This is a genomic window from Nocardioides renjunii (genome assembly GCF_034661175.1).
GTDB lineage: Bacteria > Actinomycetota > Actinomycetes > Propionibacteriales > Nocardioidaceae > Nocardioides > Nocardioides renjunii.
Window position 1 is genome coordinate 899,334 of the sequence record NZ_CP141058.1, and the last position, 56,596, is coordinate 955,929.

The 56,596-nt window shown below is 73.9% G+C and carries 53 protein-coding genes (2 of these 53 only partly in view); 29 read left to right on the forward strand and 24 right to left on the reverse strand.

The window, feature by feature from the left end:
• Positions 1-256, reverse strand: partial view of a Type 1 glutamine amidotransferase-like domain-containing protein gene (locus SHK17_RS04250; protein ID WP_322921167.1) — the beginning only. The gene continues 407 nt to the left of window position 1, outside the view; the window shows 256 of its 663 coding nt (coding positions 1-256); it begins with the start codon at positions 254-256; its stop codon lies beyond the left edge, outside the window.
• 124 nt (positions 257-380) lie between these two features.
• Here SHK17_RS04250 and SHK17_RS04255 point away from each other — a divergent pair, with 124 nt between their 5' ends.
• Positions 381-773, forward strand: a complete 393-nt coding sequence (locus tag SHK17_RS04255) for a VOC family protein (protein ID WP_172269977.1) — start codon at positions 381-383, stop codon at positions 771-773.
• Positions 774-779: 6 nt separating this feature from the next.
• Here SHK17_RS04255 and SHK17_RS04260 read toward each other — a convergent pair whose 3' ends face one another.
• A complete protein-coding gene (locus SHK17_RS04260; RefSeq protein ID WP_322921168.1) occupies positions 780-1,346 on the reverse strand; it encodes an ArsR/SmtB family transcription factor in 567 nt (188 codons plus the stop codon).
• Between the two features lie 37 nt (positions 1,347-1,383).
• On the opposite strand from SHK17_RS04260, the gene SHK17_RS04265 reads away from it, so the two are divergent.
• Both SHK17_RS04265 and SHK17_RS04270 read left to right on the forward strand, forming a co-directional pair.
• Complete coding sequence (locus SHK17_RS04265; protein WP_322921169.1) at positions 1,384-1,980, forward strand: dienelactone hydrolase family protein; 597 nt, start codon at positions 1,384-1,386, stop codon at positions 1,978-1,980.
• 33 nt (positions 1,981-2,013) lie between these two features.
• Positions 2,014-2,799 carry an LLM class flavin-dependent oxidoreductase gene (locus tag SHK17_RS04270; RefSeq protein WP_322921170.1) on the forward strand — a complete coding sequence of 262 codons (786 nt, stop codon included), beginning with the start codon at positions 2,014-2,016 and terminating at the stop codon, positions 2,797-2,799.
• Here the strand turns inward: SHK17_RS04270 and SHK17_RS04275 are convergent.
• From SHK17_RS04275 to SHK17_RS04315, 9 genes are all read right to left on the reverse strand, one after another.
• On the reverse strand, positions 2,780-4,096 hold the full coding sequence (locus SHK17_RS04275; protein WP_322921171.1) for a hypothetical protein: 1,317 nt from the start codon (positions 4,094-4,096) through the stop codon (positions 2,780-2,782). The two genes, SHK17_RS04270 and SHK17_RS04275, sit on opposite strands and share 20 nt — an antisense overlap.
• A 79-nt stretch (positions 4,097-4,175) precedes the next feature.
• A complete protein-coding gene (locus tag SHK17_RS04280; protein ID WP_322921172.1) occupies positions 4,176-5,327 on the reverse strand; it encodes an acyl-CoA dehydrogenase family protein in 1,152 nt (383 codons plus the stop codon).
• Positions 5,327-6,466 (reverse strand): acyl-CoA dehydrogenase family protein, encoded by a 1,140-nt coding sequence (locus SHK17_RS04285; protein WP_322921173.1) that lies wholly within the window; start codon positions 6,464-6,466, stop codon positions 5,327-5,329. Before SHK17_RS04285 ends, SHK17_RS04280 begins: the two co-directional genes overlap by 1 nt.
• An 11-nt stretch (positions 6,467-6,477) precedes the next feature.
• Entirely contained in the window at positions 6,478-7,629 is a 1,152-nt protein-coding gene (locus SHK17_RS04290) for an acyl-CoA dehydrogenase family protein (protein WP_172269991.1), read from the reverse strand.
• Between the two features lie 134 nt (positions 7,630-7,763).
• Positions 7,764-8,981: a S1C family serine protease gene (locus tag SHK17_RS04295; protein WP_172269993.1), complete on the reverse strand. Its 1,218-nt coding sequence runs from the start codon at positions 8,979-8,981 to the stop codon at positions 7,764-7,766.
• Positions 8,982-9,046: 65 nt separating this feature from the next.
• Positions 9,047-9,562, reverse strand: coding sequence for a GNAT family N-acetyltransferase (locus tag SHK17_RS04300; protein WP_322921174.1), 516 nt, complete (start codon positions 9,560-9,562; stop codon positions 9,047-9,049).
• A 20-nt stretch (positions 9,563-9,582) separates the two neighbouring features.
• On the reverse strand, positions 9,583-10,098 hold the full coding sequence (locus tag SHK17_RS04305; RefSeq protein ID WP_322921175.1) for a SigE family RNA polymerase sigma factor: 516 nt from the start codon (positions 10,096-10,098) through the stop codon (positions 9,583-9,585).
• A gap of 1 nt (position 10,099) precedes the next feature.
• The gene (locus SHK17_RS04310; RefSeq protein WP_322921176.1) at positions 10,100-10,810 is read right to left on the reverse strand and encodes a hypothetical protein; all 711 of its coding nucleotides are present in this window, start codon (positions 10,808-10,810) and stop codon (positions 10,100-10,102) included.
• 153 nt (positions 10,811-10,963) lie between these two features.
• A complete protein-coding gene (locus SHK17_RS04315) occupies positions 10,964-13,297 on the reverse strand; it encodes an ATP-binding protein (protein WP_322921178.1) in 2,334 nt (777 codons plus the stop codon).
• A gap of 120 nt (positions 13,298-13,417) precedes the next feature.
• Between SHK17_RS04315 and pulA the strand changes: the two genes are divergently transcribed.
• Positions 13,418-16,048 carry a pullulanase-type alpha-1,6-glucosidase gene (gene pulA, locus SHK17_RS04320; RefSeq protein WP_322921179.1) on the forward strand — a complete coding sequence of 877 codons (2,631 nt, stop codon included), beginning with the start codon at positions 13,418-13,420 and terminating at the stop codon, positions 16,046-16,048.
• Positions 16,049-16,373: 325 nt separating this feature from the next.
• On the opposite strand, the gene SHK17_RS04325 is transcribed toward pulA, so the two are convergent.
• Together SHK17_RS04325 and SHK17_RS04330 are read right to left on the reverse strand one after the other, a co-directional pair.
• Positions 16,374-17,678: a citrate synthase gene (locus SHK17_RS04325; protein WP_172270003.1), complete on the reverse strand. Its 1,305-nt coding sequence runs from the start codon at positions 17,676-17,678 to the stop codon at positions 16,374-16,376.
• Between the two features lie 117 nt (positions 17,679-17,795).
• The gene (locus SHK17_RS04330) at positions 17,796-19,121 is read right to left on the reverse strand and encodes an NAD(P)/FAD-dependent oxidoreductase (RefSeq protein ID WP_322921180.1); all 1,326 of its coding nucleotides are present in this window, start codon (positions 19,119-19,121) and stop codon (positions 17,796-17,798) included.
• A gap of 271 nt (positions 19,122-19,392) precedes the next feature.
• On the opposite strand from SHK17_RS04330, the gene rplM reads away from it, so the two are divergent.
• Genes rplM through glmM form a run of 3 tightly spaced genes read left to right on the forward strand, consistent with a single transcriptional unit; the run spans position 19,393 to position 21,703 of the window.
• A complete protein-coding gene (gene rplM / locus SHK17_RS04335) occupies positions 19,393-19,836 on the forward strand; it encodes a 50S ribosomal protein L13 (protein ID WP_172270007.1) in 444 nt (147 codons plus the stop codon).
• Entirely contained in the window at positions 19,833-20,354 is a 522-nt protein-coding gene (gene rpsI, locus SHK17_RS04340) for a 30S ribosomal protein S9 (protein WP_322424852.1), read from the forward strand. Before rplM ends, rpsI begins: the two co-directional genes overlap by 4 nt.
• Positions 20,355-20,356: 2 nt before the next feature.
• The gene (glmM, locus tag SHK17_RS04345; protein ID WP_172270011.1) at positions 20,357-21,703 is read left to right on the forward strand and encodes a phosphoglucosamine mutase; all 1,347 of its coding nucleotides are present in this window, start codon (positions 20,357-20,359) and stop codon (positions 21,701-21,703) included.
• Here the strand turns inward: glmM and SHK17_RS04350 are convergent.
• The gene (locus SHK17_RS04350; protein WP_322921181.1) at positions 21,700-22,059 is read right to left on the reverse strand and encodes a GatB/YqeY domain-containing protein; all 360 of its coding nucleotides are present in this window, start codon (positions 22,057-22,059) and stop codon (positions 21,700-21,702) included. The genes glmM and SHK17_RS04350 overlap by 4 nt on opposite strands.
• 82 nt (positions 22,060-22,141) lie before the next feature.
• Between SHK17_RS04350 and SHK17_RS04355 the strand changes: the two genes are divergently transcribed.
• The gene (locus SHK17_RS04355) at positions 22,142-23,134 is read left to right on the forward strand and encodes a GNAT family N-acetyltransferase (RefSeq protein WP_322424849.1); all 993 of its coding nucleotides are present in this window, start codon (positions 22,142-22,144) and stop codon (positions 23,132-23,134) included.
• Here SHK17_RS04355 and SHK17_RS04360 read toward each other — a convergent pair whose 3' ends face one another.
• On the reverse strand, positions 23,135-23,518 hold the full coding sequence (locus SHK17_RS04360) for a winged helix-turn-helix transcriptional regulator (protein WP_322424848.1): 384 nt from the start codon (positions 23,516-23,518) through the stop codon (positions 23,135-23,137). It abuts the gene before it with no gap.
• A gap of 92 nt (positions 23,519-23,610) precedes the next feature.
• Between SHK17_RS04360 and SHK17_RS04365 the strand changes: the two genes are divergently transcribed.
• Both SHK17_RS04365 and SHK17_RS04370 read left to right on the forward strand, forming a co-directional pair.
• The gene (locus SHK17_RS04365) at positions 23,611-24,195 is read left to right on the forward strand and encodes an NAD(P)-dependent oxidoreductase (RefSeq protein WP_172270019.1); all 585 of its coding nucleotides are present in this window, start codon (positions 23,611-23,613) and stop codon (positions 24,193-24,195) included.
• 275 nt (positions 24,196-24,470) lie between these two features.
• A complete protein-coding gene (locus SHK17_RS04370; RefSeq protein ID WP_322921182.1) occupies positions 24,471-25,424 on the forward strand; it encodes a hypothetical protein in 954 nt (317 codons plus the stop codon).
• A gap of 104 nt (positions 25,425-25,528) precedes the next feature.
• Here the strand turns inward: SHK17_RS04370 and coaA are convergent, their stop codons facing one another.
• Complete coding sequence (coaA, locus tag SHK17_RS04375) at positions 25,529-26,497, reverse strand: type I pantothenate kinase (RefSeq protein WP_172270023.1); 969 nt, start codon at positions 26,495-26,497, stop codon at positions 25,529-25,531.
• Positions 26,498-26,562: 65 nt separating this feature from the next.
• On the opposite strand from coaA, the gene glmS reads away from it, so the two are divergent.
• Genes glmS through tsaD form a run of 9 tightly spaced genes read left to right on the forward strand, consistent with a single transcriptional unit; the run spans position 26,563 to position 35,463 of the window.
• Entirely contained in the window at positions 26,563-28,407 is a 1,845-nt protein-coding gene (gene glmS, locus SHK17_RS04380) for a glutamine--fructose-6-phosphate transaminase (isomerizing) (protein WP_172270025.1), read from the forward strand.
• Between the two features lie 4 nt (positions 28,408-28,411).
• Positions 28,412-28,765, forward strand: a complete 354-nt coding sequence (locus tag SHK17_RS04385) for a holo-ACP synthase (RefSeq protein WP_172270027.1) — start codon at positions 28,412-28,414, stop codon at positions 28,763-28,765.
• Position 28,766: 1 nt separating this feature from the next.
• On the forward strand, positions 28,767-30,167 hold the full coding sequence (locus tag SHK17_RS04390) for an NAD(P)H-hydrate dehydratase (RefSeq protein ID WP_322921183.1): 1,401 nt from the start codon (positions 28,767-28,769) through the stop codon (positions 30,165-30,167).
• A gap of 8 nt (positions 30,168-30,175) precedes the next feature.
• The gene (gene alr / locus SHK17_RS04395) at positions 30,176-31,360 is read left to right on the forward strand and encodes an alanine racemase (RefSeq protein ID WP_322921184.1); all 1,185 of its coding nucleotides are present in this window, start codon (positions 30,176-30,178) and stop codon (positions 31,358-31,360) included.
• Positions 31,357-32,424 carry an alpha/beta fold hydrolase gene (locus SHK17_RS04400; RefSeq protein WP_172270033.1) on the forward strand — a complete coding sequence of 356 codons (1,068 nt, stop codon included), beginning with the start codon at positions 31,357-31,359 and terminating at the stop codon, positions 32,422-32,424. Before alr ends, SHK17_RS04400 begins: the two co-directional genes overlap by 4 nt.
• Positions 32,421-33,323 carry a tRNA (adenosine(37)-N6)-threonylcarbamoyltransferase complex ATPase subunit type 1 TsaE gene (gene tsaE / locus SHK17_RS04405; protein ID WP_322921185.1) on the forward strand — a complete coding sequence of 301 codons (903 nt, stop codon included), beginning with the start codon at positions 32,421-32,423 and terminating at the stop codon, positions 33,321-33,323. The genes SHK17_RS04400 and tsaE overlap by 4 nt, the downstream gene beginning before the upstream one ends.
• 10 nt (positions 33,324-33,333) lie before the next feature.
• Entirely contained in the window at positions 33,334-33,972 is a 639-nt protein-coding gene (gene tsaB, locus SHK17_RS04410) for a tRNA (adenosine(37)-N6)-threonylcarbamoyltransferase complex dimerization subunit type 1 TsaB (protein ID WP_172270037.1), read from the forward strand.
• Positions 33,969-34,424: a GNAT family N-acetyltransferase gene (locus tag SHK17_RS04415; protein ID WP_322921186.1), complete on the forward strand. Its 456-nt coding sequence runs from the start codon at positions 33,969-33,971 to the stop codon at positions 34,422-34,424. Before tsaB ends, SHK17_RS04415 begins: the two co-directional genes overlap by 4 nt.
• On the forward strand, positions 34,417-35,463 hold the full coding sequence (tsaD, locus tag SHK17_RS04420) for a tRNA (adenosine(37)-N6)-threonylcarbamoyltransferase complex transferase subunit TsaD (protein ID WP_322424837.1): 1,047 nt from the start codon (positions 34,417-34,419) through the stop codon (positions 35,461-35,463). The genes SHK17_RS04415 and tsaD overlap by 8 nt, the downstream gene beginning before the upstream one ends.
• 85 nt (positions 35,464-35,548) lie before the next feature.
• Here tsaD and SHK17_RS04425 read toward each other — a convergent pair whose 3' ends face one another.
• Together SHK17_RS04425 and SHK17_RS04430 are read right to left on the reverse strand one after the other, a co-directional pair.
• Positions 35,549-37,078, reverse strand: coding sequence for a hypothetical protein (locus SHK17_RS04425; protein WP_322921187.1), 1,530 nt, complete (start codon positions 37,076-37,078; stop codon positions 35,549-35,551).
• A 3-nt stretch (positions 37,079-37,081) separates the two neighbouring features.
• Positions 37,082-37,480 carry a hypothetical protein gene (locus SHK17_RS04430; protein WP_322921188.1) on the reverse strand — a complete coding sequence of 133 codons (399 nt, stop codon included), beginning with the start codon at positions 37,478-37,480 and terminating at the stop codon, positions 37,082-37,084.
• A 102-nt stretch (positions 37,481-37,582) separates the two neighbouring features.
• Between SHK17_RS04430 and SHK17_RS04435 the strand changes: the two genes are divergently transcribed.
• Positions 37,583-38,197 (forward strand): hypothetical protein, encoded by a 615-nt coding sequence (locus SHK17_RS04435; RefSeq protein WP_322425757.1) that lies wholly within the window; start codon positions 37,583-37,585, stop codon positions 38,195-38,197.
• Here the strand turns inward: SHK17_RS04435 and SHK17_RS04440 are convergent.
• Together SHK17_RS04440 and SHK17_RS04445 are read right to left on the reverse strand one after the other, a co-directional pair.
• Entirely contained in the window at positions 38,194-39,432 is a 1,239-nt protein-coding gene (locus tag SHK17_RS04440; RefSeq protein ID WP_322921189.1) for a hypothetical protein, read from the reverse strand. The two genes, SHK17_RS04435 and SHK17_RS04440, sit on opposite strands and share 4 nt — an antisense overlap.
• Positions 39,429-39,986, reverse strand: coding sequence for a SigE family RNA polymerase sigma factor (locus SHK17_RS04445; RefSeq protein WP_322921190.1), 558 nt, complete (start codon positions 39,984-39,986; stop codon positions 39,429-39,431). The genes SHK17_RS04440 and SHK17_RS04445 overlap by 4 nt, the downstream gene beginning before the upstream one ends.
• A gap of 146 nt (positions 39,987-40,132) precedes the next feature.
• On the opposite strand from SHK17_RS04445, the gene SHK17_RS04450 reads away from it, so the two are divergent.
• A complete protein-coding gene (locus SHK17_RS04450) occupies positions 40,133-41,251 on the forward strand; it encodes an S-(hydroxymethyl)mycothiol dehydrogenase (protein ID WP_322921191.1) in 1,119 nt (372 codons plus the stop codon).
• Entirely contained in the window at positions 41,251-41,883 is a 633-nt protein-coding gene (locus SHK17_RS04455; RefSeq protein ID WP_322921192.1) for an MBL fold metallo-hydrolase, read from the forward strand. The genes SHK17_RS04450 and SHK17_RS04455 overlap by 1 nt, the downstream gene beginning before the upstream one ends.
• A gap of 27 nt (positions 41,884-41,910) precedes the next feature.
• Here SHK17_RS04455 and SHK17_RS04460 read toward each other — a convergent pair whose 3' ends face one another.
• Complete coding sequence (locus tag SHK17_RS04460) at positions 41,911-42,534, reverse strand: helix-turn-helix transcriptional regulator (RefSeq protein WP_322921193.1); 624 nt, start codon at positions 42,532-42,534, stop codon at positions 41,911-41,913.
• A gap of 399 nt (positions 42,535-42,933) precedes the next feature.
• On the opposite strand from SHK17_RS04460, the gene SHK17_RS04465 reads away from it, so the two are divergent.
• Positions 42,934-43,392, forward strand: a complete 459-nt coding sequence (locus SHK17_RS04465; protein WP_322921194.1) for a GNAT family N-acetyltransferase — start codon at positions 42,934-42,936, stop codon at positions 43,390-43,392.
• A gap of 150 nt (positions 43,393-43,542) precedes the next feature.
• The gene (locus SHK17_RS04470) at positions 43,543-45,285 is read left to right on the forward strand and encodes a glycoside hydrolase family 3 protein (protein WP_322921195.1); all 1,743 of its coding nucleotides are present in this window, start codon (positions 43,543-43,545) and stop codon (positions 45,283-45,285) included.
• 24 nt (positions 45,286-45,309) lie between these two features.
• Here SHK17_RS04470 and SHK17_RS04475 read toward each other — a convergent pair whose 3' ends face one another.
• Complete coding sequence (locus SHK17_RS04475) at positions 45,310-46,485, reverse strand: class I SAM-dependent methyltransferase (protein ID WP_322921196.1); 1,176 nt, start codon at positions 46,483-46,485, stop codon at positions 45,310-45,312.
• A 204-nt stretch (positions 46,486-46,689) separates the two neighbouring features.
• Between SHK17_RS04475 and groES the strand changes: the two genes are divergently transcribed.
• The 3 genes from groES to SHK17_RS04490 all read left to right on the forward strand — a co-directional run bounded on the left by groES (position 46,690) and on the right by SHK17_RS04490 (position 49,696).
• The gene (gene groES, locus SHK17_RS04480) at positions 46,690-46,983 is read left to right on the forward strand and encodes a co-chaperone GroES (RefSeq protein WP_172270063.1); all 294 of its coding nucleotides are present in this window, start codon (positions 46,690-46,692) and stop codon (positions 46,981-46,983) included.
• Between the two features lie 74 nt (positions 46,984-47,057).
• A complete protein-coding gene (gene groL, locus SHK17_RS04485) occupies positions 47,058-48,677 on the forward strand; it encodes a chaperonin GroEL (protein ID WP_172270065.1) in 1,620 nt (539 codons plus the stop codon).
• Positions 48,678-48,817: 140 nt separating this feature from the next.
• Positions 48,818-49,696: a GNAT family N-acetyltransferase gene (locus SHK17_RS04490; RefSeq protein WP_322921197.1), complete on the forward strand. Its 879-nt coding sequence runs from the start codon at positions 48,818-48,820 to the stop codon at positions 49,694-49,696.
• Positions 49,697-49,723: 27 nt separating this feature from the next.
• Here the strand turns inward: SHK17_RS04490 and SHK17_RS04495 are convergent, their stop codons facing one another.
• Entirely contained in the window at positions 49,724-51,295 is a 1,572-nt protein-coding gene (locus tag SHK17_RS04495; RefSeq protein WP_322921198.1) for a hypothetical protein, read from the reverse strand.
• 47 nt (positions 51,296-51,342) lie between these two features.
• Here SHK17_RS04495 and guaB point away from each other — a divergent pair, with 47 nt between their 5' ends.
• Both guaB and SHK17_RS04505 read left to right on the forward strand, forming a co-directional pair.
• A complete protein-coding gene (guaB, locus tag SHK17_RS04500) occupies positions 51,343-52,845 on the forward strand; it encodes an IMP dehydrogenase (RefSeq protein ID WP_172270071.1) in 1,503 nt (500 codons plus the stop codon).
• 163 nt (positions 52,846-53,008) lie between these two features.
• Positions 53,009-55,003 carry a pre-peptidase C-terminal domain-containing protein gene (locus SHK17_RS04505; protein ID WP_322921199.1) on the forward strand — a complete coding sequence of 665 codons (1,995 nt, stop codon included), beginning with the start codon at positions 53,009-53,011 and terminating at the stop codon, positions 55,001-55,003.
• An 87-nt stretch (positions 55,004-55,090) separates the two neighbouring features.
• Here the strand turns inward: SHK17_RS04505 and SHK17_RS04510 are convergent, their stop codons facing one another.
• A protein-coding gene (locus SHK17_RS04510; RefSeq protein ID WP_322921200.1) for a CHAP domain-containing protein crosses the window boundary here: on the reverse strand, positions 55,091-56,596 show its 3' portion. 162 nt of this gene lie beyond the right edge of the window; only the last 1,506 of its 1,668 coding nucleotides appear in the window; its start codon lies off the right edge, out of view; the stop codon is at positions 55,091-55,093.

Genomic DNA, 56,596 nt, shown 5'->3' on the forward strand with positions numbered 1-56,596 from the left:
GATCAGCGCCGACCGTGGGCAGCGCCGACAGCTCGAGCAGCCCCAGCGACTTCCACCCGAGCGCCGCCAGGCCACCGTGCGGCGGCTCGCCCGTCACGGAGTTCCGGACCGAGACCGGCCCGCACATCGGATGTCCCCACTGCGCCGTCGGGACGCAGAGCGCGGTGGCCTCGGTCGTCGGCCCGCCCAGCAGCCCGGCCAGCGCCGCGTGGATGCTGGGGTTGGTCACCCCGCCGGACGTGAGCAACAGCTTCATGGAGCCTCCCCGGTCAGTCGGTGTCCCGCCGGGCGGGACGGAGCGCTGCCTCGTGCGAGGAGGCTACGCCGGACGCACGCTCGGTCGACAGCATCCGGGCGGCATCAGGGCGTACGGTGCCGGGATGGCCTCGCGTCCCGCGCCCTTCCACATCGCCCCGGTCATCGCCGTGACCGACCTCGACCGCGCCCGGTCCTTCTACGAGGACCAGCTGGGGCTGGAGGGCAGCCCCGCGCCGGGAGGGGGCTGGGTGCTCGCGGGCGACCACGGCACGGTGCTGAACCTGCTGCCCGACGTCGCGGACGCCGGATCGGCGAGCTGGCCGGTGGCCACCATCCGCGTCGACGACGTCCACGCGACCGTCCGCACCCTGCGTGAGCGCGGCGTGTCGTTCCTCGGTCCCGACGACCTGCCGTTCGACCTCGACGACGACCTCGTCTCGGTCGGCCAGGACGGCCTGGCGGTGGCGTGGATGCGAGACCCCGACGGGTCGGTCCTGACGGTGTTCTCGAGCTAGGGGCGCTCAGTCCTCGAACGGCAGCGCCGGGTGGTCCGTGGGATAGATGCCGACCGCGAACCCGTAGACGGTGTCGCCGGACCTCGGTGCCCGGTCGAACTCGGCGACCAGCTCGGCCATCCTCTCCCAGAAGGCGGAGGCCTGGTCCTCGGAGATGCGGGCGTGACGGATGAAGCCCCACAGCCTGCCCTGCTCGAACGCCGTCGCGGACTCGCGTGCGGCCACCTCGAAGTCGTTGAAGTCCGTCGGCGCCTGCTCGCCCGCGGCCGAGGGCTCGGCCGACACGTAGAACATCCGCGCGGTGCGTCCGTAGAAGCGCTCCTCGATCGCCCGCACCCGGCGGGTCCGCACCACCCGGAGCAGTCCCTCGCGGGTGAGCACCTCGACGTGGTGGGCGACGGTGCTCTTCGGCCGCTCGAGCGCCGAGGCCAGCTCGGTGACGGTCGCCGCCCGCTCGTGGAGCAGCTGCAGGATCGTGGTGCGGAGCGGGTGCCCGATGGCCCTCACCTGAGCCGGCGTGGTCAGCGCCATCCGGTCGGCGAGCTCGTGGCCGGGCGGCGGGTTGTCGACCATGGCAGATCAGACTAGCATCGTCGAACGTTCCGGAATCATGGATCATTCACCGAGGAGACAGCGCATGGTCGAGGTACTGCTGCACCACCACATCCAGGGCCTGACCGACGGGGTCAGGGCGTTCGCCGACGAGCTGCGGGCCGCCGGTCACACCGTGCACACCCCGGACCTGTTCGACGGCCGGACGTTCGACAGCATCGAGGACGGCTTCGCGTACGCCCGCTCCGCCGGTCTCGACGCCATCCGCGAGCGCGGTGCAGCCGCTGCGGACGACCTCGGTCCCGACCTGGTCCACGCCGGGTTCTCCTTCGGGGTGACCATCGCCCAGCGGCTCGCGCAGACCCGTCCCGGTGCGCGTGGCGCCCTGCTCGTCTACTCGTGCCTCCCGGTCTCCGAGTTCGGCGATGCGTGGCCGGAGGGCGTGCCGGTGCAGGTCCACGGCAAGGAGGACGACGAGTTCTTCGACGAGGACCTGCCGGCGGCGCGCGAGCTCGTCGCCTCCACCCCCGCCGCGGAGCTGTTCGTCTACCCCGGCGACCAGCACCTGTTCGCCGACTCCTCGCTCGACGCGTACGACTCCGAGGCGTCGGCGCTGCTGGTGCAGCGCGTGCTCGCGTTCCTCGCGTCCGTCTGACCGGGCCGGCGAGGGTGCAGGCATGATCGGTCCATGACCACGCGCCGCGGACTCTTCGTCGCCCCGTTCGACGTGCTCGCCGACCCGCGGGTGGTCGGCGACCTGGCTGCCGCCGCGGAGGAGGCCGGCTGGGACGGCTTCTTCGTCTGGGACCACCTGCAGTACGGCGAGCGGGTCGCCGCCGTCGCGGATCCGTGGACCTGCTGCGCCGCCATCGCCCTGCGGACCGAGCGGCTGGTCCTCGGGCCGATGGTGACCCCGCTCGCCAGGCGTCGGCCGCAGGTCCTCGCCCGGCAGGCGGCCAGCCTGGCGGTGCTCTCGGGTGGCCGGTTCGTGCTGGGCCTCGGGCTCGGCGACGACTGGGTCGGGGAGTTCAGCGCCTTCGGCGACGAGCCGGATCCCAAGCGGCGGGGGCGGATGCTCGACGAGGGGCTCGAGGTCCTGACGGGGCTGCTCGCGGGCGAGCGGGTCGACCACGACGGCGAGCACTACGTCGCCCGGGACGTGCGGTTCCGTCCGGCACCGTCCGTGCCGATCTGGCTCGCCGGGCGGTTCGGCAACCGCGCGCCGGTGCGGCGGGCCGCGCGGCACGACGGCTTCTTCGTCATCGGCCTCGACGGTCCGGACGACCTCGACGCGGTCACCTCCGGTCTCGCCGAGCACGACCCGCCGCCCGGCTTCGAGGTGGTGGTCGACCTGCGGCCGGAGCAGGACGTCGCGCCCTGGCTCGACCGGGGCGCGTCGTGGGTGCTCACCCGGATCGGGCCCTACGACCTCGACCTCGACGAGGCACGCCGGGTCATCGACGCTGGTCCGTGAGCTGCCGGACGTCCGTCGCCGGACGCGGCGACGGGGACGGGTGCCGGGTCGACCCTCGTCGGGACCGCCGGCGCAGGGCGGACCGGGCCACGAGCCAGGCGACCAGGCCGACCAGGAGCACCAGGCAGCCGCGCAACGCGAGGGGCCACGGACCGCGGTCGACCTCCGTCGGGCGCACCACGCGCAGGTCGTCCACGGTGGCCGACGCCAGCTGGAACCGGCCGACGCCGAAGCTCCCGAGGTCGGTGAGGCGCATCAGCGGAGCGGGTGCGGACCCGTCGAGCGGGACGCCCGACAGCGTCAGCGTGTCCGAGCCGCAGCAGGGGTCGTCGTTCTCCGTGTCGAGGAGCACCACCACCTCCTCGGGCCCGCTCCAACCGAGGACGCGTCCCGGGCCGGCGAGGGACAGCGGCAGCGGTGCGGGGACCTCGGCGCCCGCGTCCGCGACGTCCACGAACGTCAGCCCCGTGGGCCGGCCGGGGGACTCGCCCGGTGCCCCGGGGTCGGGTCGCGTGGTCGTGGTGGCGAGCAGCCGTCCGTCGGGCGACCAGGCGGCAGGCCCGGCCAGCACGCCGTCCGCCTCGACGTCGCGTCGCGCCTCGGTGCCGAGGTCGACGACGGAGATGCGAGCCGCGGTCCCGGTCCGCTCGACCGCCAGCTCCGAGCCGTCGGGGGAGAAGGCGGCTGCGACGGCCGTCCGCTCCTCCAGCACCGTGGTGCTGTCGTCCGTGAGGTCGAGCAGCCCGACGTCGCCGGTGATCCATCCGCCGGAGTAGGGGCTCGTCGGCTCCGGGGACAGCAGGTGCGCCACCGTGCGGCCGTCGCTCGACCACGCGACCGGTACGACGCTGCGGCCGGCCGGCAGCGCGTGCTCGGTGGTCTCGCCGGTGACCAGGTCGACGACGACCACGTCGGGACGGTCGGTGTCGTGGTCACCCACGGCGACCTTGGTGCCGTCGGGGGACAGGAGCATCGGTGCCGGGTCGCCCTGCGTCTCGGCGCCCGCACGGCGTTCGGCGACGTCGACGCGACGGTAGGTGTCGCCGCCCGCTCCCAGCACCACGGCCTGCGGGGAGTCGAGGAGCTCGACGCCGAAGCCGTGCTGGTAGAGCGCCACGGCCGCTCCGGGCGCGGAGTCCGACACCCGACCCGTGAGGTGCGAGTAGCCCGCGAGCTCCGCGGGGACCGCGACCGCGCCGGGGTCGGTGGTGGCCGGTCCGGACCGGCCGGTCAGGGCGAGGACGAGGGCGGCGGAGCCGAGGCCGATGACCGCGGCCGCCCCACCCACGATGCGCATGCGCCGACTCTAGGGCGGGTCGGGCGCGCCGTCACCCAGCCTTCACCCAGCCGTCGGTCAGCCGTCCCTCAGCCGGCCGTCACGTGAAGGCGCTGATCCCGGTCTCGGCCCGCCCGATGAGGAGCTTCTGGATCTGCGACGTGCCCTCGTAGAGGGTCATCACCCGGGCGTCACGGAGGTACTTCGCGACCGGGAAGTCGTCGACGTACCCGGCGCCGCCGTGCACCTGGATGGCGTTGTTCGCCGCGCGGACGGCGGCCTCCGAGGCGAAGAGCTTGGCCTTGGACGCGGCCGTGCCGTGGGGCTCGCCCCGGTCGATGAGGTCGGCGCAGCGCCAGGCGAGCAGCCGCGCGGCGTCGGCGTCGACCGACATGTCGGCGATGAGGTCCTGCACGAGCTGGAATGACGCGATCGGCTTGCCGAACTGCGTGCGCTCCGTCGCGTACGCGACCGAGGCCTCGAGGCAGCCCTGCACGATGCCCACGCAGCCGGACGCCACGGCGAGCCGCCCCTTGTCGAGGGTGCCCATCGCGATCCTGAAGCCCTGCCCGACCTCGCCCAGGACGGACGAGGCGGGGACGCGTACGTCGTCGAGGAACAGCTCGGCGGTCGCCTGGCCGCGCAGGCCGAGCTTGCCGGTGATCTCGCGGGTGGTGAAGCCCGGGGTGTCGGTCGGCACGAGGAAGGCGGTCACGCCGCGCGGACCGTCGTCGCTGGTGCGCGCGAAGACGAGCGCCAGGTCGGCCCAGGTGCCGTTGGTGATGAACAGCTTCTGCCCGTGGATGACCCAGTCGGACCCGTCGCGGGTCGCGCGCGAGGTGAGGTTGCCGGCGTCCGAGCCGGTGCCGGGCTCGGTGAGGCCGAAGCAGCCGAGCCGGGTCGCGGCGGCGAGCTGCGGCAGCCACTCCCGCTTCTGCTCCTCGGTGCCGTGGGCGAGGATCGACTTGCCGACCAGCCCGCTGCTCACCGACACGATGCCGCGCAGGGCGGAGTCGGCGCGGCCCAGCTCCTCCATGGCCAGCGCGTAGGTGACGTAGTCGCCGCCCACGCCGCCGTGCTCCTCGGGGATGGTCAGGCCGAAGAAGCCGAGCTCGGCCATCTTCGCGACGATGGCCAGGTCGACGGACTCGTCGCGGTCCCACTGCATGCGGTGCGGGACCGCCTCCCGCTCGAGGAAGTCGCGGGCCAGGTCGCGGAACGCCCGCTGGTCCTCGGTGAGGGAGAGGTCCATCAGACGGCTTCGACCAGCTCGTGGTCGTCGACCCGCCCGGCGAGCCGGGACAGGTGGTGGGTGTGGTTGCCCAGCCACTGCTCGAGGACGGTCAGGTGCGCGGTGCCGACCCCGACGGCGTACTCCGCCGTCATACCGATCCCGCCGTGGAGCTGGATCGCCTCCTGGCCGATGTGGCGGGCCGCGCGCGAGACGTGGAGGCCGACGCGGTCGGCGGCGACCGCCACCGCGTCCGGGTCGCCGCCGGCGATGGTCATCGTCGCCCAGTCGACCATGCTGTGCGCCAGCTCGAGCGAGACGTACATGTCGGCGGCGCGGAAGGTGAGCGCCTGGAACGTGTTGAGGGTGACCCCGAACTGCCTGCGCGACCTCAGGTAGTCGGTCGTCGCGCGCACCTGGCTCTGCATCACGCCGAGCGCCTGGTTGGCCCCCATGATCCGGGTGAGGTCGCTGATCGTGGCGACGCTGGGGGAGAGGTCGCGGCCCGGCTCGCCGAGCGGGGTCGCGGCGCTGCCGTCGAAGGTGATGCTCGCCGCCCGGGTGAGGTCGGCGGCTGCGTAGCCGGTCCGCGTGACCGCTCCGGCGTCGACGATGAACACGCCCGTGCCGCCGTCGTCGGGCAGCGCTGCGGTCACCACGAGGACGTCGGCCCCCTCGCCGCCCATCACTGGGTCGGCCACGCCATCGAGGGTCCAGACGTCGCCGGAGACGGTGGCTCGTACGCCGTCCGCCCGCGAGGTCCAGCGCGCGCCGGGCGAGGCGTCGGCGGCGGCGAGGACGAGCTCGCCGGCGCTCAGCCGGCCCAGCAGGTCGGCCTTCTGCTCGGGGGAGCCGACGGCCGCGACGAGCCCTCCGGCGTGCACCACGCCGGAGAGGTAGGGCTCGGGTGCCAGCACCCGCCCGAGCTCCCGGCACACGACCCCGATCTCGACCGGGCCTGCGCCGACACCGCCGTCGTCCTCGCTGAAGGGCAGCCCGAGGACGCCCATCTCGGCGAGCCGGCCCCAGAGCGCGCGGTCGAACCCGGGGTCCTCGGCCACGGCGCGACGCCGCGCCTCGTGGTCGGCGTACGCCGTCGCGAGCAGGCCGCGGACGGCGTCGCGGAGGGCGAGCTGCTCGTCGTCGTAGGTGAAGTCCATGTCGGTTCCCCTCACAGTCCCAGGATCGTGCGGCTGATGATCTGGCGCTGGATCTCGTTGGACCCGCCGTAGATCGACGCCTTGCGGAGGTTGAGGTAGGTCGGTGCCGTGCGTCGGGCCCAGCCCTCCTGCGGCGAGTCCTCGCCGGCTCGAGCGGCGAGCGAGGCCGGGCCGGCGAGGTCGAGGGCGAGCTCGCTGACGGCCTGCTGCAGCTCGGTGCCGCGCAGCTTGAGGACGGAAGAGGCGGGGTGCGGCTCGCCGCCCGCCGAGTGGGCGACGACCCGCAGGGCGGTGAGCTCGAGGGCGAGCAGCTCGTTCTCGAGGTCGGCGACGCGGGCCCGCACCAGCGGGTCGCGCAGCTGGTCGGCGGCGGTGGCCTTGAGCGTCGCCAGCGCCCGCTTCGTCGCGCCGACCGGCGCGACGCCGACGCGCTCGTTGCCGAGGAGGAACTTCGCGATCGTCCAGCCGCCGTTGAGGTCGCCCACGAGGAGGTCGCCCGGGACGCGGACGTCGGTGAACCACACCTCGTTGACCTCGTGGCCGCCGTCGATGAGCTCGATGGGCCGGACCTCGACGCCGGGGGTGGTCATGTCGATGAGCAGCATGGAGATGCCGGCCTGCTTCTTCACCTCGGGGTCGGTGCGCACGAGGGTGAAGATCCAGTCGCCGAACTGGCCGAGCGTGGTCCAGGTCTTCTGGCCGTTGACGACCCAGTCGTCGCCGTCGCGCACGGCGGTCGTGCGCAGGCTGGCCAGGTCGGAGCCCGCGTCGGGCTCCGAGAAGCCCTGCGACCACCAGATGTCGAGGTTGGCGGTGGGGGGCAGGAAGCGCTGCTTCTGCTCCTCGGTGCCGAAGTGTGCGATGACCGGGCCGATCATCGATGCGTTGAAGGCCAACGGGATCGGCACGCCCGCGCGCTGCATCTCCTCGTGCCACAGGTGGCGCTGGAGGTCCGTCCAGTCCTGCCCGCCCCACTCCACCGGCCAGTGCGGCACCGCGAGCCCCTCCGCGTTGAGCACCTGCTGGGTCTCCACGATCTGGTCCCGCGTGAGGTGGCGCCCCTCCAGGACGGTGTCGCGGATCTCCTGCGGGACCTTCGTGGTGAAGAACTCCCGCATCCGGTCGCGGAACTCCGCGTCGGTGGGGCTCAGCTCGAGCTGCATGTGACTCCTCGGGACGGGGACGACGACGGGGACGACGACGGGGACGACGACGGCGGAGGAACGCCGAAGGCCGGCCGCACCATCATGGCGCGGCCGGCCTGACGAGGCGACGGTGGTGTCGAAGGTTTGGGCGCTCAGCCACCCGTCGCGTCGCTGTCGAGGGTCACGGTGGCGTCCTGCGACTCGCCGTCACGGGTCCAGGTGACCTCCACCTCGTCACCGGGGCGGTAGGACCGGATGGTCGCGACGAGGGAGTCGGCGCCGGTGATGCGCTGGCCGTCGATCGAGGTGATCACGTCGCCGGCCTCGATCCCGGCCTCCTCGGCCGTCGAGCCGGCGCTGACCTCGCGGATGACCGCGCCGGCCTCGTCGCCGGTCTCCGCGTCGCCGACCTGGATGCCGAGGCGGGCGTGGGTCGGGGTCTCGCCGGCGGCCATCTGGTCGACGATCGGCATGACCTCGTCGATGGGGATGGCGAAGCCGAGGCCGATCGAGCCGGACTGGGCCTCGCCGTAGGGCGAGCCCGACGCGGCGGTGCGGATCGAGGAGTTGATGCCCACGACCGCGCCGGTCATGTCGACGAGCGGGCCGCCGGAGTTGCCCGGGTTGATCGCCGCGTCGGTCTGGACGGCGGGGTAGGTCGTGGAGTTGCCCTGGTCGTCGGAGCCGACGTTGACCGGACGGTCGAGCGCGCTGACGATGCCGCTCGTCACGGTGGCGTCGAGGCCGAAGGGCGAGCCGATCGCGACGACGCCCTCGCCGACCCCGAGGTCGGCCGACCTGCCGATGGTCGCGGGGGTCAGGTCGGTGACGCCCGAGGCCTTGATGACGGCGGTGTCGGTGAGCGGGTCGGTGCCGAGGATCTCGGCGTCCGCGCTCGTGCCGTCGTCGAAGGAGACCCGCAGCGAGCCGCCCTCCTCGGCACCCTCGACCACGTGGTTGTTGGTGAGGATCGTGCCGTCGGCGGTGAGGACGATGCCGGAGCCGGACGCGCCGCCCTCGGCGGTGGCGACGTCGATCTTCACCACGCTCGGCAGCACCTTCTGCGCGACCGACTCGACCGAGCCGTCCGCGGCGGGGGCCTGCGACTGGTCCGCGACGGGCGAGGTGGACACCTGGTCGTCCCGGGCCGGGGTGGACGTCTCGTCCTGGGTCGCGTCCCACAGCGCGGCACCGCCGATGCCGGCGCCACCGCCGACGAGGAGCGAGGTCGCGAGGACCGCGGCAGCCAGGCCCGTACGCCGGCGGCGCGGGGGCTGCTCGGGTCGGTAGGCGGACCCGGGCGCGGGCTGCTCCGTCCCGCGGGGCTGGTACGGGTCGTCGGAGGCGTAGGGGGGTGGTGTCGAGCTCATGCGTCCACTGTGCCCCGCGTCCCTGTGGCCATGCTGAGAGACCGCTGGGAAGGCGCCGAGACCTGTCAGCGGGGCAGGTCGGGCAGCGCCATCCACTCCGCCCACGACAGGTCGCGGCCGACGTAGCGGGGGCGCTCGAGGGGCCAGTCCTCGGCGATCCAGCGTGGGACGAGCTCGTCGAGGGCGTGCTCGAGCTCGGTGCCGACGCACTCGTCCACGACCCACCAGGAGATCTCCGCGTCGGCTCCCGGCTTCTCGGGCGGGTCGATGTAGACGCAGCCGAGCAGCGCCGTCTCGTCGGTGTCGAGCAGGGCGTAGTTGAAGGACTCGTGAGTCTCCATCTCCGCGGCGTGGCGGGCCAGGTCGGTCCGGTCGGCCTCGTGCGACATGTCGGCCGGCGGCCACCCCCACGCCGCGCCGTAGATGCTCCACAGCCGCTCGCGCGAGCCCATCACCGCCACCATGTCGAGGTCGGTGTCCTCCGCCCGGATCGGGCGCAGGTGGTGCCCGAAGGGCACCTCCACCCGGGTCGGGTGCACGAAGTCGTCGGGCAGCCAGGGTGCGGGGTCGGGGCTGGTCATGGTCGATCCTCTCAGGGTGGTCAGCCGGCGAGCGCCTGGTCGGCGACGCGGCGGAGCGCGGCTAGGCCGCGGCTGGTGTTGGACTTCACGGTGCCGGTGGAGCAGCCGAGGACGGCGGCGGTCTCGGCGATGCTGAGCTCCTCGTAGAAGCGCAGCGCCACCGCGGAGCGCTGCCGGCCGGGGAGGGCGAGGACGAGACCCCAGACCTCCGGTGTGCGGCGCTCGTCGGGCCGCCAGGTCTCGGGTACCGAGGCGGTCGTGACCTCGCGGCGCCACGGCCGGCGCAGCGCCGAGACGTGCTGGCGGGTGATGGTGCGGCGGACGTAGGCGTCGGCCGCTGCGCGGTCGCGGAGCCCCGCCCAGTGCGGCAGGACCCTGAGCAGCGACTCCTGCAGCAGGTCCTCGGCGCTGTGCGGGTCCCCGGCCACGGCCCGGGCCCAGCGGAGGAGCACCGGCCTGCGCTCGGCGACGTACGCCGCGAAGTCGGCCCACGTGTCCGCGTCCGCGCCGGTCCCCACCTGCTCCTCCGCGGGCACGTCAGGCCTCGCGGGCGGTGCGGAGCAGGCCGAGCGAGACCACGAGCAGCCAGACCGGCCCCGTCATGCCCGCCATGTACTGGGCGGGGCTCACCAGGAAGACGGCGGTGAGCCCGCCGAGCACGATGCTGACCCACCCGATCCAGCGCGGGTACGCGCCCTGCCGGAACGTCGCGGCCGCCACGGCGAGCCCGGTGAGGCCGGCGGCTCCCCACAGCCACGGCACGGTGCCGACCCAGTGCCCGAAGAAGGCGACGGTCTCGGGCACGAACGCGTCGTCCGGAGCGGCGAACGCGAAGGCGAACTCCGTCGTCAGGCCCGCGCCCATCAGCTGTGCGACCGCGACGAGGACCAGGCCGATGGCGGCCACGCCCGGCACCAGGCTGTCGGGGCCGGTGCGGTGGCGGAGCTGGCGGTGGAGCCCCGCGGTGAAGACCACGAGCAGCGCGCAGGACAGCATCGTCGCGGTGTGGAAGACCAGGACCTGCGCCACCTGGTTCGACATGGCCTCGGCGATCGCGTCGGCGTCACCGCTGGTCGCGGGGTCGTAGACGGCGTCGACGAGGCTGCTGGCGACCATCGAGACGATGCCCGCGGCTCCGGCGCCGACCCCGGCGAGCACCCACCCCGGGCCGCGCGGCCGGGTGGGTGAGCCGGTGCCGGGATCGTGGCGCGATCCGGACCGGGCGGACGGGTCGAGGGTGGTGCTCATGGCGGCTCCTGGGTGAGGCGGCACGGTGGTGTGCCGTGGCAGCACCCTGCGCCGCGCGGGACGGTCGGGACCACGGACAGCGGCAGCTGTACGAGAGGTGTACGGGTGCCGGCCGGGTCAGGCAGCGGGCAGGCGGGCGGACAGGCAGGCGGGTCAGCCGGCCCGGTCGGGCAGCCGGGCTCCGGCGGCGGGGTCGCGCAGCATCGCGGCGGCGGCGGCCGGCGCCAGCCCGCGGCCGGTGTCGAGCGCGTCGTCGTAGCGGTCCGGACCCAGGTGGGCGCGCGCGTCGTCCGCGGCGGCGGTGATGGTCGCCGGGTCGGGGCGGTAGTAGCCGTAGCCGTGCGAGCCCTGCGCCTCCCGGATGGCCTGGGCCGCGCCGAGCAGCAGCGGGACGCGCGCGTGCTGGCCCGAGGCCGCGGCCAGGACCGCGCCGGCGTCGAGCAGGTAGGCGAGATTGGCCTGGTCGCCCGTCTCGAGTGACAGCGCCGTGCCCTCCTCGAGGTGCCGGCGGGCGGCCGCGTGGTCGCCGCGGGCGAGCTCGACCTGGAAGAGGTTGTAGAGCGCGATATAGGACGTCAGCCGGTCCTCGCGCCGCCGCGCCGAGGCGAGCCCCTCGCCGATGAGCCGCACGGCCTCGTCGGGGTCCTCCCGCAGCAGCGCCACGGTGCCCAGCCAGATGTGCCCCAGCGCCCAGGTCCACTCGACCGGCGGCCCGCCGGCCTCCGCGTGGACGATCGCCTCGTCGAAGAGGCGCTGCGCCCGCGGGAGGTCGCCCGCCATCAGCGCGACGAGGCCCTCGCCCGCCACGGCGTTGGACAGGATGTCCGGACTGCCGCCCGCGTGCTGGTGCGCGACGCCCCACCACCCGGCAGCGGTCGGCACGTCGTCCATCGCGAAGGCCATCGTGGCGGCGCCGAGGGCCGCCCGAGCACGGACCTGCGCCTCGAGCGAGTCGGCGTGCTCGAGGGCGCCCTCGGCGAAGCGGCGGCCGTGCTCGTGGTGCCCGCGCAGCCACCAGTAGAGCCACAGCTCCCACGCCATCCGGGCCGGCGTCTCGACGTCGCCGGCGGCGAGAGCCCGCTCGGCGGCCGCGTTCATGTTGGCGTGCTCGAGGTCGATGCGGGCGAGGGCTTCCACCTGGCCACCGTCGCGGTAGCTCGCGCTGTGCTCGGTCGCGACGGCCAGGTAGTGGGCGGCGTGGGCGGCGGTGGCCCGCTCCCACTCGCCGGACTCCTGCAGCAGGTCGCGGGCGTACTGCGCGACCGGCTCGAGCAGTCGCAGCCGACCCGGACCGTCGGCCAGGACCAGCGAGTGCTCGACCAGCTCCTCGAGGCTCGTGGCCACCTCCGAGCGGTCGGTCCCGGCGCGCTGGGCGACCGCCTCGAGGTCGCCCAGGGTGGTGCCCCCCACGAAGACGCCCATCAGCCGGAGCAACCGTCGCCCGGGCTCGTCGAGCAGGCCGTGGCTCCAGTCGAGGGTGGCGCGCATGGTGCGCTGCCGCGGCGGCAGGTCGCGCGGTCCGGCCTCGAGGGCCGAGTCGAGGCGGTCGAGGAGGGAGGCGGGGTCGAGGAGCCGGGCGCGGGCCGCAGCGAGCTCCAGGGCCAGTGGCAGGCCGGCGAGCCGCTCGCAGGTCGCGGTCACCGCGTCCGCGTCCCCGGGGTCCGCACCCCACCCGGGCTTGACCCGCTGTGCCCGGTCGAGCAGCAGGCGCGCCGCGGGGGAGGGCGACCCGTCCGGCAGGTCCTCGACCTCCAGCGGCTCCACGGCGTACTCGGTCTCGCCCCGCACGCGCAGCGGTGCGCGGCTGGTCGCCAGCACCGTGAGGTCCGGCACCGCCGCGAGCAGCGCGGCCACGTCGGGGGCAGCGTCGAGGAGGTGCTCGACGTTGTCCAGCACCAGCAGCAGCTGCTGCCCGCGCAGGCGCTCGACGACGTCGTCGAGGACCGGGCGGCTCGGGTCGCGCGCCACGTCGACGGTGTCGGCGACGGCCTGGAGCAGCTGCGCGGGCTCCCGCAGCGGCGCGAGCTCGACGAGGCGTACGCCGTCGACGTACCGCGCGCGCACCGCGGTCCCGACCGCCAGGGACAACCGCGTCTTGCCGACGCCGCCGGGACCGCTCAGGGTGACCAGCCGGCTGGTCCGCACGAGGTCCGTCACCCGGCGGACGTCGTCGTCGCGGCCGATGAGCGGGGTCGCGGGGACCGGCAGGTCACGCGGCCCCGGCCCGGGCGTGGAGGCCGCCGCTCGCGGCGACCTCGACGGGACCGCGGCGAGGAGGCCGGCCCGGCCCTCCTCGCTGAGCCCGAGCGCCGCGGCCAGCGAGCGGAGCGTGTGCGGGTACGGGCGCGTGCGGGTGCCTCGCTCGAGGGCGCTGATGGCGTGCGGGCTGAGGCCCGCGCGCTCGGCGAGCTCCTCCTGCGAGAGCCCCGCGTCCTCGCGGAGCGCACGCAGCAGGGGACCCAGCGTGCTCGCCCCACGTGTCCCCACGACACCTCCACGGTCGACCTCGTCGCCGGAGTGTAGTGAGCACGGAGCCGTCACGTCGCCCCCCGGACCGCGGGGCGGGCCCGCTTCCCACGTCTGGGTCGGGTGGACTTCACTGGCGACGTGTCCTCACGCCCCTCGACCGCCAGCGCCCGCTCCACCGACGCCGCGGCTGACCTCACGCAGGCGCGGGCCCACTGGCTGCGCGCCGACCTGGTCGCGTGGGACGTGCCCGACGCGGGGAACGGGACCCACCGCCTGCACTGGTCGCACCAGGGCGACCTCGCCGTCGACGCAGAGGCCGTCACCGGGGGCTCGAGCGTCCGGCTCACCCACGACCCCGCGGGCCTCCCCGCCGACGTGCTGGCGCAGTTCCCCCACCTCGGGGGTCTCCCGGCGTTCCGGCTCGACCCGTCGGCGGCCGCGCGGGCGGGCGGGATCCTCACCGGCCAGCTCGCCGTGGCGTCGTACGCCCCGGACGGGACGTTGCGCGACGCCACCGGCGTGCAGGTGCCCGGGGTCCTCGACCACCTGTACGCCGACGCCGCGGACCGCGGGCTCGGCGTCACCTGGCGCGGCGGCACGCCGACGCTGGCGGTGTGGGCGCCGACCGCGCAGGACGTGACCGCCGTCGTCGGCGGCAAGCGCGTGCCGATGGAGCGACAGCGCGACGGCACGTGGACGGTCACCGGGTCTCCTTCCTGGAAGGACGCGGCGTACACCTACGAGGTGCGCGTGTGGGCGCCGAGCGCCCGAGCGGTCGTCACGAACCGGGTGACGGACCCCTGGTCGGTGGCCCTCACCACCAACTCCGCGCAGTCACTCGTCGTCGACCTGGGCGACCCGGCGCTCGCGCCGGCGGGCTGGGCGGACACGCCGCCGCCAGTGATCGCGCGGCCGGTGGACCGCACGATCTACGAGCTGCACGTGCGCGACTTCTCGATCGGCGACGAGACCGTGCCGGAGGGCGAGCGGGGGACCTACCTGGCCTTCGACCACGACGACACCGCCGGGATGCGGCACCTGCGCCACCTGGCCGAGGCGGGGCTCAACACGGTGCACCTGCTCCCGGTGTTCGACATCGCGACCATCGAGGAGCGTCGCGCCGCCCAGCTGGTGCCCGACTGCGACCTCGCGTCACTGCCGCCGGACTCCGAGCGCCAGCAGGAGTGCGTGGAGGCGGTCCGGACCGGCGACGGCTTCAACTGGGGCTACGACCCCCTGCACTACACGGCACCGGAGGGGTCGTACGCCACCGACCCGGAGGGCACCCGCCGGACCCTCGAGCTGCGCCGGATGGTGCAGGGCCTGCACCGGGCGGGGCTGCAGGTCGTCCTGGACGTGGTCTACAACCACACCGCCGCCGACGGCCAGGCCGAGAGGTCCGTGCTCGACAAGGTCGTGCCCGGCTACTACCACCGTCTCGACGCCGCGGGTCGCGTCGAGAGCTCCACGTGCTGCTCCAACACGGCCACCGAGCACCGGATGATGGAGAAGCTGATGATCGACTCCGTGCTCACCTGGGCACGGGACTACAGGGTCGACGGCTTCCGCTTCGACCTGATGGGCCACCACTCGCTGGAGAACATGACGAGGCTGCGGGCGGCCCTCGACGGCCTCACCGTGAGCCGTGACGGCGTCGACGGACGCGGGGTCTACCTCTACGGCGAGGGCTGGAACTTCGGCGAGGTCGCCGACGACGCCCGCTTCGTGCAGGCGACCCAGCGCCACCTGGCCGGCACCGGGATCGGCTCGTTCAACGACCGGCTGCGCGACGCCGTGCGCGGCGGCGGACCCTTCGACGAGGACCCGCGCGCCCAGGGCTTCGGCTCGGGGCTCCTCACCGACCCCAACGGCGCCGAGGTCAACGGCACCCCCGAGGAGCAGCGCGCGCAGTTGCTGCACCAGCAGGACCTCGTCAAGCTCGGCATGGCCGGCAACCTCGCCGACTTCCGGTTCACCTCCTCACGGACCGGGCAGGAGGTGCGGGGCGCGGACGTCGACCACGACGGCCGGCCGGCGGGCTACGCCGCCGAGCCGTCCGAGACCGTGGCGTACGTCGACGCGCACGACAACGAGACGCTGTGGGACTCCCTCGCTCTCAAGCTCCCGCGTGCGACGCCGATGGCCGACCGGGTCCGGATGAACACCGTGTCGCTGTCGACGGTCGCCCTCGGCCAGGGCGTGGTGTTCTGGCACGCCGGCACCGACCTGCTGCGCTCGAAGAGCCTGGACCGCAACTCCTACGACTCCGGCGACTGGTTCAACCGCGTCGACTGGCAGCGGCGGGAGAACACCTTCGGCTCGGGGCTGCCGCCGCGCGCCGACAACGAGGACAAGTGGGTGTTCATGCGGCCGCTCCTGGGCGACCCCGCGCTGCGTCCGGATGCTGCCGCGATGGACGAGGCGCACCAGCGGGCGCTGGACCTGCTCCGGATCCGGTCGTCCTCGCGGCTCTTCCGGCTCGGCAGCGCGAGCGCCGTGCAGGAGAAGGTGTCGTTCCTCGACGCGGAGCCGGGGGTGGTGGCGATGCTGCTGGACGACACGGTCGGAGCGGACGCCGATCCGGACCGCGACGCGATCCTCGTCGTCGTCAACGCCACGCCGCAGCCGCAGACCGTGTCGGGGACGGGCGCGCGGTGGTCGCTGCACCCGGTGCAGGCGACGGGCGGCGACGCGGTCGTCCGGAGCAGCACGGTGGCTGACGACGCGGTGACCGTGCCGGCGCGCACCACCGCGGTGTTCGAGCGGTGACGGGCGGTGTCCGGGGTGCGGTAGAGCTGCTCGCCCGTGCGGGTGTCGAACACGACGACCTGCAGGGCGTGCGTGCCGTACTCGTCGGTGGGGCCGCGCGAGCCGTCCAGCAGGGCCAGTGTCGACCGGTCGGGAGAGATCACCATGCTGCTCCACTGCAGGTCGCTCACCTCCTCGGTGCCGCCCTCGGCGCTGGTGAACCACAGCACCTCACGCGGCGATGCTCCCACCCGCGGCCACGAGGCGGACGCACCGACGCCCCCGGCCGGGTGCCGGGGGCGTCGGTGTCGTGCGGGCCTGGTGAGGTGGTGCGAGGTGGTGGGCGTCAGGCCCAGCGCTCCGAGGCCGAGGTGAAGGTGAGCTCGCGGTCGCCGGTGTAGATCTGCTTGGGCCGGGCGATCTTCTGGTCCTTGTCCTGCACCAGCTCCGACCACTGCGCCAGCCAGCCCGGCGTACGGCCGATGGCGAAGAGCACCGTGAACATCTCGGGCGGGAACTGGAACGCCTCGTAGATGAGGCCGGAGTAGAAGTCGACGTTGGGGTAGAGCTTGCGCTTGACGAAGTACTCGTCCTCGAGCGCGATCTTCTCCAGCTCGAGCGCGATGTCGAGGAGCGGGTTGGTGCCGGTGACCTCGAAGACGTCCTCGGCGGACTTCTTGATGATCTTCGCGCGCGGGTCGTAGTTCTTGTAGACCCGGTGGCCGAAGCCCATCAGCCGCTCGTTGCCGTCCTTGACCCCGGAGATGAAGGCCGGGATGTTCTCGGTCGAGCCGATGCGGCGCAGCATGCGCAGCACCGCCTCGTTGGCGCCGCCGTGCAGCGGCCCGTAGAGCGCACCCACACCGGCCGCGACGGCCGAGTAGGGGTCGACCTGCGAGGAGCCGACGGAGCGGACCGCGTTGGTCGAGCAGTTCTGCTCGTGGTCGGCGTGCAGGATGAACAGCACGTCGAGGGCCTTGACCAGCCGCTCGTCGGCCTCGAACTTCTGCTCGCTCATCTTGAACAGCATCGAGAGGAAGTTGGCGGTGTAGCCGAGGTCGTTGTCGGGGTAGACGTAGGGCTTGCCCTGCGCGTGCCGGAACGACCAGGCGCCGAGCGTCGGCATCTTGGCGATCATGCGCACGATCTGCATGTGCCGGTTGTCCGCGTCGCTGATGTTGCGGGCGTCGGGGTAGAACGTCGACAGCGCGCCGACCGAGGCCATCAGCATGCCCATCGGGTGGGCGTCGTAGCGGAAGCCGTGCATGAAGTTCTTGACGTTCTCGTGCACGAAGGTGTGGTAGGTGATCTCGTGCACCCAGGCGTCGTACTGCTCCTTGGTGGGCAGGTCGCCGTGGATGAGCAGGTAGGCCACCTCGAGGAAGTTGGACTTCTCGGCCAGCTGCTCGATCGGGTACCCGCGGTACTCGAGGATGCCCTTGTCGCCGTCGATGTAGGTGACCGCCGAACGGCACGAGGCCGTGTTGACGAAGCCGGGGTCATAGGTGGCGAGACCGGGCTCGTCGTCGGTGAGGCGGATCTGCCCCAGGTCCTTGGCCGCGATCGTGTTGTCGGTGATCGCGATGTCGTACTCCTGACCGGTCCGGTTGTCCCGGACCGTCAGGGAATCCTTGGCCGCAACGTCGGTCACGTCGGCTCCTGTCCCATACGTGTGTACGTCTTCTGGTGTCCCCTCAACCTAGCCGCGGCTGTCGGGGGAGCGCGAACCAGGTGTCCACCACCCGGGTCGCGCCCGGGCCGAGCAGCGTCAGCGGCCGGCCACGCGGTGGGCGGCGAGCGCGATCCGGCTGGTGCGCGGCAGCCCGGCGTCCTCGCGGCGGTCGGCGGCCCGGTAGAGCCGGTAGAGCGCGTGCACGCCGAGCCAGCGCAGCGGCTCGGGCTCCCACCGGCGGACGCGGTGACCGGTCCACGGCAGCCGGACGAGGTCGGTGTCGTGGCCGAGCACCAGGTCGCGCAGCGTGCGAGCGGCGAGGTTGGTCGCGGTGAGTCCGGACCCGACGTAGCCGCCGGCGTGGCCGACTCCCGTGCCGGGGTCGAAGCAGACGCTGGCGCTCCAGTCCCGCGGCACGCCCAGCACCCCGCACCAGGCGTGGTCGAGGCCGATGCCCGCGAGCGACGGGAACAGATCGGTGAGGGTCGATCGCAGCGACTCGACGGTGGCCGGCTGGGTGCGCCCGTCGACGTCGGTGCGCGAGCCGAAGCGGTAGGGCACCCCGCGCCCGCCCATCGCGATCCGGCCGTCGGCGGTGCGCTGCGCGTAGCAGTAGGCGTGCGCCTCGTCGCCGAGCAGCTCGGCGCCGTCCCAGCCGATCCGCGCCCACTGGGCGTCGCTCAGCGGCTCGGTCACGACGATCGCGGAGTTCATCGGCAGCCAGTCGCGGCGGTGGCCGGCGAGCCCGGCGGTGAAGCCCTCCAGGCAGCGCAGCACGACCGGGGCACGCACGGTCCCGCGGTCGGTGCGCACGACGCCCGGCTCGACGGCCAGCGCCCGGGTGCCCTCGTGGATGCGGACGCCGCGCTCGCGCACGACCCGCGCGACGCCGGCGACCAGCCGGGCCGGGTGCACCCGCGCGCAGTCGGGGTCGTGGTGGCCCGAGACGGCGCCGGCCACGCGGACGCGGGCCGCGACCTGGTCGGCGGTGAGCTCGCCGCCGAGGCGCCGGCGCTGGGCCTCGGAGCGGGCGACCACCAGCACGCCGCTGCGCACGATGTCGGCCTCGATGCCCTCGCGGGCCGCGACGCCGATGACCTCGTCGACCGTGGCCCGCAGGGCGTCGCGCAGCCGCTGCACGCCGGCCTCGCCCGCCACCTCGGCGTACGTCGACGCACTGCCGGCCAGCTCGCTGGAGAGCCAGCCGCCGTTGCGCCCGGAGGCGCCGAAGCCGGCGAACTCGGCCTCGACGACGCGGACGTCGAGGCCCGGGTCGGCCTCGTGGAGGTAGAGGGCCGTCCAGAGGCCGGTGAGGCCGCCGCCGACGATCGCGACGTCGCACGTCACGTCGCCGTCCAGCAGGTCGGTGGGGGTGGGCAGCCCGACCTGCTGCCACCAGAAGGAGACGCCACCGTTGCGCACGCCGCCATTCTGGGGGCACTGGTGGCTCCCGGACGCCCGCCCCGTCGTTTTGACCCCCCGCGCGGGGGCGCCGTACTCTTGCTGGTCGCGACTCCTGCCGCGTCCGCTCCCTCCCCACGGAGACCCGGAGCGGGTGCAGATCCGGACGTCATCCCCAGTCTCCGCCGAGCGGAGCGGGGGAGCGATCCGGGCCGTGTTCGTCAGAGGCCGCAGCACCACCACCCGCTCCTCGTCCGAGGCGCGGGACCCACGAACCAGAACGGGACATGCCGTGCGCACGTACAGCCCCAAGCCCGCTGACATCCAGCGTGAGTGGCTCGTCATCGACGCCACCGACGTGGTCCTCGGACGCCTCGCCGTCCAGACCGCCAACCTCCTCCGAGGCAAGCACAAGCCGACCTTCGCCCCCCACATGGACGTGGGCGACTTCGTGATCATCGTCAACGCGTCGAAGGTGTCGCTGTCGGGGAGCAAGAAGACGACCAAGATGGCCTACCGCCACTCCGGCTACCCGGGCGGCCTCTCGGCCACCCCGTTCGGTGAGCTCCTCGAGAAGGACGCCCGCAAGGCCATCGAGAAGGCCGTGTGGGGCATGCTCCCGAAGAACAAGCTCGGTCGCCAGATGCTGAAGAAGCTCAAGGTCTACCCCGGCCCCGACCACCCGCACGCGGCCCAGAAGGCCGTTCCCTTCGAGATCTCGCAGATCTCCCAGTGACGACTGAGGACTCACAGATGACTGAGAACACCACCGAGGTCGAGGAGACCTTCGAGACCGACGCCGAGGGCGTTGCCTACACGTCCGAGAGCGACGCCTCGGCCGACACCCCCGCCCGCCCGGCCACCATCGCGCCCGCCGGCGCGACCGGCCGCCGCAAGGAGGCCGTCGCCCGCGTCCGCATCGTCCCGGGCACCGGCGAGTGGACCATCAACGGCCGCACGCTCGACAACTACTTCCCCAACAAGCTGCACCAGCAGATCGCCAACGAGCCGTTCGCCGAGCTGCAGCTCGAGGGCCGCTTCGACGTGATCGCCCGCATCCACGGCGGCGGCATCGCCGGCCAGGCCGGCGCCCTGCGCCTCGGTGTGGCCCGCGCGCTCAACTCCGTCGACGTCGAGGCCAACCGCCCGGCGCTCAAGAAGGCCGGTCTGCTGACCCGCGACGCCCGCGTCGTGGAGCGCAAGAAGGCCGGTCTCAAGAAGGCCCGCAAGGCCAGCCAGTTCTCCAAGCGCTGACCTTGGCGCGACTCTTCGGCACGGACGGGGTCCGGGGCCTGGCGAACGCCGATCTCACGGCAGAGCTGGCCCTGGACCTCTCCGTCTGTGCCGCACACGTCCTGGCCGACCGCGGCGAGTTCGAGGGGCACCGTCCCCTCGCCGTGGTGGGCCGGGACACGCGCATCTCCGGCCAGTTCCTCGAGGCCGCGGTCGTCGCGGGCCTCGCCTCGGCGGGCGTCGACGTGCTCCTGCTCGGGGTGCTGCCCACGCCCGGCGTGGCCTACATGACCGAGCGCCTCGGCGCGGACCTCGGCGTGATGCTGTCGGCCTCGCACAACCCGATGCCCGACAACGGCATCAAGTTCCTCGCGCGCGGCGGCCACAAGCTCGACGACGCCATCGAGATCGCCATCGAGCGCCGGATGGGCGAGCCCTGGGCGCGTCCCACCGGCGGCGACGTCGGCCGGGTGCAGGCCTACGACACGGCCGTCGAGGAGTACGCCGCCCACCTCGAGAGCACGATCACCCACCCGCTGGTGGGGCTCAAGGTCGTCCTCGACTGCGCCGAGGGCGCAGCCCACGCCGCCGGGCCGCGGGCCCTCGAGGACGCCGGCGCGACGGTCATTGCGATCCACGCCGACCCCGACGGCCTCAACATCAACGACAACTGCGGCTCGACCCACCTCGGGTCGCTCCAGGCCGCCGTGGTCGAGCACGGCGCCCACGCCGGCTTCGCCCTCGACGGCGACGCCGACCGCTGCCTGGCCGTCGACGCCGAGGGCAACGTCGTCGACGGCGACCAGATCCTGGCGATCCTGTCGCTCTCGCTCCTCGAGCAGGGGCGGCTCGCCAAGGACACCGTGGTCGCCACCGTGATGAGCAACCTCGGCTTCGTGCAGGCCATGCGCGCCGGCGGCGTCGGCGTGCGCCAGACCAAGGTCGGCGACCGCTACGTCCTCGAGGCGATGAAGGTCTCCGGCTACTCCCTGGGTGGGGAGCAGTCCGGCCACGTCATCCTCCGCGACCACGCCACCACCGGTGACGGCATCCTCACCACGCTGCACGTCATGGAGCGGATGGCCACCACCGGCAAGTCGCTGGCCGAGCTCGCCTCGGTCATGACCCGGCTGCCGCAGGTGCTGCTCAACGTCGCCGGCGTCGACAAGTCGCGCGCCGACGAGGACGCCGTCCTGGCGGCCGCCGTCGCCGAGGAGGAAGCGGTGCTCGGCGAGCGCGGGCGGATCCTGCTGCGCCCCTCGGGCACCGAGCCGATCGTGCGCGTCATGGTCGAGGCCCCCACCCACGACGAGGCGCACGGCGTCGCCGTCCGCCTGGCCGACGTGGTCAAGCGCCAGCTGGCGCTCTAGCCGCTCGACCCCGGCCGCAGCGCCACCAGCCGGTCCGCGGCCCGACGGGCCGCCGCCGCACGCTCGGGGGCCGCGTCGTCGTACGCCAGCGCGGCCTCCCGGAGCGCGGCGATCTCGCTCTCGAGGAGGGCCAGCTCGTCGGCGTCGTCCAGCACGCGCCGGGCCGCCTCGGTCGAGCCGACGCCGACCGGCGCCTCCTCGATCGCCCCGGCCCGCGCCGCCGTCGGCACCGCCTCGGCGTTCTCCAGCGCGGCGAGCGTGGTGCGGAGCGCGGACACGGTCCCGGCGTCCCGGGCCCGGCGGGCCTCGAGCAGGGCGGCGCGCAGCCGGGAGCGGAGCGGGGAGTCGGTGGTCACGGGTCGAGCCTGCCAACGAGCGGCCCGGCGCGCACGGGGTTATCCGGGTGACGGGCGGCGGCGGCGCGGCTACGGTCGCGGCGTGGTCGACATCGAGCAGATCAACCCCCGCAACCAGGCAGCGCTCCGGGCCTGGTGGGAGGTCGGCGCCGCGGCGACCGCCGAGCGCCCCGGCAAGCCGTGGCCGCTGTGGGACCAGAGCCGCGTCGCGCTGCCCGCCGACAACCCCGAGCGTGCCGTGACGCTCATCGGGGCGATCGACGGCCGCGAGATGGTGGGCGCGGGCCTGCTCACCCGCCCCCTGCGCGAGAACCTGCACACCGCCATGGCGTTCGCCTACGTCCGGCCCGACCGGACCCGCGAGGGCATCGGCCGCCGGCTGGTGGAGGAGCTCGAGGTCGTGGCCGCCGGCGACGGGCGCTCGACGATCCAGAGCGAGGCCTACCTCCCGCCGGGCGGGACCGGCGCATCCGAGGCGTTCGCGCGAGCCATGGGGTACGACGTCGCGAGCCGCGAGGCGATCAAGGAGCTGACGCTCACCGACTACCTCGCCCGCCGCGACGCCCTCGCGGTCGAGGCGTCCGCCGCCGACGCCTACCGGGTCATCACGTTCGACACCGTCTGCCCCGAGGAGCACCTCGACTCGTTCGGCCGGCTGCTCGGCATGCTCATGTCGGAGGTGCCGCTGGGCGAGCTCGACCTCGCGGCCTCGGAGTGGACCCCGGAGCGCATCCGCGACGCCGAGCAGCGCCAGGTCGACGTCGGCCGACACGTGCAGACCGCCATGGCGATCGCCCCGGACGGCTCCGTGGCGGGCGTGTCCGACGTACGCGTCGACGACAGCGACCCGGCGTACGGACAGGTCGGCATCACGATCGTGGACCCCGCCCACCGCGGCCACCGGCTCGGGCTCGCGCTCAAGCTCGCCACGCACGACCTGGCGGTGGCGACGTACCCCGACCTGGTCTCGCTGGACACCTCCAACGCCGAGGTGAACACCTGGATGAACGCCGTCAACGAGGCGCTGGGCTACCGCACCATCGAGACGCTGCTGGAGCTGCAGAAGAAGCGCTGATCAGCGCGCCTCGGCGGCGGCGTCGTAGTCGTCGCGGGAGGCGAGGATGCGGGACAGGTGGGTCTCGGCCCAGTCGGTGAGCGCCGCGATCGGCCCGGTCAGCGAGGCGCCGAGCTCGGTGAGCTCGTAGTCGACGCGGGGCGGCACCTGGGCGTGGACCGTGCGAGTCAGCAGGCCGTCGCGCTCCATCGCGCGCAGCGTCTGGGTGAGGACCTTGGGCGCGACGCCGCCGATCCGCGCACGGAGCACGCTGAAGCGGAGCGGGCCGTCGACGAGCGCGCCGATCACCAGCGCCGTCCACTTGTCGCCGATGCGGTCGAGGACCACGCGGGTCGGGCAGTCGGGGTCGAAGGCGTCGCCACGCGCAGGTCGGTTGGTTACCACGAGGTACTTATAGCACGTTGAAGTCATCGGTTACCAGTGGTTACCGTCGGCGCCACAGACGACCCCGTACGACCGACCCGAAGGACTGCACCATGAAGATCGCCCTGTTCGGCGCCACCGGCATGATCGGCTCCCGCATCGCCGCCGAGGCCACGGCGCGCGGCCACGACGTCACCGGCCTGAGCCGCTCCACCGGCGGCGACGTCGCCGACCCCGAGACCGTGCGCGGGGCCGCCGAGACGCACGACGTACTGGTCTCCGCGACCGGGCCGAGCCGCACCGGCGAGCCCCACCAGCCCTGGCTGGACGCGGTGGAGAACCTCATCGCCCACGCCGGTGGCACCCGCGTGCTCTTCGTCGGCGGCGCCGGCTCGCTCCTCACCCCGGACGGCGACCGCCTCCTCGACACCGACGGCTTCCCGCCGGAGTACCTCCCCGAGGCCACGACGGGCGCCGCCTCCCTCGAGCTCTTCCGCGCCGCCCCGGAGTCGGTCGACTGGACCTACCTCAGCCCGGCGCCGGTCATCGCGCCCGGCGAGCGCACCGGCACCTACGCCACCGCCCTCGACACCCCGGCCGGCGACTTCGTCAGCGCCGAGGACTACGCCGTCGCGCTCGTCGACGAGGTCGAGCAGGGCCAGCACCGCCGCCGGCGGTTCACCGTCGCGTCGGCCTGAGGGTCGCGGGCCGACCGGACCGTTCAGCCCGTTCGGCCCGGGCGTCATGGCCGGCGGTTGCTCCGGCGACCGCCGGCCATGACGTCGTACGCCGAGGTCATGGCGGGCGGTGGTCAGGACGGCCACCGCCCATGACGTCCGGCGAGCTCAGGGGCCGGCGCCGACATGGTGGTCGGTGGCCGAGGAGTGTCCACAGGAACGCGTCGAACCGTGTCGTCCACAGCAGGTCTCCCCGTCGCTCCCGGACTGTCCGGGGCGGGCCCGAGCCTCGTCGCATGGACGACCAGGGCACGCGGCACAGCGCCGCCGAACGGCAACGGATCATCGACGAGCTGACGGCGACCGCCGAGCAGCAGGGTGGCGTGGTCTCCCGAGCGCAGGCGTACGCCGCGGGGCTGACGCGAGGCGAGCTGCGCGCGCAGCTGCGAGCGAGGCGGTGGCAGCGGGTGTGGTCGCGCTCGATCTGCCTGCACACGGGCCCGCTCGCGACCAGGGGCGCGCAGTGGGCCGCGGTGTTCGAGAGCGGGGACCGGGCGATGCTGGACGGGGAGTCGTCGCTCATCGCCTCCGGGCTCGAGCACTACCGCTCGGACGCGTGGCGGGTGTCGGTGCCACGGGGCGTGAAGCCGCTCCGGGGCGCCGGGCTCGACGTACGCCGCACCCGGCGGTGGTCGGCCGAGGACCGCGTCGCGACCGGCGTGCCGCGGACGAGGGTCCCGGTGGCCGCCGTCAGGGCAGCGATGTGGGCGCGGAGCGACAAGCAGGCAGCCCTCCTGCTCACCCTGCCCGTCCAGCAGGGGCTCACCACCGCCGCCGACGTGGGGCGAGCGCTCCTCGCCGTCCGGCGTGACCGCCGGCGCGAGCTGATGCACGCGGTGGTCACCGACCTCCTGGGCGGCGTCCGTTCGCTCGGCGAGCTCGACGTCGCCCGGCAGTGTCGCCGCCGTGGGCTGCCCGAGCCGGACCGGCAGGTCGTGCGTCGCGGCAGGGACGGCCGCTACTACCTCGACGTCTGCTGGGACGACTTCCACCTCGTCGTCGAGGTCGACGGCATCCACCACACCTGGGCGTCGAGCGTCGTGCCCGACGCCCTGCGCCAGAACGAGATCGCTCTCGGGCGGTCCAACGTGCTCCGGCTCCCGCTCCTGGGCCTGCGTGTGGCGGCCGACGACTTCTTCGCCCAGGTCGAGCGGGGGCTCCGGGCGGGTGGATGGGGGCGGGCGGCGTGAGGTCGCGTCGGCGGACGTCATGGCGGGCGGCTGCCGGGGCGACCAGCGGCCATGACGTCCGACCGGGAGCGCCGGCCCCGACCAGGAGCGCCGGCCCGCCTGCGTCAGAGCTTGCGCAGCCGCACGTAGCGCACCGAGTGGTCGGTGTCCTTGCGGAGCACCAGGTTCGCGCGGGAGCGGGTCGGGGCGACGTTCTGCACGAGGTTGGGCTCGTTGATGGAGTCCCAGATGCGCGTGGCCTGGCCGACGGCCTCGTCGTGGGAGAGAGCGGCGTACTTGCGGAAGTACGACGCCGGGTCGCGGAACGCGGTCTCGCGCAGGCGCAGGAACCGGTCGACGTACCAGCGCTTGATGTCGGTCAGCGCCGCGTCGACGTAGACGGAGAAGTCGAAGAAGTCGCTGACGGCCAGGCCGGTGCGGCCGTCGTCGCGCACCCGCGCCGGCTGCAGCACGTTGAGGCCCTCGACGATGACGATGTCGGGCCGCTTGACGACGACCTTCTCGTCGGGGACGACGTCGTAGACGAGGTGGGAGTAGATCGGGGCCTCGACCTCGTCCTTTCCGGACTTGATGTCGATGACGAACTTGAGCAGCGCCTTGCGGTCGTAGGACTCGGGGAACCCCTTGCGGTGCAGCAGCCCGCGGCGCTCGAGCTCGGCGTTGGGCAGCAGGAAGCCGTCGGTCGTCACCAGCGCGACGTTGGGGTGCTCGGGCCAGTGGGCGAGCATCTGCTGCAGCACGCGGGCGGTGGTGGACTTGCCGACCGCCACCGACCCGGCGAGGCCGATGACGAACGGCGTGCGCGGCGGGGTGACGCGGTGGAGGAACTCCTCCTGCTCGCGGTGCAGCCGGGAGTTGGCGGCGACGTAGAGGCTGAGCAGCCGCGAGAGGGGCAGGTAGACCTGCTCGATCTCGCGCAGGTCGAGCTGGTCGCCGAGGCCGCGGAGGCGGACCACCTCGTCGGGGGTGAGCACGGTCTCCGCCGTGCCGGCCAGCTGCGCCCAGGCCGCCCGCTCGAGCTCGACGTAGGGAGAGGCCTCACCGCCGTGGTGCGGCTCCGGGACCTCGGACATGGGTGCGATTGTGGCACCGCGCCGGGGCACGGCTGTGCGGCGCCCTGCCGATAGACTCTCGGCCCATGTGCGGAATCGTCGGGTACGTGGGCCACCAGCCGGCCGAGGCAGTCATCGTCGAGGGCCTCCGGCGACTGGAGTACCGCGGCTACGACTCCGCCGGGATCGCCCTCGTCGACGGCGGATCGCTCGTCGCGGACAAGCGCGCCGGCAAGCTCGCCAACCTCGAGAAGGCCATCGCCGAGTCGCCGCTGCCCGCCGTCACGACCGGGATCGGCCACACCCGCTGGGCCACCCACGGACCGCCGACCGACCGCAACGCCCACCCCCACCTCGGCCGCGCCCGCCGGGTGGCCCTGGTCCACAACGGCATCATCGAGAACTTCGCCGAGCTCCGTGGCCGCCTCGAGTCCGAGGGCGTCGAGATGGCCTCCGACACCGACACCGAGGTCGCCGCGCACCTGCTCGAGGAGCAGCTCGAGACGGGCGTCGACCTCACCGTCGCCATGCAGGCCGTCTGCCGCGGCCTCGAGGGCGCGTTCACCCTCGTCGCCGTCGACGCGCAGGACCCCGACCGCGTGGTGGCCGCCCGCCGCAACAGCCCGCTCGTCGTCGGGATCGGCGAGGGGGAGAACTTCCTCGGCTCCGACGTCGCCGCGTTCATCGAGCACACCCGCGAGGCGATGGAGCTCGACCAGGACCAGGTCGTCACCATCACCCGCGAGGGCGTGAGCGTCTCCGGCTTCGACGGCACGCCCGCCGAGGGCCGCCGCTACCACGTCGACTGGGACCTCTCGGCCGCCGAGAAGGACGGCCACGACTGGTTCATGCGCAAGGAGATCTTCGAGCAGCCGCGCGCCCTGGCCGACTCGCTCCTCGGCCGCCGCGGCGCCGACGGCCTGCTCCAGCTCGACGAGATGCGCCTGTCCGACCAGGACCTGCGCGACATCGACAAGATCATCATCATCGCCGCCGGTACGTCGTTCTACGCCGGCATGGTGGCCAAGTACGCCATCGAGCACTGGTGCCGCATCCCCGTCGAGGTGGAGCTCGCCAGCGAGTTCCGCTACCGCGACCCGATCCTCACCAGCGCCACCCTCGTCGTCGCGATCAGCCAGTCCGGCGAGACGGCCGACACCCTCCAGGCGATCCGGCACGCGCGGGTCCAGCGCTCCAAGGTGCTGGCGATCTGCAACACCAACGGCTCCACCATCCCGCGCGAGTCCGACGGCGTGATCTACACCCACGCCGGCCCCGAGATCGGCGTCGCCTCCACCAAGGGGTTCCTCACCCAGCTGGTCGCCTGCTACCTCCTCGCCCTCTACCTCGCGCAGGTCAAGGGCACCCGCTTCGGCGACGAGATCTCGCAGGTGGTCGACCAGCTCGAGGAGATGCCGGGCCACGTCGAGACCGTCCTGGCCAAGGCGGAGGAGATCTACGCCCTCGCCCGCGACCACGTCGACAGCCGCTCGGTGCTGTTCCTCGGCCGCCACGCGGGCTACCCCGTCGCGCTCGAGGGGGCGCTCAAGCTCAAGGAGATCGCCTACCTCCACGCGGAGGGCTTCGCGGCCGGCGAGCTCAAGCACGGCCCGATCGCGCTGGTCGAGGAGGGGCTCCCCATCCTCTGCGTGGTGCCCCCGCGCGGCCGCGACCAGCTGCACGACAAGATGATCAGCGGCATCCAGGAGGTGCGGGCCCGCGGGGCGCGCACGCTGTGCCTGGCCGAGGAGGGCGACACGACGATCGAGCCCTACGCCGACGTGCTGTTCACGCTGCCGCAGGTGCCGGTGCTCCTGCAGCCCATCGTCGCCGTCGTGCCGCTCCAGCTCTTCGCGTGCGAGCTGGCCACCCAGCTCGGCCACGACGTCGACCAGCCGCGCAACCTCGCCAAGTCCGTCACGGTCGAGTAGGACTGTGCCGGTCATCGGCGTGGGCATCGACGTGGTCGACATCGACCGCTTCGTCCGGTCCCTCGAGCGCACCCCAGGCCTGCGCGGGCGCCTGTTCACCGAGGCCGAGTCCGTACGACCGCCCGCCTCGCTGGCGGCTCGGTTCGCTGCCAAGGAGGCCATCGCCAAGGCGCTCGGCGCGCCGGTCGGGATGGCGTGGCACGACGCCGAGATCGTCTCGGAGGACACCGGCCGCCCGCGCTTCGAGATCCGCGGCACCGTCGCGGCCCGCGCGGAGGCGCTGGGCGTCGCGCACGTGCACGTGTCCCTGTCCCACGACGCCGGCATCGCCTCGGCGGTCGTGGTGCTGGAGTCCTGACGTGCTGCGCGCCCACCTGGTCGACGACGTACGCCGCGCGGAGGCCGCCGCGATGGCCCGGCTGCCCGACGGCGCCCTGATGCAGCGTGCCGCCGCCGGCCTGGCCGCGGCGGTGCTCGACCTGCTGGGCGGGGGCTACGGCCGCCGCGTGCTGCTGCTGGTCGGCCCCGGCGACAACGGCGGCGACGCGCTCTGGGCCGGCGCCCGGCTCGCCGGACGCGGCGCGCGGGTCGAGGCGCTGCTGCTCGCGGACCGCGTGCACCGCGAGGGACTGGCCGCCCTGCGCGCCGCCGGCGGCCGGGCGACCCGCGACCTCGGCGAGGTCGACGCCTCACCGGACGTGGTGGTGGACGGCATCGTCGGCATCGGCGGCCGGCCCGGGCTGCGGCCGGAGGCGGTCGCGGCCCTCGAGCACGTCGCCGGGACCCCCGTGGTGGCGGTCGACGTGCCGTCCGGCGTCGACGTCGACACTGGTCGCCTCGACGGTCCGCACGTCCGCGCGGACGTGACGGTCACCTTCGGCACCCACAAGGTCGCCCACCTCGCTGACCCGGCCTCCCTCGCCAGCGGCGCGGTGCACCTCGTCGACCTCGGCCTGGACCCCCGCGAGCTCGGCACCCCGGCGGTCGAGGCGCTCCAGCCCGACGACGTGCGTCGGCTGCTGCCGCGACCCGGCCAGGTCGCCCACAAGTACACCCGCGGCGTGGTCGGCGTCCGCGCCGGGTCGGGCACCTACCCGGGCGCGGCCCTGCTGGCGGTGTCCGGCGCCGCGTCGGGGCTGGCCGGCATGGTCCGCTACGTCGGCCCGGAGCACGTCGCCGACACCGTGCGCACCCTCCACCCCGAGGTCGTCGGCGCCGGCCGGGTCCAGGCCTGGGTGGTCGGCCCGGGCGGAGGGGACGACGCTGGAGGGATGCTCCGGGACGCCCGCGCGGACGGCGTACCCGTGGTCGTGGATGCCGACGCCCTGCGACACGTCGACGGCACGCTGCCGGGCTGCGTGCTGACGCCGCACGCCGGCGAGCTCGCCGGCATGCTCGACGTGCCGCGCGAGGACGTCGAGGCAGCGCCGCTGGAGCACGCCCGCGACGCCGCCGACCGCTGGCGGTGCGTCGTGCTGCTCAAGGGTCACCACACCCTCGTCGCGGACCCCGACGGTCGGGTCCGGGTGACGACGACCGGCGTGCCGTGGCTGGCCACGGCCGGCGCCGGTGACGTGCTCGCCGGCCTCATCGGTGCGCTGCTCGCCGCGGGCCTCGAGCCGTACGACGCCGCGTCCGTGGGCTCCTGGCTGCACGGCGCCGCCGCCACCGAGGCCGCCGACGGCGGCCCGCTGACGGCGAGCCGGGTGGCCGTCCAGATCCCGCAGGTGGTGCGCGAGACGCTGGCGGATCGGGGATGATCGCTCCCATGACCGGTCCCGCGCCTCGTGCCGAGATCGTGGTGGACCTCGCTGCCGTGCGGCACAACGTCCGCGTCCTCAAGGACCTCGTGTCGGTCGACGGGCCGGTGCAGCTGATGACGGTGGTGAAGGCCGACGGCTACGGCCACGGGATGGTCGAGGTCGCGGCGGCCGCCCGCGACGGCGGCGCCGACTGGCTCGGCGTCGCGACGATCGAGGAGGCCCTCGCCCTCCGCGCCGCCGGCGACGCCGGCCCGCTGCTGTGCTGGCTCAGCGCCCCCGGCGACGACTTCGCCGCCGCCGTCGCGGCCGGCGTGGAGATCACCGCCTACACCGTCGCCGAGCTCGACGAGATCGCCGCCGCCGGGCCGGCGCGCGTCCAGCTCAAGGTCGACACCGGCCTGTCCCGCGGCGGGGCCCCGCGCGCGGAGTGGGACCGCCTCTTCACCGCTGCGGCCGCCCACGAGTCCGCCGGGCGGATCAGCGTCACCGGGGTCTGGTCGCACTTCGCGGCCAGCGACGAGCCGGAGCACCCGGCCAACGACCGCCAGGAGGCGGCCTTCCGCGACGCGCTGGCGGCGGCGGACCGCGCGGGCCTCGACCCCGAGGTGACCCACCTCGCCAACTCCGCCGCGGCGGTCCTGCGCCCGTCCTCCCACTTCGACCTGGTCCGCTGCGGCATCGCGTCCTACGGCCTCGACCCGGCCCCGGGCGTCACCCCGCGGCTGGGGCTCCGGCCGGCGATGACCGTGCGGGCGCGGCTGCTCATGAGCAAGCCGATCGATGCGGGCGACGGGGTGTCCTACGGCCACACGTGGGTGGCCGACCGCGCCACCAGCGTGGGCGTCGTGCCCGCCGGCTACGGCGAGGGGATCCCGCGGGCCGCGGGCAACACCGCCTCGGTGTGGGTCGGGGACTCACGGCGCCCGATCCGCGGGCGCGTGTGCATGGACCAGCTCGTCGTCGACCTGCACGGCGAGCTGCCGCCCAGCGGCACCGAGGTGGTGCTCTTCGGTCCCGGCGACCGGGGCGAGCCCACCGCGCAGGACTGGGCCGAGGCCGTCGGCACCATCAGCTACGAGATCGTGACGCGGGTCGGCGGCCGACTCACCCGCCGCCACGTCGACACCGACCTGACCGAGCACCAGACCGAAAACCAGACCGAGCACCAGACCGAGGAGACCACGCGTTGAGCATCAAGGGCCGCATCTTCGGCACCGTCGTCGGAGCGGCCGGCCTGGCCGCGGCGGCCGGTGCGGTGGGCATCGCCCGGCAGAACCGCATCATCGGCAACCGTGCCGCCGGGGAGCGCGTCGCCTTCGGCGAGCTGCGCAGCCCGGCCCGGGTGGTGGTCGCCGACGACGCCCTCGACCTGCACGTGGAGATCGACGAGCCGCAGGACTTCGGGGGGCACGAGCCCACCGACGAGGACCTGACCGTCGTCTTCGCGCACGGCTACTGCCTCGACCTCGACTGCTGGCACTTCCAGCGCGCCGCCTACCGCGGCCAGGTCCGCACGGTGTTCTACGACCAGCGCAGCCACGGGCGGTCGGGGCGTTCGAGCGAGGAGAACTGCACGCTCGAGCAGCTCGGCCACGACCTGCACCGGGTCATCGAGGACACCGTCCCCGGGCGCTGCGTGGTCGTCGGCCACTCCATGGGCGGGATGAGCGTCGTCTCGCTGGCCCAGCACTACCCCGAGCTGTTCGGCGACAAGGTCGTCGGAGCGGCGCTCATCGCCACCACCGCCGGCGGTCTCGACCCGGGCCGCATCCTCTTCCCGATGCTGCCGCTGGGCATCGGCGGGCGGTTCGTCGGTCGCGCCGTGCGCACCCTCGACCGCGGCCACCGGGTGGTCGACGTGGCCCGCTCGTGGGGCCGCGCGGTGGCCGACGTGGTGACCGACCGCTACGCGTTCGGCGACGACGACGTGCCCGTCGCCTACGTCGAGTTCGTCATGTCGATGCTCAACGCCACGCCGTTCGCCGTCGTGGCCGACTTCTACCCGGCGTTCGCGACCCTCGACCACTTCGACCACCTCGAGCCGCTGAGCCGGGTGCCCACGTCGATCATCTGCGGCACCGCCGACAAGATCACCTCGACCGGTCACAGCCGCAAGCTGCACAGCAAGATCCCCGGCTCCAGCCTGCTGGAGTGCGACGGGGCGGGCCACATGGTCGTGCTCGAGCGGCACAAGCAGGTGACCGCGGAGCTCGACGACCTCATCTCGCTCGCCCAGGGGAGGACCCCGTCGTGAGCGGCGCGAGGGACGTCGTCGTACGACGTGTCGGTCCCGAGGCGGCGGCCGACGTCCTGGCCGTGGTCCGGGAGGCGTTCGGCGCCCGCCCCGCGCTCGACCCGCCGGCCGACGCGCTCGGCGAGGACGTGGACACCGTCGCGCGACTGCTGCGCGCCCGCGGCGGCCTGCTGGCGACGATCGAGGGCCGGCCGGTGGGGTGCGTCGTCCTCGACCCGCGGGCGGAGAGCCTGTGGCTGCGGCGCTTCGGCGTGGTGCCCGCCGCCCGGGGGAGGGGCGCGGCGACCGCGCTGGTGCAGGAGGCGGTCGCGGCCGCGGTCGGACGCGAGCGGGTGGTCGTCCTCGCGCGCGAGGAGCTGCCCGACACCGTCGCCTTCTGGCAGCGGCACGGCTTCGTCGAGACGACGCGGTCGGCGCCCTACGTCGAGCTCGAGCTCGCCCTCACGACCTCCTTCGAGGCGCCCGACGCGGAGTCCATGCGGGCGCTGGGGGAGCGGGTCGGGCGCAGCCTCGCCGCCGGCGACCTCGTCGTGCTGACCGGCGAGCTTGGGGCGGGCAAGACCACGTTCACCCAGGGCCTCGGCGAGGGCCTCGGGGTCCGGGGCGGCGTCACCTCTCCGACATTCGTGATCGCCCGGGTGCACCCGTCCGTGGTGGGCGGTCCGGACCTCGTCCACGTCGACGCCTACCGGCTCGGCGGCCTGGCCGAGCTCGACGACCTCGACCTGGACGCCTCCCTGGAGGAGGCGGTGACCGTCGTGGAGTGGGGCGCCGGGCTCGCGGAGGCGCTGGCCGAGGCGCGCCTCGAGGTGCTCATCGAGCGTGCCGTCGGGGACGGCCCGGCCGACGACGAGCTCGATCCCCGCCGCGTTTCCCTCCGCTGGGTCGTCGGACAGTAACCTCGACGCCGTGCTCCTCGCCTTCGACACCGCGACGCCGCTGGTGACCGTCGCCCTCCACGACGGCGAGCGGGTCGTCGTGGAGCACACGTCCGAGCAGCCGATGAAGCACGGCGAGCACCTCGCGCCCCTCATCGCCCGTGCCATGGAGGACGCCGGCATCGTGCGTCAGGACCTCACCGCCGTCGCCGTCGGCGTGGGCCCGGGCCCGTTCACCGGCCTGCGGGTCGGCGTCGTCACGGCACGCACGCTCGGGCTCGTGCTGGAGGTCCCCGTCTACGGCGTGTGCTCGCTCGACGCGGTGGCGCTCGAGGTGGTCGGCACCGGCGCGACGACCGGCAGCTTCCTCGTCGCCACGGACGCCCGGCGCAAGGAGGTCTACCTCGCCTCCTACGACGCCGACGGACGCCGGCTCGAGGGCCCGGTGGTGACCCGGCCCGCCGAGGTGGCGACCGACGCCCCGGTCGCCGGCGCGGGCCCCGGGCTCTACCCCGACGCCTTCCCGCACGCGATCGCCCCGGCACGGCCCGGTGCCGGCTGGTTGGCTGCGGGCGTGAGCTCGGAGCTCGTAGACTTGCTCGACCCCGAACCCCTCTACCTGCGGCGACCCGACGCGGTCGCCGGCGCACCAAGGAAGCCCGTCTCGTGATCCGTCCCGCCACCCTCGCCGACCTGCCGGCCCTCGTCGCGCTCGAGCAGGAGCTCTTCGGCGACGACGCCTGGAACGAGGCGCTGGTGCGCCAGGAGATCGAGGGCCCGGGGCGCAAGTTCGTCGTGGCCGACGCCCTCTCGGGCTACGCCGTGACGATGACGGCCGGCGACATCGTCGACCTGCTGCGCATCGGCGTACGCCCCTCGGCGCGGCGCACCGGGATCGCCTCGCGGCTGCTCGAGGAGCTGCTCGTCGACACCGAGAGCGCCTCGCGGATGCTGCTCGAGGTGAGCGTGTCCAACGCACCGGCGCTCGGGTTCTACGTCGCGCGCCAGTTCAGCGTGATCGACGTACGCCCCCACTACTACCGCGACGGCTCCGAGGCGCTGGTGATGTGTCGCTGGCTCCCCGGCGCGGCCCGGGCGGAGACGGCGACGGCGCATGACTGACGAGCCCCTCGTCCTGGGCATCGAGACGTCCTGCGACGAGACCGGCGTCGGCATCGTGCGCGGCCACACGCTGCTGGCCGACGCCGTCGCGAGCAGCGTCGAGGAGCACGCCCGCTTCGGCGGCGTCGTGCCCGAGGTCGCCAGCCGCGCGCACCTCGAGGCCATGGTGCCCACCCTCGAGCGGGCCGCCGACACGGCCGGGATCGCGCTCAGCGACATCGACGCGGTCGCGGTCACCAGCGGGCCCGGACTCGCCGGCGCGCTGCTGGTCGGCGTCGCGAGCGCCAAGGCGCTCGCCCTCGGTCTCGGCAAGCCGATCTACGGCGTCAACCACCTGGCCGCCCACGTCGCGGTCGACCAGCTCGAGCACGGCCCGCTGCCGGAGCCCTGCCTGGCCATGCTCGTCTCCGGCGGCCACTCCAGCCTGCTGGAGGTCACCGACGTCACGGTCGGCGTGGAGCCGATGGGGTCCACGATCGACGACGCCGCGGGGGAGGCCTTCGACAAGGTCGCCCGCCTGCTCGGCCTGCCGTTCCCCGGCGGCCCGCACATCGACCGGGAGGCGCGCAGCGGCAACAGCGTCGCCATCGACTTCCCGCGCGGCCTCACCAGCCGTCGCGACCTCGAGCGGCACCGCTTCGACTTCTCCTTCTCCGGGCTCAAGACGGCGGTGGCGCGCTGGGTCGAGGCCCAGCAGCGCGCGGGCGCGACCATCGACGTCGCCGACGTCGCCGCCTCCTTCCAGGAGGCGGTCTGCGACGTGCTGACCCGCAAGGCGATCGACGCCGCCACGAGCCGCGGCATCGAGGACATCCTCATCGGTGGCGGGGTCGCCGCCAACAGCCGCCTCCGCGCGATGGCGGAGGAGCGCGCGACCGCGCGGGGCATCCGGGTCCGCGTGCCGCGCCCGGGGCTGTGCACCGACAACGGGGCCATGGTCGCCGCGCTCGGCGCCGAGCTGGTCTCGCGGGGGCGGACGCCGTCGCTGCTCGACCTGCCGGCCGACTCCTCACAGCCGATCACGACCGTCGTCGCCTAGGCGCCGCCCCGGGAACGACGAAGGTCCCCGCCCGGGAGCGGGGACCTGCGTCACGGAGCTGTGCCGGCGGTGGCGCCGACCGATCTCAGTCGAGCACCCCGGGGGCGACGTCCTCGTCGCCGAGCCAGTCCTGGTCGAAGACGAGGCTGTCGCGCTGGGCGGCCTTGTCGCGATCGCCCTTGCGTCCGCCGCGACCCCCCGCGCCGGACCCGGCGGAACCCGCGCTGCGGGCGCCGCCGGCGCCGTTGGCGCCGCGACCGCCCGACCGGGAGCCCGCGCTGGAGCCGGTGGCGGCTCCGCGACCTCCCGCGCCGCCGCGACCGGCGGTGCTGCCCGAGGCCGCGCCGCGACCGGCTGCCGAGCCTGCCGCGCCCCGGGAGGCCGCGCTGCCGGCGGCGCCCGCGCTGCGGGCGGAGGCGCTCCCCGCCGAGCCGGCCGTCGTGGGCCGCGACAGCGCACCGGCGCTGCCGGCGCGGCCCGTGGCACCGATGGCCCGGACCGGGCTCGCGCTGCTGCTGGATGCCGTGAGGCCCGGGCGGACGGAGCCGGCCGCGCCGCCGGACATGCCACCCGCCGTGGCACCCGCCGCACCGGCTGCGCCCGCGGCCCCCAGTGACGCGGCCGACGCGCCGCCCGCGCCCACGGAGGCCGCGGGCGCGGAGACGCCGGTGCCGGGCTGGTAGGTCACACCGGTCTGCGAGGAGCCACCGACCGTGGTGGTGGGGCCCTCGGGGCCGATCGGCGTCAGGGGCCCGGTCGGGCCAGTGGGGCCGGTCGGGCCGGTGGGAGTCGTCGGGGTGAGCCCCGGACCCTCGATGACGGGATTCCTCGTCGGGTCCTTCGTCGGGTCCTTGGTCGGGTCCTTCTCGGGATCCCGGTCGGGATCGCGGTCGGGATCGCGGTCCGGCTTGTCGGGGTCGCGGTCGGGCATGCCGACCAGCGTCGGGTCGTTGCCGCCGTCGCCGTCCTTGCCGCCGCCCGTGACCGGCGGTGCCTGGGTGCCGGGCAGGTAGGGGCCCTGCGGACCGGAGGGCACGTGGGGGGGCGGCTCGGTCGGGTCCTTCTCGCCGTGGATGTCCTTCATCGGCGGGATGGCCCCGAGGAAGGCCGCGTCCATCTGCTTGGTGAGGGCGAGCGCCCGCGCCTCCTGCTTGTCGTACTCGTTCTGCCAGGCGGTGCGCTCGTTCTGCCGCGCCTGCGAGGCCGCCGCCTGCGCGGTGAGCTCCTCCTTGGTCGGCTCCACACCGGTGGTGTTGGCCGGGGCCTGGTAGGTCGCGGGCTTCTCGCCGAGGTCCTTGAGGGCGTCGCGGGCGTCGCGGGCGTCGGAGAGCTGCTGCCCGACCTGGCGCAGCGCCTCGCCTGCAGCGCGGAGCTGCTCGGACTTGGTGAGGATCGACGCGGAGGACTCCTCCATGCCGGCACGCAGCGCGGGGCCGGTCATCGTCTGCTCACCGATGCGCAGCTCGGCCTGGCCGGCCGCCTGCCTGAGCGCCTCACCGAGGACCTGGAGGTCGTCGGCCTTGTCCTTCCAGGCGGAGCCGGCGTTCTGGACCATGCCCTCGGCGGCGGAGTCGAGGTACTGGTCGAGGACGAGGCGGTTGGGTCCCTTGGTCACGGCTCAGTCCTCCTCGGTCGGCAGGGTGCACTGGTTGGAGCTGAAGTCAGGCGCGGCCACGCAGTCCGTGGAGGCCTGGATGAGGTTCATCGTGGCGGTGGTCTGCTCGGTCGTGGTCTCCATGTCCTTGCGGAACGCCTCGACCGACGAGCCCATCCCGCGCAGCCCGGCGGCCACCTTCTTGAGCTCTTCGGCGACGGCCTTGTGGGCCATCTCGGCATTGGTCCCGAGGCGGTAGCCCCCGGTGTAGGACTCGCCGAACGACGAGCTCTGCACCGGCGTGATCGGCTTGCTCTCGACACCCTCGGCGGCCTTGTCGAAGGACGCCATCAGGGAGGAGATCGTCTCGGGATCGATGTTGAGCCCCACCATGGTCTGGTTGAGCAGTTCCCGGTCTTCCAACGGCAGCATGGTCTGTCCTTTCCCCCTGGTCGCAGAACCAAAACCACTTTAGGTGGCCGATCTGTCGCCGGCAGCATCTTCGGGGATCGGTAGGCTCGTGCCATGCGTGCTCGGGGATCTCGTCGTCTCGTCGGTGCGTGCGTGGGCGTCCTGGCGTTCGCCGTCGTCACCGGCTGCCAGTCCTCCGCCGAGGAGCCCGCGGACCCCACGACCAGCGCGACGTCGTCACCGTCGACGCCGTCGCCCTCCTCGCCCGCCCCCGCATCGACGCCCGTCGTCGAGCCGGCCGACGGCAAGCTGGTCAAGGTGCCCGGCGCCAGCATGCGGGCGCTGCCGACCTACGAGCGCAACAGCGACTTCGGGATCGTCCAGGGATACCGCGACGGCCAGAGCTCGCTGACGCTGTCCCCGAGTCTCACCATGGCCCCGTCCCTGGACGCCTACGCCCGGGAGTGGATCCGCGAGCACGGTGGACGCCAGGTCCAGGTGCGCCAGGACGACGCCGTCGCGGGCGGCAAGTACTCCGCGTGGCACGTCGTCGACACCACGTCGGACCCCACCCAGCGGGTCCACACGTTCGGCACGATGTTCCTCGACTCCGCCTGGCTCATCATCATCCGGATCAACCTCGAGGGCGTGCCGGAGACGCTGACCGAGGAGGAGGAGCAGGGCGTCATCGACAGCCTGCTCGCCTCCTTCAAGACCGACCTCGACTAGCCCGCGGCTGCGGCGACCTTGAGGGCGACGGCTCCGGGCCGCACCTCGACGCCGGCTCCGCCGACGCGTTCGACGGTTCCGTCGAGGCCCAGCCGGACGGCGTACTGCCGGCCGCCGGTGACCACGGCGGCGACGAGCGTGTCGTCGTCCTCCCAGGCCACCTCGGGGTTGATCCCGACGACCCCGGTGCGGGCGCCGGCGAGCTCGAAGTCGACCACGCGCTCGCCGCTCGCCGCGTCGAGGATCGCGAGGGTCGGGGAGCCGTCGGGCGTCAGGTAGTCGGTGAAGCCCAGGACGTGCCGGCCGTCGGGGCTGAAGGCGAGCACGGAGTAGTCGCACGTGCGCCACACCACCGGGGCGCCCTCGGTGACGGCGTCGCGGACCTGCCAGCACGAGCCGTCACCGCTGAAGCTGGTCTGCCCGCTCACCAGGCCGCCGACGGGGTCGGCGGAGCCGGGGTGGATGAAGCCGGGCACCGACGTCGTCGCGCCGTCCGGGGAGACGACGAGCGCGGACTCGTCGCCGGTCGCGGGATCGGTGCGGGACACGACCATCGCCTCGCCCGGCAGGAAGCCGACCGGGCGGACGTCTGCCTGCTCCGGGCCCGGCGGCAGCGGCGTACGCCGTTCGTCCCGCGCACCGTCGGCGGCCCGGTCGACCAGGACCCAGCGACCGCCGTCGTACTCCGCCCAGGCCAGGCGCGAGGCGTCCGACGAGACCGCCAGCACGCTGGCCGACGTCGCCTCGTCGAGGACCCCGAAGTCGGCGTCGAGCACCTGCAGGGTCTGGATCCAGCCGGCCGGCTCGTCGCTCACCGTGAGCCCCGCCCAGCCGTCGAGGTAGGGGGTGAGCTGGCGGTAGTCGCGGGGGAGCGGGGTCTTCTCGCCGCCGACCACGAGGCTCGGGTCGTCGACGTTGATGAGCGGGACGGCAGACGCGCCGCCGACGGGTGCGCTGCGCGGGTCGATGCGCACCGTCCCCGCCACCGCGGGGGCCGGCGGGTCCGCGGCCGGCGGTACGTCGCTGCGCTGGGTGGGGCCGGTCGCGGCGAGGCCGAGCGGGACGGCCACCGCCAGGACGGCGGCGACGGCCGCACCGGCAACCGCCCGACGACCCCGCTGGATCCGGCGGGCCCGGGTGCGGACGTCGGTCACCGTGAGCGGTGCGCGCTGGAGGGTGTCGACCCGGCGGTGCAGGCCGTCGTGGACCCGGTCCTCGAGGGGAGCGTCGTTCATCGGGCGTCATCTCCGGAGTCGTGGGGGTCGAGCGACCGGGGTGCGCGGGCGCGCAGTCCGGCGAGGGCGCGGCTGGCCTGGGACTTCACCGTGCCGACGGAGATGCCGAGCACGTCGGCGATCTCCGCCTCGCTCAGCTGCTCGTAGTAGCGCAGCACGACCACCGCCCGCTGCTTGGGCGGCAGGGTCTGCACGAAGGACCAGAGCACCCCGCCCATGCCGTCGTCGTACGCGTCGTGGGTGCCGGTCTCGGGCAGCGTGTCGGTGGTGTGCTCGCGGCGCTTCCACGCCCGGCGCCACAGCGAGCTGTTCTCGTTGACCATGATCCGGCGGACGTAGCCGTCGAGCGCCTCCCGGTCGCGGACCCGGTCCCACGACAGGTAGAGCTTGGCGAAGGCGACCTGCAGCAGGTCCTCGGCCGAGGCGTGGTCGCCGGCGAGGAGGTACGCCGTGCGGTAGAGGGCAGGCTGGCGCGCAGACATGTACGCCGAGAACTCCGAGTCCTTGTCGGACCCATCCCGGTGCACACCCATGTCGACGAGTGTCGCGGTCACCATCCACCTCCTGCCTCACTCCGCGCCCTGGGAGCAGGGCGTGTCGGGGTGAGGACGCGTTCGACGCCGGTGGGGTTGCATCTGGTTGGCTGGCGTCCACAGACGCAGGCAACATCGTCGTGATCCCCGTCGCGCAGGAGGAATCCATGCAGCAGGTCAAGGCCGTCGTCGCGCTCGCCAAGGGCGAGCCGGTGCAGCTCACCACGATCAACGTCCCCGACCCGGGGCCGGGGGAGGCCGTGGTCCAGGTGCAGGCGTGCGGCGTGTGCCACACCGACCTGCACTACCGCGAGGGCGGGATCAACGACGAGTTCCCGTTCCTGCTGGGGCACGAGGCGGCGGGCGTCGTCGAGGCCGTCGGTCCCGACGTGACGGGCCTGGAGCCGGGCGACTTCGTCGTCCTCAACTGGCGCGCCGTCTGCGGCGACTGCCGTGCCTGCGACCGCGGCGAGCCGTGGTACTGCTTCGCGACGCACAACGCGACGCAGCGGATGACGCTCGCCGAGGGCCACCTCGCCGGCACGGAGCTCTCCCCGGCTCTGGGCATCGGCGCCTTCGCGGAGAAGACGCTGGTGGCGGCGGGACAGTGCACCAAGGTCGACCCGTCGGCGCGGGCGGCCGCGGTCGGGCTGCTCGGGTGCGGCGTGATGGCCGGGCTGGGTGCCGCGATCAACACCGGCAACGTCGGCCGCGGCTCGACGGTCGCGGTGATCGGCTGCGGCGGTGTCGGCGCCGCCGCGATCGCCGGCGCCGCGCTGGCCGGTGCGTCGAAGATCATCGCGGTCGACATCGACGACCGGAAGCTCGAGACGGCGAAGAAGCTCGGCGCCACCCACACGGTGAACTCGTCGCAGGTCGACGCGGTCGACGCTATCCGCGAGCTGACCCCGCCGCCGGACGGCACCGGCCACGAGGGCGGCGCGGACGTGGTCATCGACGCGGTCGGGCGGCCCGAGACGTGGAAGCAGGCGTTCTACGCCCGCGACCTGGCCGGCACCGTCGTGCTCGTCGGTGTGCCGACGCCGGACATGAAGGTCCCTGACATCCCGCTCATCGACGTCTTCGGTCGCGGCGGCTCGCTCAAGTCGTCGTGGTACGGCGACTGCCTGCCCTCGCGCGACTTCCCGATGCTCGTCGACCTCTACCAGCAGGGTCGCCTCGACCTCGACGCCTTCGTCACCGAGGAGATCGGCATCGGCGACGTCGAGGCCGCGTTCGACAAGATGCACGAGGGCTCTGTCCTGCGCTCGGTGGTGGTGCTCTGATGGCCGGGCCTCGAGGGGTGCGCGTCGACCACGCCGTCGTGTCCGGCACCTTCACCCTCGATGGGGAGACCTTCGACGTCGACAACAACGTGTGGGTCGTCGGCGACGACGAGCAGTGCATCGTCATCGACGCCCCGCACGACGTCGAGGCGATCCTGGAGGTCGTGGCGGGTCGCGCGGTGAAGGCGATCGTGTGCACCCACGCCCACGACGACCACGTCCGCGTCGCGCCCGCGCTGCGGGTCGCCACGGGTGCGCCGATCCTGCTGCACCCCGACGACCGCCCCCTGTGGGAGCTGACCCACGGCGGTGACGAGGAGGGGGCCGAGCTCTGGGACGTCGACCTCTCCGACGGTCAGACCCTCACCATCGGCGGCGCCGCGGTCACCGTCCTCCACACTCCGGGCCACGCGCCCGGAGCGGTCTGCCTCTACGTCCACGACCTGGGCTGCGTCTTCACCGGCGACACCCTCTTCGAGGGCGGCCCCGGCGCGACCGGCCGGTCCTACAGCGACGCCGACCTCATCAAGGACTCCATCCGGCGCCGGCTCCTCGAGCTGCCCGACGAGACGGTCGTGCACACGGGCCACGGACCCGACACCACGATCGGGGCCGAGCGCGGGAACGTCTGAGGGCGGGACGTCCCAGCGCGAGCGCCGTCAGGCGGTCAGCCAGCCGGCCGGCGGCCGCAGCCACGGCGACTCCGCCAGGATCCGCCGGCGCCGCTCCTCCCGGCGCTCGTCGAGGTGGACGGCCTCGGCGACGCACTGGGTGAGCGAGGGATGGTCGACGGGCGTCCCGTCGAGCAGCCGGTGGAGGTGCCGCAGCGTGGTGTGGAACCTGATCGCCGGGTCGCGTCGGGCCCGCGACCGTCGCCGCCACAGCAGCCAGTCGGCCGTGGACCCCGACCCCCGCGGTACCCACCAGCCGGCCACGGTGAGGTCGACGTGCGCCGGGTAGCGACGCCCGCTCCGGTCCCGCGCCCCGTCTCCCCGCAACGGCAGCACCTCCTTGTCCGTCGCTGGGTCCTCGACGCGCACGCGCAGGCGGGCCAGCCGCATGAGCTCCTGCAGCGCACTCACCCGTGGGCTCGTCCGGCCGGTCTCCCAGCGGGCCACGACGGACTGCGAGACGCCGACGATCGCCGCCAGCCCCCGCTGGGAGACGTCGAGGATCCGCCGGACCCGGCGTACGAGCCCCGGCACCCCTCCGTCCGTCGGCCCCATCAGGAACCACTCCAGCTCCTCCTTGCTCATGCCCTCGGCCTGCGGCTGCGCGTCCATGCCTTCCTCCTGCTGTCGGTGTCGGTCGTCCCCCTAGTGCAGTGCGACCCACCGACATCCCGGCGTGCTCATCCACAGCCCTCGCGGCGGCGCAGACCTGACCTGCCTCTCTGGGCAGTTGCACCTGAGTCGCCCGGGGACTCAAGGAGTAGTGCGGCCTCGCGAGGTGGAGCACGGGCTCGCTCGCGGGGCAGTGGCACCTGAGTCGCCCGAAGACTCAAGGAGTAGTGAGGCGGCGGGGTGGTGGTGGGGGAGCGGGGTGGTGGAGACCGGACGAGCGACAGGGGTGGTGGTGGGGGAGCCGGGTGGCGGAGACCGGCCGAGGGACAAGGGGGAGGCGGGACAGGCGCCGGGGGAAAGGGGTCGTCGGGGCGGGTCGCGCGGGCTAGCGTCGGGTGGGTGACCGACCACGCGTTCGTGCCCGAGGACTTTCGTCCGCCGACGACTCTGGTGACGGAGCGGTTCCGGCTGGAACCGCTGGGGCCGCAGCACAACGTGGCGGACCTGGCGGCGTGGACCTCGAGCATCGAGCACATCCGTTCCACGCCCGGCTACCCCGACGGTGGCTGGCCGCCGGAGAACGGCATGTCCGCCGAGGACAACCTCGCCGACCTGACCAGGCACGCGGCCGACTTCGACGCGCGGCGCGGGTTCACCTTCACGGTCCTGGATCCGGCCGGGTCGGAGGTGATCGGGTGCGTGTACGTCTACCCGACGCGGTCGCCGGACCACGACGTCCAGGTGCAGTCGTGGGTACGCGCCGACCGGGCGGAGCTGGACGGGCCGCTCGCGGACGCCGTGGCCGAGTGGCTGGCCTCGGACTGGCCATGGGAGCGCCCCGACCGCCGCGGTCGCTGAGCCCGGTCGCTGGGCCCGGTCGCTGAGCCCGGTCGCTGCGGTCGAGCGGAGATCGTGGTCCTGCGCGCCGCGTGCCACCATGACCTGATGCGCGGACGGCGGACAGTACGGTCGACGGGGAGGTCGACGGCGCTGCTGGCGACCCTCGCCATGCTGACCGCCGTGACCGCGTGCGACAGCGGCAGCGACGAGCAGGACGGCGACCCCGCGTCGCAGGAGGCGCCGGCGAGCAGCAGCCCGACCGTGCCGCCGACGCCGTCCGAGCGGCTGGGCCTGACCGAGGGGTGGGGGCCCGATCGCGCCGAGCTCGACCGCGCCGCGACCATCGTTCGACGCATGCGGCTCCCCGACCTGGCGGGGCAGGTGATCGTCGCGGAGTGGCGGGGGACCGCTGCGCCGGTGCAGCTGGTCCGCAGCCTGCACCTCGGTGGCGTCATCGCGTTCGACTCCAACGTCGTCTCCGCCACCCAGGTCAGGGGCGTGAACGCGGCGCTGACCCGACAGGTGCCGCGGAAGTGGCCGCTCTTCCTCGGCGTGGACCAGGAGGGCGGGGTGGTCGAGCGCCTGCGCGGTGCTGCCACCCGGCTGCCGACCTTCATGAGCGCCGGTGCCGCGGACGACCCTGCGCTGACGGAGCGGGCGTACGCCGCCAGTGGCGCTGAGCTGCGCGGCCTCGGCTTCACCGTCGACTTCGCGCCGGACGCCGACGTCACGTCGGGGCCGGGGGACCCCACGATCGGGTCCCGCGCCGCCTCCTCGCGCCCCGCGGACGTGGCGGAGCATGTCGTCGCCGCGGCGCGGGGGTTCGCCGGCGCGGGCGTGCTGCCGGTCATCAAGCACTTCCCGGGGCACGGGTCGGTGCCGGCCGACAGCCACCTCACGCTCCCGGTGCAGACGCGGTCGGTCGAGGAGCTGGCCGCCGCCGACCTGGTTCCGTTCCGCGCCGCCGTCGAGGCCGGGTTGCCGGCGGTCATGGTGGGCCACCTCGACGTCCGCGCGGTGGACCCGCGGGTTCCGTCGTCGCTGTCGAGGCCCGTGGTCACCGGCCTCCTGCGCGACGAGCTCGGCTTCGACGGGCTGGTCGTCACCGACTCGCTGGCGATGGCCGGGGTCACCCGCGGCCGCACGCCACGCCGGGTCGCCGTGCAGGCGGTGCGCGCCGGGTCCGACGTCCTGCTCATGCCCCCTGCGCCGGCCGTCGCCCGCGCCGCGCTGGTCGAGGCGGTCAGGACGGGCACCCTGCCGCGCCACCGGCTCGAGCAGGCCGCCGCGCGGCAGATCGCCCTGCTCACCCACCTCGCCGGTCCCCGCGGCAAGCCGGTCGGCTCCGCCCGGGCGGCCTCGCGCGCGCTGTCGGCGGCCGCCGTCACCGTCACGGACGGGGCGTGCTCCGGGCGCCTGGTCGGTGACACGCTCCACGCCTACGGCGACCCGGGGGCCGTGAGCACGTTCACCGCGGCCGCGCAGGGCGCCGGCCTCACGGTGCTGCTCCGCCGGTCGCCGCCGGCGGCGCTGGTCCAGGCCGATCCGCGGCCGCAGCGACGCAAGGGCGAGCGCAGGAAGAAGTTCGAGAAGCGCCTCCGGGCCTGGAAGAAGGCCGACACCGCGCGCGCACGCCGACTCGAGGCGTGGACCGCGCGCGAGGAGGCCAGGCTCGCCGCCGGCACCCCGATCGGCTTCACGGGATATCGCGACGCCCCGGTCGACGGGACGATCGCCGTCGCGACGGACAGCCCCTGGGTGCTCGGGCAGGTGGGCGCCCCGACACGGATCGCGACCTACGGCGACACCCCGGGCGCCATGGCGGCACTCGTCGACGTGCTGACCGGCGCGGCGACGGCCCCCGGCCGGCTCCCCGTCAAGGTCGCCGGCGTCGCCCGCCCCGGCTGCTAGAAGGTCTCGACTAGGAGGTCTCGACTAGAAGGGCTCCACCAGCAGGGCGGTGCCCTGCCCGGCGACCCGCGTCAGCACGACCGTCGCCTCGTTCTCGCCCTTGAGCGCGAGCCGCTTGCGCAGCTCCTCCGGCACGACCTGCACGCCCCGCTTCTTGATGGTGAGCCGGCCGACCCCGCGCTCGTGGAGGGCGGCGCGGAGCTGCTTCTCGCGGTAGGGCAGGTGCTCCAGGACGCGGTAGCCGCGCGCGAACGGCGTACGGAACGACTCGTCGCTGGTGACGTAGGCGATGTGCGGGTCGACCAGGCCGCCGTCGACCCCCGCGGCGACCGCCGTCACCAGGCCGGCGCGGATGACGGCGCCGTCGGGCTCGTAGAGGTAGGCGCCGACGTCGCGCACGTCGGCCCCCGGGTCGTCCTCCTCGGTGATCGTGGCCAGGCCCCGCTCGCCGATCACGGTCGCGCGCCGGTCCGTCGTCGACAGGCTCGGCGACCACAGCACGGCCTCCTTGACGTCGCCGCCGTCGCTGACCCACTCGGCCTCCACGCCGGGAGGCACGAGGTCGTGGCCGATGCCGGGCGCCACCTTGACCAGCGAGCGCCGGGTCAGCAGCGCCAGCACCCATGACCACGGCGGGGTCCAGCCCTCGACGTCGAACACCCGGCCGCGTCCGCTCCGGCGGGCGGGATCGGCGAAGGCCGCGTCGAAGCCGCTCAGGTCGACGGTCGTGGCGTCGCCCACCTGCACGGCGCCGGCCAGCCCGAGGGCCGCGAGGTTGGCCTGCGCCATCGCGGCGCGGACCGGGTCGCTCTCGAGCCCGGCCGCGATGAGCCCGGCGCGGGCGAACGCCAGCAGATCGCCACCGATGCCGCAGCCGAGGTCGATGACGCTGCCACCCGGGATCGCCGCAGCGAGGCGCGCGGCCCGGTGCTCGGCGACCCGCGAGCGGGTCGCCTGCTCGAGCGCGTCGGGGGTGAAGAACATCCGCGTCGCCGACTCACCGAACTTCGCCGCCGCCCTCTCGCGCAGCTGCGCCTGCGTGGTGGCCGCGGCGGCCTTCGCCGCGTCCGGCTCGAGGCGGCGTACGACGCTCGCGACCCGCACCGGGTCGCCGGGGTGTTCGGCCCAGGCCCGGGCGGCGTGGACGAGCAGCCGGCCGCCCTCGGTCGTCTGCAGCCATGCCAGCGTCTCGATCTCCACGGGGGCATCCTGACAGCAACCCCCGCTAGCACTCGGTCAGGGAGAGTGCTAGCGTCGCCTCTGGCACTCTCACCCTGAGAATGCCAACGCTCGCGAGCCTGGCACGACCCCCGCGACGGCGTGCCGCCCCGGACCGCGAGCCCACGTCCTGGGAGCGCAAGCTCCTGAAGAATCTCGTGAAGAGAAAGTGGAGGTTGATCCGAAGTGTCGGTCAACATCAAGCCCCTCGAGGACCGCATCGTCGTCCAGACCCTCGAAGCCGAGCAGACCACTGCTTCCGGCCTGGTCATCCCGGACACCGCCAAGGAGAAGCCCCAGGAGGGCGAGGTCGTGGCGATCGGTCCCGGCCGCGTCGACGACAACGGCAACCGCGTCCCGATCGACGTCGCGGTGGGTGACAAGGTCATCTACAGCAAGTACGGCGGCACCGAGGTCAAGTACTCCGGCGAGGAGTACCTCATCCTCTCCGCCCGCGACGTCCTCGCCGTCGTCTCCTGACGAGCTAGGCATCCCGGCCGGCTGCCTGCCGGCCGGGATCCCGCACGTCCCGAAACCTTCCTAGGAGCACACAGATGCCCAAGATCCTGGAGTTCGACGAGAGCGCCCGCCGCGCGCTCGAGCGCGGCGTGGACGCCCTCGCCAACGCCGTCAAGGTGACGCTCGGCCCCAAGGGCCGCTACGTCGTCCTCGACAAGAAGTGGGGCGCCCCCACGATCACCAACGACGGGGTGACCGTCGCTCGCGAGATCGAGCTCGACGACCCGTTCGAGAACCTCGGTGCCCAGCTCACCAAGGAGGTGGCCACCAAGACCAACGACATCGCCGGTGACGGCACCACCACCGCCACCGTGCTGGCCCAGGCCATGGTCCACGAGGGCCTGCGCGCCGTCGCGGCCGGCGCCAACCCGATGGGCCTCAAGCGCGGCATGGACGCTGCGGCCGAGGCCGTCGGCGACGCTCTGCGCGAGGCCGCCCGCGAGGTCGAGTCCCGCGAGGACATGGCGTCCGTCGCCACGATCTCCAGCCGCGACAGCCACATCGGCGACCTGCTCGCCGAGGCCTTCGACAAGGTCGGCAAGGACGGCGTGATCACGGTCGAGGAGTCCAACACCATGGGCACCGAGCTCGAGTTCACCGAGGGCATGCAGTTCGACAAGGGCTACATCTCGGCCTACTTCGTCTCCGACCCGGAGTCGATGGAGTCCGTCCTCGACGACCCCTACATCCTCCTGCACCAGGGCAAGATCTCCTCGATCCAGGAGCTGCTGCCGCTGCTGGAGAAGGTCATCGCGACCGGCAAGCCGCTCTTCATCCTCGCCGAGGACGTGGAGGGCGAGGCGCTCTCGACCCTGGTCGTCAACAAGATCCGCGGCACCTTCAACGTGTCCGCGGTGAAGAGCCCGGCCTTCGGTGACCGCCGCAAGGCGATGATGCAGGACATCGCGACCCTGACCGGTGGCCAGGTCGTCGCCCCCGAGGTGGGCCTCAAGCTCGACCAGGTCGGCCTCGAGGTCCTCGGCCAGGCGCGTCGCGTCGTCATCACCAAGGACACGACCACGATCGTCGACGGCGCCGGCGACAGCAGCGCTGTCGAGGGCCGCGTCAACCAGATCAAGGCCGAGATCGAGAACACCGACTCCGACTGGGACCGCGAGAAGCTCCAGGAGCGCCTCGCCAAGCTCGCCGGCGGTGTCTGCGTGATCAAGGTCGGCGCCGCCACCGAGGTGGAGCTCAAGGAGAAGAAGCACCGCATCGAGGACGCCGTCTCCGCGACGCGCGCCGCGATCGAGGAGGGCATCGTCCCCGGCGGTGGCTCCGCGCTCATCCACGCCGTGTCGGTGCTCGAGGACGACCTCGGCCTGACCGGTGACGAGGCTGCCGGTGTCCGCGTGGTCCGCAAGGCGGCCGACGAGCCGCTGCGCTGGATCGCCGAGAACGGTGGCGTGAACGGCTACGTCGTGACCGCCAAGGTCCGTGAGCTCGGCGTCGGCAACGGCTACAACGCCGCGACCGAGGAGTATGGCGACCTAGTCGCCCAGGGTGTCCTCGACCCGGTCAAGGTCACCCGCTCGGCGCTCGTCAACGCGACCTCCATCGCCGCGATGCTGCTCACGACCGAGACGCTGATCGTCGACAAGCCCGAGGAGGAGGAGCCCGCGGCCGGCGGTCACGGGCACGGCCACGGTCACTGACCTGCCACCGCCTCCCACGGCCCGCTCCGCCTCACGGCGGGGCGGGCCGTTCGGCGTCCTGGCTCGTGTCCGGGCAGATGTGACACCCGCGAAACCCGGTGCTTCCGGTCCCGAAACATCGGCGCGGCATGCTCGGCGCCATGTTGTGGAGAGTGCGGACGACGCTGGCCGACCGTCCCGGCGCGCTGGCCGAGCTGGCAGCGGCGTGCGGGGACGCCGGCGTGAACATCCTCGGCCTGCACGTCTTCCCGGGCGTCGACCGGGTGACCGACGAGCTGGTGCTCCGCACCCCCGGGGACTGGGACCTCGCCGACCTCGCCGGGCTGGTCGAGCGCGCGGGCGGGTCCCGCGTGAGCGTGCTGCCGTGCACTGAGGCGGCGCTCTCGGACCAGCCCACGCGCTACGTGCTGGCCGCCCGCAGCATCCTGGCCGAGCCGACGACCTTCCCCGACGTGGTGGCGCAGCTGTTCGACGCCGAGGCGCAGCCCGCGGAGTCCGACCTCGACCCGGCGCTCGGCGGGATGGACCTCGAGATCGGCGAGGTGCTGGTGCAGCTGCGCCGTACGGCGCCGTTCACGGCCGCCGAGCACGCCCGCGGGACCGCGCTCGCCGAGCTGGTGACCGACGTGCTGGCGGCGGCACGGTCGTCCAGCCGCAGCGCCGACGTCCCGGTGCAGCACGGCCCGCCGACCTTCGACGCCTCGCCGGGTGCCGTGCGCGCCTGGGTCGGCGAGGTGGTCGTCGGATCCGCCACCTGGGAGGTCGACGAGGCGTCCGCCTGGCACCTCGACCTGCGCGTCGACCCGGTGTGGCGCCGGCAGGGCATCGGGTCGCGGCTGCTCCTCGAGGCGGCCCGCGCGGCCCGCGCGGGTGGGGCCAGCGAGATCGTCGTGCGCACCGCCGCCGACAATCCCGCGGTCCTGCCCCTGGTCCTCGGCACCAACCTGCGCGGACGCATCCGCATGGGCTCCGACGAGCTCACGGTCCGGATCCCGGTCCGGCAGCTCGTCAGCGGCTGACGGGAGGGATGAGCGGGGGCCGAGCCCTCAGTCGCCCCAGATCCCCCGGAACGGCGTCGTGCAGTCGACGTCGATGTCCACGGGCGCGACCGTGTTGAGGTGGTAGACCCGGTAGCGCTCGCAGGCGGTCCCCACGAACTCGTACTTGCGGATCACGTTGCGCTCGATGGGTCGCGTGCCGAGCTCGGTCCAGGTGGTCAGGAAGACCGCCTCGACGAACCAGGTCGGCGGGTTGGTCCCGGTCAGCACCGACTCGAGGTCCTCCAGGCCCGGGTCGAGCGTGCGCATCGGCAGGGACCACAGGTGGGGGTAGGGGGAGGAGGCGCGGCTCGACCACTGGATGTCGGCGCGGCCGCCGTAGACCAGCACCCGGTCGCCCGGTCGTCCCGCGGCGGCGATCGCCTCGCCGGTCCGCACCTCGACCGGCACCCGGCCGGCCGTCCACGTCACGGTCCACCACGCCATCGCGACGACGCTCGAGGCGACCAGCAGGCCCACCGTCGCCAGCGAGACCCGGTCCGAGACCCGGTGTGGGTCCCGGTGCGGCACCACGCCCAGGTGGCCGTGGGCGAGGAGCAGGGCCAGCGCGAGCGCCAGCGACGGGATCGGCACGAACAGGTACGGCGTCCAGTAGCTGCCGCTCAGCGCGACGGCGACCACGTCGACGAGCAGCATCGCCGCGACGCCGACGGCGGGCACCGCGTCGTGGCGCACGAGGGCCGGCAGCCGGAGCACGAACCACGCGAGCACCAGCACCATCCCCGTGCCGAGGAAGATCAGCAGGAGGACCGAGATCCGGTTGTTCTCCCCGACCGTGCTCTGCGCCGCGAGGACGCGGCTGGCGTCGGAGCGGAACGAGACTGCGGCATACCAGAGCGCCGGCAGCCGGACGCCCGCCGCCAGCGCCCAGGCGACCACCGCGAGGACCGGCACCGCCCCGCCGGCCACGGCCGCGGCGGCGCACCGCACGCCGACCCGCCACGGGAGCTGACGCGCCACCACGGACCCGACGAGCACGACGCCGCCGAGCACCAGCCCGCCGACGATGCTCTGCTTCATGCCGAGCGCGAGGACGCCGAGCAGCCCCGCCAGGAAGGCGTCGGCGGCCGAGGCCCGGCGCGCGGCGCGCAGCGAGAGCCAGCAGGAGGCCATGACGAGCGGGATGCCGAAGAGCTCGCCCTTGGCCCCCACCGGGTCGATCTGGGCGTTGGCGACCAGGGCAGCGGTGCCGACCGCCACCCATCCCGCGAGGCGCCGCACCGCGGCCGGGTCGACGACGCCGGCGCGGCGCGCGACCTCCCGCGCTGCTGCCGCCGCGGCCACCACCAGCAGCGCGCAGCCGAGCGCGCCGACCAGCCGGTGGGCGTACGGGCCCCCGATCGCATCGGCGGCGCGCACCAGCCAGATGATCGGCGGCGGCCGGTCCACCCAGTAGTGGCCGTAGGGGGAGTCGGGCTCGGGTCGCCACGAGCGTGCCACCAGCAGGAACCCGGCCTCGTCGGGGCGCAGGGGCCACAGCAGGGAGGGGAAGCGCGCCACGAACGCGGCCGCAGCGGCCAGCCAGACCACGCGCCCCCACCTCGCCGGGCTCCCCCCCATGGCGACATGGTGGCAGAGCACCCCCGACACGCCCGTAGACTGAGGGGGTGGAGATCCCCGAGAAGTTCGCCGCCCTGGGCCTCACCTACGACGACGTGCTGCTGCTGCCGGGGGAGTCCGACCTCGCCCCGAGCGACATCGACACCACGACGCGGCTGACCCGCGAGATCTCGATCCGGGTGCCGCTGATCAGCGCCGCCATGGACACCGTCACCGAGTCGCGCATGGCGATCGCCATGGCGCGCGAGGGCGGCATCGGCGTGCTCCACCGCAACCTGTCGATCGAGGACCAGGCCCGCCAGGTCGACCTCGTCAAGCGCACCCAGACCGGGATCATCTCCAACCCCGTCACGATCGGTCCCGACGCGACGCTGGAGGAGCTCGACCGCCTGTGCGGCGAGTACCGCGTCTCCGGCCTGCCCGTCGTCGACGTGGACGACCACCTGCTCGGCATCATCACCAACCGCGACCTGCGCTTCACGCCGGTCGCGGAGTGGGCCACCACCAAGGTCACCGAGGTGATGACCAGCGAGGGGCTGATCACGGGCCCGGTCGGCATCTCCCGTGAGGAGGCGACCTCCCTGCTGCGCGCCCACAAGCGCGAGCGGCTGCCGCTGGTCGACGGCGAGGGCCGCCTCGGCGGGCTGATCACGGTCAAGGACTTCGTCAAGGGCGAGCAGTTCCCGCACGCGTCCTACGACGGCGACGGCCGCCTGCTCGTCGGCGCGGCGATCGGCTACTTCGGCGACGCGTGGGAACGCGCCACCACGCTGGTCGAGGCGGGGGTCGACGTCCTCGTCGCCGACACCGCGCACGGCCACGTCCACCTGCTGCTCGACATGGTGCGCCGGCTCAAGTCCGACCCCGCCACCCGCCACGTGCAGGTGATCGGCGGCAACGTCGCCACCCGCGAGGGCGCCCAGGCGTTCGTCGACGCCGGCGCCGACGCGGTCAAGGTCGGCGTCGGGCCCGGCTCGATCTGCACCACCCGCGTCGTTACCGGCGTCGGCGTGCCGCAGGTGACCGCGGTCTACGAGGCGTCGCTGGCCACGAGGCCCGCCGGCGTTCCGCTCATCGCCGACGGCGGCATGAAGTACTCCGGCGAGATCGCCAAGGCGCTGGTCGCCGGCGCCGACTCGGTGATGGTCGGCTCGATGCTGGCCGGCTGCGAGGAGTCGCCCGGCGACGTGGTGTTCGTCAACGGCAAGCAGTTCAAGTCCTACCGCGGCATGGGCTCGCTCGCCGCGATGAGCAGCCGGGGGAAGAAGTCCTACTCCAAGGACCGCTACTTCCAGGCCGAGGTCGCCAGCGACGACAAGATCGTGCCGGAGGGCATCGAGGGCCAGGTCGCCTACCGCGGGCCGCTGTCGGCCGTCGCCCACCAGCTCGTCGGCGGGCTGACGCAGTCGATGTTCTACGTCGGCGCGCGCACCATCCCCGAGCTGCAGGACAAGGGCCGCTTCGTGCGGATCACGTCGGCCTCGCTCAAGGAGAGCCACCCGCACGGCGTGCAGATGACCGTCGAGGCGCCCAACTACTCCGCCAGCTGAGACCTCGCACGTCGCGCGGAAAAACGGTTCTTCGGTATCTATCCGCGCGCCCGGCGGGCCCCTAGCGTCAGGACCTCAGGGACTCGGGGCCCTGTTCGACCTGTTCTTCTCATCGTGAGCTCGGCCCTGCGTCCGAATCTCCATCTCGGGAGGAACATTCTTCATGCGCAGAACCGTGTCTGTCGCGGTCGGCCTCGGAGCCGCCGCGTGCCTCGTCACCCCAGCAGCCCTGTCCGGGGCCGCCCCCGCACCGGGTGAGGAGCCCACCCCCGGCCAGCAGCAGGCCCTCGACCTGGGCATCCAGGTCGCGCCGAAGGAGTCCGGGGCGGCCGCGCTGACGGCCGACACCAACCCCAACCCCTACCTCGCCAACCTTCCGTCCCTGACGGACGCCAACTACTTCGCCTGGAACAAGGACATGCACGCCGAGGCCGAGAAGCGCGCGGTGTCCCAGCGGCTGGCGGCCAACCGTCGCGAGGCGTTCGGCACGGGCCGGCGCGGCACGTCGGCCCGCGCCGTGCCGACCCCGTTCGTCCACGACGAGGAGGAGCCGGCCGGCACCTCCGGGTCCAACGACTCGCACGTCGACGCCGAGCCGATCCCCGGTTTCGGCACCGGCGCCACCCGGATCCCGGCCGTGCGCATCCTCGGCGGCCTGGCCGCCCCGCCCACGAGCGCCCCGCGCACCGTGACCACCACCGAGGACCAGGGAGCCATCCCGCTCGCCACGCCCACCGGCATCGTCGGGTCCGGGTCGTCGGTGACCACCTCGGTGCTCGGCGACGGACCGCACGGCCCCGCCGGCACCGCGAGCAACGACTTCGACTTCTACTCCGTCGACGTCGTCGCGGGCCAGACCCTGACCGCCAACACCGAGGGCAGCGCGAGCACCACCGACACCATCCTCGTCGTCTACGCCGCAGACGGCACGCCGCTCGTCGCCGACGACGACAGCGGCACCGGCACGTCCAGCTCCCTGTCCTACAAGCCCGCGACACCCGGCACCTACTACGTCATGGTCGGCGGCTACGCCTTCGACCCGCTGCCGGCGGACCCGTTCGACTCCGGGAGCGGCGCCGGCGGCGCCGACGTCGGCGACTACCGGGTGGCGATCGCCAGCCAGGAGCTCGACGCCGACTTCTACTCCGTCCGGCTGCGCCCGGGCGACACCGTCGGCTCGAGCGCCGAGGGTGCGGCCACCGGCCTCACCGTGCGTACGCCGTCCGGCGAGGAGCGCGTCGGCGGGGTCGGCACCGACGCCTCCTCGCTCTACCCGCCCACCTCGCCGCTGATCGGCGGCGGCAACACCGCCATCGCCTACGTCGCGGAGGAGGCCGGCTGGTACTCCGTCGAGGTCAGCGGGGGCAGCGGCTCCTACGACGTGACCGTCGAGGGCTACCGCCCCGGCACGCAGGGCGACCGCGGTCGCCGCCAGACCGTCCTGCTCGACTTCGCACCCGGCCGCGTCAACACCGCGACCTGGGGCGGCCCGGGCACCCGCCGGGTCTCGCCCTTCGCGGCGTTCGTCCCCCAGTGGGGCATCGCCCGCACCTCCGCGCGCGCCCTGGAGAACCGCATCCTCAGCCAGGTGCGGGCCAACCTGCAGGCCGAGATCGCCGGCACCAACCCGACGGTCAACGTGGACGTGCTCAACGCCCGGCTCTACCCCGAGCTGATCGGTCAGGAGAACGTCTCGAGGATCTACATCGCCGGGACCATCGCCGAGACCGGCATCAACACGATCGGGATCGCGCAGTACATCGACCCGGGCAACTTCGGCCAGGAGGACGAGGCCATCGTCCTGCTCGACGTGCTCAGCGCCCCCGCCGGTCCGGCGTCGTCGCTGAACACCTACCTGAATGCCACCAGCGACCGGCTGGCGTTCGTCTCGCAGGCGGTGGCCAACGTGACGGCCCACGAGGTCGGCCACACGATCGGCAACTACCACACCGACAACGCCGACGAGGTCCACAACATGATGGACTCCGGCGGCGCGAACTTCGGCGTCAACCTCTACGGGGTCGGCCCGGACAACGTCGGTGGCACGGCGGACGACGAGAACATCGAGTTCCAGACCGACACCTACTCGCCGGTCGAGGGCTTCACCGGTCTCGAGGACACCGAGAACGTCACGTCGTGGGCCTACGCCGGCCGCTGACCTGACCCGGCACCACCCGTACGAGCCGCGCGGCGCGGTCACCTCCACCGAGGTGGCCGCGCCGTCGTGCGCGCGGGGTGCTGGGGATCAGGGGGTGAAGCCGGCCCGCGTCGGCGCCGTACGCCGGACCACGGCGGACGCCGGGCGGGTGAGCAGCCGGGCCCGCGCCACCCGGTCGCGGCCGGTCGCGACGACGAACACGCCGGAGTTGCTGCGGGTGACCAGGCCGGGGGACCGCGTCGGGTCGCCGGAGGACGGCACCCGGCCCACCACGCGCGAGCCCTCACCGGGCACCGCGGCCCGGACGAGCAGGTCGCCCCGCACGTCCACCGCCGCGACGTGGAGGCGTCCCGCGACCTCGCCGACGGCGGGCGAGGCGTAGGGGGACCAGTCGCCGGTGACGGTCTCCGCCGGGCCCCAGCGCCGCCCGCTGAGGGCGCGCACGCGCAGCGTCCCGTCGCTCGTCACCTGGTGGAGGTAGGTGGTGCCGTCCGCGGCGCCGGTCAGCGCCGGCGTCGAGGTGGTCGAGGCGGCGGCGCCGCGCAGGCGGGTCAGCCGACCGCGCTCGAGGGACTGGACGTACGTGGCGCCGCGCCCGGTGACCGCGACCAGCCACGTACGCCCGGCGTCGTCGGCGCCGAGCACCGGTGCGACGTGCGTCGCCCAGGACCCGGGCCGACCGACGCGGTCGGGCCGGCTCCAGCGGCGCTGCTCGGTGAGGCGCCGGGTCGCCAGGGTGCCGGCGGGCGAGGTGGCGGCCAGCACCGGTCGGCCGGTGCGGGAGATCGCGAGGGCTGGGCTGGACGTCGGCGCCGCGGTGGCCACCGGGCGCAACGCGAAGCGCGGTCCGCGCAGGGTCCCGGCCAGCACCCGGCCGTCACGCGCGGTGGCGGCCAGCCACGGGCGGTCCGCGCGGTCGAGGACGAGGGCGGGGGCGGCGAAAGGTGAGAACCCGTGCCGGGCGCCCACGACCCGCACGGGCCGGCCCGGGCGGGCGACGCGGAGCGTGCCGCCGCTGTCGACGCGCGCCGTCCAGGACTCGCCGAGCCCGTCGGGCACCGAGACGACGGGACGGTCCGAGCCGACGAGCGGCGACGGAGCGACGTCGGCGAGGTGGAGGTAGCGGAAGTCGCCGACGGGGACGGTGCGGGTGCCGTAGCCACCCAGGAGGGCGTGGTTGTACTCCTCGACCGTCACGGTGCCGGGCCCGATCGCGCTGACCCAGGCGACGTGCCCGACGCGGCCGGCGTCGGTCTGGGCGACCGCGCCGATGGCGGGCACGGAGTCGACGCGGTGGCCGAGGCGCCGCGCGACGTCGTCCCAGTTCTCGGCGTTGCCCCAGTGCTCACCACCGAAGTGGTTGCCGAACCCGGCCATGCCGTTGGTCTCGTCGAGGCGCCAGGCCACGAAGCTCGTGCAGTTGCGCAGGACGAAGCCCCAGGGGTCGCCGATCGAGCCGTCGATCGACCACACCCACCGGGTGCAGGTCGGCTTCGGCCCGCGCGGGTCGTAGAGGTGCCCGGACACCGGGTCGAGGACCGGCGGCGGAGGTGGCGGGGGAGGAGGAGTCGGGGTCGCGGCGGGTGACGGCCC

What these genes read in the sequence shown, in the direction of transcription:
- SHK17_RS04255 (WP_172269977.1), top strand. Translation starts at nt 381, where the DNA reads ATGGCCTCGCGTCCCGCGCCCTTCCACATCGCCCCGGTCATCGCCGTG.
- SHK17_RS04260 (WP_322921168.1), bottom strand. Translation starts at nt 1,346, where the DNA reads ATGGTCGACAACCCGCCGCCCGGCCACGAGCTCGCCGACCGGATGGCG.
- SHK17_RS04265 (WP_322921169.1), top strand. Translation starts at nt 1,384, where the DNA reads ATGGATCATTCACCGAGGAGACAGCGCATGGTCGAGGTACTGCTGCAC.
- SHK17_RS04270 (WP_322921170.1), top strand. Translation starts at nt 2,014, where the DNA reads ATGACCACGCGCCGCGGACTCTTCGTCGCCCCGTTCGACGTGCTCGCC.
- SHK17_RS04275 (WP_322921171.1), bottom strand. Translation starts at nt 4,096, where the DNA reads ATGCGCATCGTGGGTGGGGCGGCCGCGGTCATCGGCCTCGGCTCCGCC.
- SHK17_RS04280 (WP_322921172.1), bottom strand. Translation starts at nt 5,327, where the DNA reads ATGGACCTCTCCCTCACCGAGGACCAGCGGGCGTTCCGCGACCTGGCC.
- SHK17_RS04285 (WP_322921173.1), bottom strand. Translation starts at nt 6,466, where the DNA reads ATGGACTTCACCTACGACGACGAGCAGCTCGCCCTCCGCGACGCCGTC.
- SHK17_RS04290 (WP_172269991.1), bottom strand. Translation starts at nt 7,629, where the DNA reads ATGCAGCTCGAGCTGAGCCCCACCGACGCGGAGTTCCGCGACCGGATG.
- SHK17_RS04295 (WP_172269993.1), bottom strand. Translation starts at nt 8,981, where the DNA reads ATGAGCTCGACACCACCCCCCTACGCCTCCGACGACCCGTACCAGCCC.
- SHK17_RS04300 (WP_322921174.1), bottom strand. Translation starts at nt 9,562, where the DNA reads ATGACCAGCCCCGACCCCGCACCCTGGCTGCCCGACGACTTCGTGCAC.
- SHK17_RS04310 (WP_322921176.1), bottom strand. Translation starts at nt 10,810, where the DNA reads ATGAGCACCACCCTCGACCCGTCCGCCCGGTCCGGATCGCGCCACGAT.
- SHK17_RS04365 (WP_172270019.1), top strand. Translation starts at nt 23,611, where the DNA reads ATGAAGATCGCCCTGTTCGGCGCCACCGGCATGATCGGCTCCCGCATC.
- SHK17_RS04370 (WP_322921182.1), top strand. Translation starts at nt 24,471, where the DNA reads ATGGACGACCAGGGCACGCGGCACAGCGCCGCCGAACGGCAACGGATC.
- coaA (WP_172270023.1), bottom strand. Translation starts at nt 26,497, where the DNA reads ATGTCCGAGGTCCCGGAGCCGCACCACGGCGGTGAGGCCTCTCCCTAC.
- glmS (WP_172270025.1), top strand. Translation starts at nt 26,563, where the DNA reads ATGTGCGGAATCGTCGGGTACGTGGGCCACCAGCCGGCCGAGGCAGTC.
- alr (WP_322921184.1), top strand. Translation starts at nt 30,176, where the DNA reads ATGACCGGTCCCGCGCCTCGTGCCGAGATCGTGGTGGACCTCGCTGCC.
- tsaD (WP_322424837.1), top strand. Translation starts at nt 34,417, where the DNA reads ATGACTGACGAGCCCCTCGTCCTGGGCATCGAGACGTCCTGCGACGAG.
- SHK17_RS04435 (WP_322425757.1), top strand. Translation starts at nt 37,583, where the DNA reads ATGCGTGCTCGGGGATCTCGTCGTCTCGTCGGTGCGTGCGTGGGCGTC.
- SHK17_RS04440 (WP_322921189.1), bottom strand. Translation starts at nt 39,432, where the DNA reads ATGAACGACGCTCCCCTCGAGGACCGGGTCCACGACGGCCTGCACCGC.
- SHK17_RS04450 (WP_322921191.1), top strand. Translation starts at nt 40,133, where the DNA reads ATGCAGCAGGTCAAGGCCGTCGTCGCGCTCGCCAAGGGCGAGCCGGTG.
- SHK17_RS04455 (WP_322921192.1), top strand. Translation starts at nt 41,251, where the DNA reads ATGGCCGGGCCTCGAGGGGTGCGCGTCGACCACGCCGTCGTGTCCGGC.
- SHK17_RS04460 (WP_322921193.1), bottom strand. Translation starts at nt 42,534, where the DNA reads ATGGACGCGCAGCCGCAGGCCGAGGGCATGAGCAAGGAGGAGCTGGAG.
- SHK17_RS04470 (WP_322921195.1), top strand. Translation starts at nt 43,543, where the DNA reads ATGCTGACCGCCGTGACCGCGTGCGACAGCGGCAGCGACGAGCAGGAC.
- groL (WP_172270065.1), top strand. Translation starts at nt 47,058, where the DNA reads ATGCCCAAGATCCTGGAGTTCGACGAGAGCGCCCGCCGCGCGCTCGAG.
- SHK17_RS04490 (WP_322921197.1), top strand. Translation starts at nt 48,818, where the DNA reads ATGTTGTGGAGAGTGCGGACGACGCTGGCCGACCGTCCCGGCGCGCTG.
- SHK17_RS04495 (WP_322921198.1), bottom strand. Translation starts at nt 51,295, where the DNA reads ATGGGGGGGAGCCCGGCGAGGTGGGGGCGCGTGGTCTGGCTGGCCGCT.
- SHK17_RS04505 (WP_322921199.1), top strand. Translation starts at nt 53,009, where the DNA reads ATGCGCAGAACCGTGTCTGTCGCGGTCGGCCTCGGAGCCGCCGCGTGC.